This is a genomic window from Sphingomonas sp. Leaf38 (genome assembly GCF_001421825.1).
GTDB lineage: Bacteria > Pseudomonadota > Alphaproteobacteria > Sphingomonadales > Sphingomonadaceae > Sphingomonas.
Window position 1 is genome coordinate 389,076 of sequence record NZ_LMLD01000011.1, and the last position, 57,671, is coordinate 446,746.

The following is a 57,671-nucleotide window of genomic DNA, read 5'->3' on the forward strand; positions in this document are numbered from 1 at the left end:
CGTGTCCTCCCCCTCCGTCGCATGCGGCGCCACCTCCCCCTGGCGGGGGAGGATCGGGTTGAGCGTCTCTACCGGACCGCGGCGCGCAGCGTGGCGCGGACGCCGGTGTGGGTCGGGTCGTATTCGACGATCGTCTGCAGGCTCTGCGCCATCGCGCGGATCAGTTTCGTGCCTAGACCTGTCCCGCGCGGCACCGCGTCTTCCGGAATGCCGCAGCCATCGTCCTCGACCGCAAGCAGGACGATGTCGTCGTCGATCCGGCGCAGCACGACGCGGACTTCGCCGCCGCTGGTGGGATAGGCATATTTGCACGCGTTGGTGACGAGTTCGGTGACGATCACGCCGAGCGACACCGCGCGGTCGGTCGGCAGCCGGATCGGCTCGGCGACCAGAGTCAGCGCGCGCGGGAGCGCGTCGGTCGACCAGGTCTCGGCGAGTTCGTCGACCAGCGCGCCGAGATATTCCTGCATGTCGACATTCTCGACATCGTTGCTCGTGTAGAGCCGCCGGTGGACCTGCGCGATCGCCTGGATGCGGCGCTGCGTATCCTCCAGCGCCTCGCGCGCGGACGGGTCGGTAAGCGCGGTCGCCTGCAGGCGGACCATCGCCGAGACGAGCTGCAGCGAGTTGGCGACGCGGTGGTTCACCTCGCCGAGCAGCGCCTCGAGCCGCGCGTTGCTGGCGCGCAGATCGGCTTCGACGGACGTCTTCTCCTGTTCGAGCAGCGCGCGCGCGCGCACCTGTGCGAACGAGGCGTCGAGCAGGTCGAAGAAATCCTCGCCCACCGTCTTCACGACATAGTCCGCCGCGCCCGCCTTCAGCGCGGCGACCGCGATGCGGCCTTCCTCGGACCCCGTGACGTACACGACCGGGGGCGGATCGGGCAGCCGGCGCAGCGCCTCGAGCGTTTCGAGCCCGTCCATGCCGGGCATGTAGTGATCGACCGCGATCAGGTCGAACCGCTCGGCCGCCGCCTTGACCACGCCTTCCGCGCCGGTCTCGGCGACGGTCATGCGGTAGCCGCGGCGTTCGAGCGCACGCGCCGCCAGCCGCCGGATCCCGGCGTCGTCGTCGATGTAGAGGACGCTCGGCCCGCTCACTCGGCGTCGGGAACCTGGATCACCGACAGGAACAGCCCGAGCTGGCGGATCGCCTGCGCGAAGCTCTCATAGTTGACCGGCTTGGTGATGTAGACGTTGCAGCCCAGATCGTAGCAGCGCTCGATCTCGATCTTGTCGTCGGTGGTCGTCAGCACGACGACGGGCGTGCGGCGCAGCGGGCTGTTCTCCGCCTTGATCCGCGCGAGGATGTCGGTCCCGCTCATGTCGGGCAGGTTGAGATCGAGCAGGATCATCGCCGGGCCGCTCTTGGCGGGCCCGTCGACCGCATTGAACAGGAAGTCGAGCGCGCTCGTGCCGTCGGTGAAGTGCTTGATGTCGTTCAGGATGCCTGCGCGACGGATGTTCTTCTCGATCAGCCGGGCATGGCCTTCGTCGTCCTCGATCATGACGATCCCGACGGTCTGGTGCTGGTTCATGGCGTGCTATCCTGAATCGTCATGGCGCTGGGAAGGTTGAGGCGGAAGGTGGCGCCGTCGCCGAGCGTCGACTGCACGTCGATCGTGCCGCCCAGACGATAGGCCAGCGCGCGGACATGCGCGAGGCCTATCCCTTCGCCGGGCTGATCCTGCGGCCCCGAGCGGCGGAACAGGTCGAACACGCGCTGATGATCGCGCACATCGATACCGCGGCCATTGTCGATCACCGACAGGATGACGCGGCTGCGCTCGTTGTGGCCGCACACGACGATCTCGCCGGGACGGCCGGGCTTCAGATATTTGGTCGCGTTCTCGATCAGGTTCGACAGGATCTGTTCGAGCGCCAGCCGATCGGTGACGACCGCGGGCATCGGCCGCTCGACGCGGACGACCGCACCGCGATCGTCGACGATGTGCTGCATCGAGCCGATGATCGTGTCGACCAATTGCGCGGGGTCGATATGCTCGGGCGCGATCGTCCGACGCCCCTCGCGCGACAGCTTGAGGATGGCGTTGATCAGCCGGTCCATCTTCTGCGTCGAGGTGCGGATGAAGCCGATCGCCTCGGGCAGGTCCTCGCGCGCGGCCAGCATGGCGTCCTGCGTCAGGATATGCGGCGCTTCGGCCTCGACACGATCGATCAACTCGGCGAGCGGTCCGGCGGCGGTGGCGAGTTCGGCAGTGAAGCCCATGACGTTTACGAGCGGCGAGCGCAGATCGTGGCTGACGATATAGGCGAAGCGCTGAATTTCCTCGTTCGCGCGGCTGAGATCGGCGGTGCGAGTCGCGACCTGATCCTCGAGCGTCTCGTTCAGATCGCGCAGGCTGTCGCGCGAGCCGGCCAGATCGGTGGTGTAGCGGCGGATCACGAGGATCGCGAGGATCGCGACGATCAGGAGCAGTGCGGCGGCGAGCCCGGCCACCGAGAGGAACAGCGCGCTGCTGGTCTGCTGGCGGCCGGTGCGGATCGCGAGCAGGCGGACCTCGTCGGCGGCCATCGCCTGGAGCCGGTAACGGATGCTGCGCATCAGCGGCACGCTGGCGTCGACCGCGAACCGGCGCTGCGCCTCGGCGATCCGGCCCGATGCGACCAGCGCCACCGATTCGGTTCGCAGCGCGCGCAACTGGACGAAGCTTGCCTCGATCCGGTCTATCCGGGCGATCTGCGCGGCATTGTCGCGCGTGAGATGGCGGATCGTGCGGATCGACGGGACGATATTGCCCGCGGTCCGCGCATAGGCGGTCGCGAACAACGGCTTGCCCGCGAGCATATAGCCGCGCCGTGCGGTCTCGGATTGCTCCATCTCGATCTGGAGTGTCGCGATCGCCTGGCGGACGTCCTGCGTGTGGAGGATATCGGCGGTGTAGGTGCGGTTGCGGACCGTGATCCAGCCGATCGCGACCGCGGCGGCGGCGAGCGCGATGAAACCGAGCGTCATGAACGCGACGAGCCAGCGAGCGACACGCCCCTCGGACGAAGGCAATTGCAGGCGTACGCTGACCATAGGGTGCCGATCTACGGTAAGGCCGGTCGTTACGCCAGCGATACTGCCCTGACGCAGAGCAAGGGTGGTGACACCCACCATTCTACCCCTGGCGGGGCAGGACAGGCAGCTACAGCAACAGGTCCTGCGCGCTGGCCTTGCCGACGCGGCCGCCACCGCTGCGGCGGTCCATCTCGTGGTTGGCGGTGAAGCGGATATCGGGATCGCGGTCGGTCATGAACGCCATCAGCGTCTCGTGATCGAGCTCGGACCATTCCTTGCCGCGATCGGGGCCATAGCGGACGCGCGGGATCAGCCCCGGATCGCGCGACCATTCGAGCAGCTGCGCCAGACTTGCCTCGTTGAGCATGTCGCGCAGATGGAACGCGGTGACATACGCGTCGGGAAAAGCCCGGTGCGCGGGCAGGCCGCGTTCGTGCTCCATGCCGTGGGGTTTGCGCCAGTAGCGCAGCACCTGGTTCGAGAAGCTCGGGCTGTCGGGCCATAGCCGCAGCGCGCATTTCCACGTGCAGATCCACTCGGCGTCGCGGGTCAGCGCGGGGGTGCAGAATTTCTGCTCGAAATCGGCGCGGTGCGCGGCGAGCGCGAGGCGGCGCGGCCACGGATCGAGCACCTGGCGCGCGCAGTCGTGCCACCACGGCGCGTCGGCGACATGCTCGTCGAGGATATGGTGGATCGCCTGCGTGATCGGCGGGATCAGCCGGCCGGGATTGACGAGCAGGCTGCCGCCTTCGCCGTAAATCTCCCAGCGGCCATCCTCGCCGAGCGCGACGTCCTGCCAGCCGATCTCGCAGACGCCGTGCGCGGGCGGGGCCGAGCCGGTGGTCTCCAGGTCGACGACCCGGATCATCTGCGGTTGCTGCTTGGGCTTGGGATAGGGGGGCGCCATGCCCGCCATGTGGGGACAAAAGCGCGCTTAATCCAGCGCGTATGTATCCTCGACGTCGAGTTCGCGGACGCCGCGACGCTGGCGGGCGCAGTCGACGAGCGTGCGCAGGCCCTCGCGGCGATCGCGCGCCATCGGGATGTCGCGGAGCGTGAATTCGCCGCCGTTCGTGGTGCGGTCGCTCGAGGTGAGCGTGATCGTGCCGATGTCGGTCATCTGGTTGAGCAGCGAATAGCCGAGCCGGACGTCCTTGATCCGGTAGAGCTCGACCTCGTCGATCGTCTTGAACAGGATGCCGCGTTTGATGATCAGCCGCTGGTCGGTGATCTCGTACGCCGCGCTGCGGTTCCTGAGCCAGCGGACGCCGATCAGGACGAAGCCGATTCCGACCAGGCAGGTGACCAGCGTTCCCCAGCCGGCAAAGCTGCCGAGCAGCCAGCGGCGCGTGCTGGACCGGAATTCATCGACTGGGCGCTCCACGGGAGACTCCTTGGGGGTGGTGGCCGAACGGTAGGCGAGGGGGATGGCGTGTCAATCATGTGTCGTCGCCGCCTCAAGTCCTGCGAACATCCCCCGCATTGTCGTCATACCCGCGTTGTCGTCATCCCCGCGAAGGCGGGGATCCATATTCCCCGGACGATTGCGATTCTGTGGCGAGGCCAGCTATTATGGGTTCCCGCCTCCGCGGGAATGACGAGGAGACTGCACGTCACGGCGCACCGCGGGGTGTCCGTCCGGTTCTGCGGCACCCCATCCAACTGCACCCCCCCGGCGAAGGCCGGGGTCCAATTGGGTGACGTTGCTAACCGATGTCGGCGCTTCGTTAATTCCACCGTTCCACTTGGGCCCCGGCCTTCGCCGGGGTGGCGTTCTAGGTGGGCCGCCCGGTGCGGATCACACCACTCGCCGCCAGCTGCGCATCGACCTCGGCCAGCAACGCCGCGAGCGCCGCCTGATCCTTCGCCTCCGCCCGGACGGTCAGCATCGCCTGCGTGTTCGACGCACGCAGCAGCCACCAGCCGTCGGCGGTCGTCACGCGCGCACCATCGGTGAGGATCACGTCCGCGCCTTCGGCCTCCAGTCGCGCGATCACCGCGTCGACGACGACGAATTTCCGCGCGTCCTCGACCGGGAAGCGCAGGTCGGGCGTCGCCACCAGCGCGGGCATAGCGTCGCACAGCGCGGTCAGCGAACGGCCGGACAGGTGTACCGCGCGGATCAGCCGTACCGCGGCGTAATGCGCGTCGTCGAAGCCGTAATAGTCGCCCGCGAAGAACAGGTGACCGCTCAGTTCTCCCCCGAGCGGCGCACCCGTGCGCGCCATCGCCTGCTTCATCAGGCTGTGCCCGGTCGCCGCCATGACCGGCTCTCCGCCCAGCTCTACGATCCGGTCGAACAGCGCCTGGCTCGACTTCACGTCGGCGACGATCGGTGCGCCGGGATGGTCGCGGAGTGCAGGTTCGACCAGAATGGAGAGAATCTGATCGCCCCAGATCACGCGTCCCCGCCCGTCGACCGCGCCGATCCGATCGCCGTCGCCGTCGAAGGCCAGTCCGAAATCGAGATTCTTCGCCGCGACCAGCCGTTTGAGATCGGCAAGGTTGGCTTCTTCGGTAGGATCGGGATGATGGTTTGGAAAATTGCCGTCGACATCGGCGAAGATCACATGATGCTCACCCGGCAGCAGCTCGACGAGCTTCTCGATCACCGGGCCGGCGGCGCCGTTGCCGGTGTCCCAGCCGATCCGGTACGCGCCCCCCGCAAAGCCCGCCATCAACCGACCGACATAGGCGTCGAGCACGTCCGCGGTCGTGACCTCGCCCGCGCCTTCGCTCCAGGCGCCCGAGGCGGCGAGCGTCGCGAGGTCCTGGATGGCGTCGCCGAAAAATGGCGCGTGCGCGTGCACCATCTTGAAGCCGTTATACTCGGGGGGATTGTGGCTGCCGGTTACCTGGATGCCGCCATCCACCTCTAGCGTGGCCTCGGCGTAATAGAGCATCGGCGAGGTGCTGAGGCCGATGCGGACGACGTCGACGCCCCCGGCTGTCAGGCCGGAAACGAGTGCGGCTTCGAGTTCGGGGGAGGACAGGCGGCCGTCATAGCCGACGACGACGCGCGTGCCGCCGGCCTCGCGGATACGGGTGGCGAAGCCGCGGCCGATCGCGACGGCGTCGGCGGGGCCGAGCGCGGTGCCCACGATCCCGCGGATGTCGTATTCGCGGAGCGAGGTCGGATCGAACTGATGGGTCATGGGCTCTCTCCGATTACGTCTCACTGCTGTGCCCCCGCGAAAGCGGGGGTCCAGGAGCCAAGAGCGATAGCGTTTTGCGACCTTGGGCTCCTGCGTTCGCAGGAGAACGGGTTAGCGCGCGCGCTTTAGCAGCAGGTCGCGCGCGGCGTTCACCCGGCGGGTCAGGTCGGTCGAGCCGCCACGGTCCGGATGCACCGAGGCGATCAGCCGCCGGTGCGCGCTGCGGATCGCGTCCACGTCTGCGGTGCGGTCGAGGCCGAGGATCGAACGCGCCTCGGTTTCGTCCGCCACCACGGCCCGTTCAGATTTGGACGTCGGCTTGGGCCGTAGATAATGCCAGGCCAGCCAGATGAAGACGGCGGCGACGATCCACTTCACGCAGCGACGCCGGGCATCGACGGCTGCTCCCCGACGACCTCGGGCAGCTGCAGCGCCGCCATCATCTCGCGCAGTTCCTGGCGGGCGGCGACGTGGGCGAGGCCCATGCTGCCAAACGCCTTCGCATCGATCATCGTCAGCCCGGCGGGGAACATCTCGCGGTAGATGACGCGCTCGCCGAGCCCCGGGATGATCCGGAAGCCGACGCGCTTGGCCAGTTGCGCCAGCGCATCCGACACGCGGCGCATGTTGCGCGCTTCGATATGCTGGAGGCGGTTGCGCAGCACGACCCAGTCGATCGTCGTGCCATCGGCGCGCGCGCGCTGCTTGCGCGCATCCCAGATGAGCTCGGAATAGAAGCTGGGGCGGGTGACGTGATACGTCTCGGGATCGACCTGTCCGATCAGGTCGAAGTCGACGAAGCTGTCGTTCATCGGCGTGACGAGCGTGTTCGACAGCGCCGCCGCGGTGCGCGCGAACGGATCGTCGCGGCCGGGGGTGTCGACGATCAGGAAGTCCGAGCCCTCGCACAGGGAATGCCAGAGATCCTCGAACTGGTCCTCGCTCTGTTGCGACAGCGTCGCGTGGCGCGGCATCGGCAGCACCGAGCCGTTGCGCTTCATCGTTTCGGCGCGGTTGTCGAGATAGCGGCCGACGGTGCGCTGGCGATGGTCGAGATCGAGACACGCGACGCGCGCGCCCTTGGCGGCGAGCGCGATCGCGACATGGACCGCGGTCGTCGACTTGCCCGTCCCGCCCTTTTCGTTGGCAAACACGATCACGTGCGTCGACGCTGCCGCTGGCAGAGGGGCGGCAACAGGCGTAGAAGCGGGGGTCTGTTCGGGGCCCGTGGCCAACGCGCGTTTCCTTATTGATCGTAACTGTCACCCTTCATAGAAGCCGCGACCGCACTTATCGAGTAGGAGTTTCACGTGGACATCGTCCGGGACCTGAATGCGTTGCGCGACAGCGTCGCCGCCTTTCGTGCGGGCGGCCAGCGTGTCGCGCTCGTCCCGACGATGGGGGCGCTCCACGCGGGCCATGTCGCGCTGATCGAGGCGGCGAAGCGGCCCGGGACGAAAGTGGTCGCGTCGATCTTCGTGAACCCCAAGCAGTTTGGGGCGAACGAGGATCTGTCGCGCTATCCGCGGCGCGAGATGGCCGATATCCGGATGCTCACCGAGGCCGGATGCGACCTGCTCTGGCTGCCGTCGGTCGAGGCGATGTATCCCGACGGGTTCGCGACGACGGTTCGCGTCTCGGGTGTCAGCGACGGATTCGACGGTACCGCGCGCCCCGGCCATTTCGACGGCGTCGCGACGGTCGTGTCGAAGCTGTTCAACCAGGTCGGCCCCGACGCGGCATATTTTGGTGAAAAGGATTACCAGCAGCTCGCGGTCGTCCGGCGGTTCGTCGCCGATCTCGACTTCGCGATCGACATCGTCGGCGTGCCGACGCAGCGCGACGATGACGGCTTGGCGATGTCGTCGCGCAACATCTATCTCGATGACGAGCAGCGCAAACAGGCGGTGGCCCTGCCGCGCGCGCTGGGTGTGGCCGCTCGAGCGATCGCGAAGGGCGAGGACGTCGAGTCGGTGCTCGACGATGCGCGGACGACGCTCGTCGGCGCGGGGTTCACGATCGATTACGTCGCGCTGGCGGATGCCGAGACGCTGGCGGATAACCCCGCCGCCGATCGTCCGCGGCGGTTGCTCGCGGCGGCGCGGATGGGCGCCACGCGGTTGATCGATAACATCGCGATAGAGTTGTAAAGAACGCCTGTTAACCCATTAACCATTTCGTAGCCCGAATCACGGCAGTCTATCCTCAAGAACATTGGGGGCAAGACCATGGGCATCAGTCTGAAGAACGCGAATAGTACGATCCAACGCCGTCTGGCCGATGCCGCGCGCGGCGACGGTCGGGCGTGCTACGAACTCGGGATGGTGTATTCGACGGGAACGTCGGGCGTCGTCCTCGACCTGATCGAGGCGCACAAGTGGTTCAACCTCGCGGCGGTGTCGGGGAACGTCGCCGCGCAGGAATGCCGCGCGGAAATCGCCGAGGACATGACGCCGCGCGAAATCTCGGTGGCGCAGCGCGCCGCACGGGACTGGATGCAGCTGACGCAACGCCGCGCGGCGTAAGCTGAAGGCTCCCCTTCCGCTTGCGGGAGGGGTTGGGGGAGGGGATCACCGCGAACGTCGCGTTCGTGGGGTATTTCGATCCCTCCCCTAGCCCCTCCCGCAAGCGGGAGGGGAATTAGGCTTCCTCTTTCTTCTTTGGCGCGGCTTTCTTGGCGGGGGCCTTTTTCGCCGGAGCCTTCTTTGCAGGAGCCTTCGCCTCGGCCGCAGCCGCCTTCGCCGGGGCCTTCTTCGCCGCAGGCTTCTTGGCCGGCGCCTTCTTCTTCTTCGTCGCCGGCGCCGCCGCCGCGCGCGCGTCGATCAGCGACGCGGCTTCTTCCAGCGTCAGCTGGTCCTTCTCGATCGACTTTGGCAACGTCGCGTTGGTCGTGCCGTCGGTGACGTACGCCCCGTAGCGCCCCTCCATCAGCTTGATCTCCGCCTCGGTCCGCGGATGGTTGCCCAGCACCTTCAGCGGCGCCTGCGCGCCACGCGCGGTGCGTCCGCCGCCGGCCGCCGCTTCGGCGAGCTTCACCACGGCGGCGTTCATCCCCGTCTCGAACACGTCGGCGGTCGAGGTCAGCCGCGCATATTTGCCCGCATGCTTCAAATACGGACCATAGCGCCCGATCGCCGCGGTGATCGGCTCGCCGGTTTCGGGATGCGTGCCGACGGTGCGTGGCAGCGACAGCAGTTTGAGCGCCCATTCGAGATCGAGCTCGCCGATATCCTTCGGGATCGACGCCATCTTCCGCGTCTCGCCCTCGCCGATCTGGATATAGGGGCCGAAGCGTCCCGACTTGCGCTCGACCGGCAGGTTGGTGTCCGGATCGACGCCAAGCGTCGACGGGCCGGTATCGGCTTCCGCCTCGCCGCCGGGTTGCGCGAACCGGCGCGTGTACTTGCACTCGGGATAGTTCGAGCACGCGATGAACGCGCCGAACTTGCCGCCGCGCAGCGCGAGCTGGCCCTCGCCGCAATTCGGGCAGAGGCGCGGATCGCCGCCGTCCGCCTTGGCGGGGAAGAGGTAGGGCGCGAGGAAGGTGTCGAGCTCGGCGGTGATCGCGCTGGGCTGCTGTTCCATCACCTCGTTGGTGCGCGGCTTGAAATCGCGCCAGAACGCGTCGAGCACCGACTGCCACTGCGCGCGGCCGCCCGAGACGTCGTCGAGTTCCTCCTCGAGCTCGGCGGTATAGTCGTAACCGACATATTTCTCGAAGAAGCGTTCGAGGAACGCCGTCACCAGCCGCCCGCTCTCCTCGGCGAAGAAGCGGTTCTTCTCGATCCGGACGTAGGCGCGGTCCTTCAGCGTCTTGATGATCGACGCGTAGGTGGACGGGCGGCCGATGCCGAGCTCCTCCATCCGCTTGACGAGGCTGGCTTCCGAGAAGCGCGGCGGCGGCTGCGTGAAGTGCTGCTCGGCGTCGACCTTCTTCTTGGCGGGGGCATCGCCCTCCTTCATCCGCGGCAGGCGGCGGGCGTCCTCGTCGGCGGAGTCGTCCGACCCTTCCTCGTACAGCGCGAGATAGCCGGGGAAGAGCACGACCTGACCGGTGGCGCGCAGGATGTTGCGCCCCGTACCGTCGGCCATCTCGACCGTGGTGCGCTCCATCCGTGCCGACGCCATCTGACTGGCGAGCGCGCGCTTGAAGATCAGGTCGTAGAGGCGCGCATGATCGCCGCCGCCGGCCTTGTCCTTGCCGAAATCGGTCGGGCGGATCGCCTCATGCGCTTCCTGCGCATTCTTCGCCTTCGACTGGTACTGGCGCGGCTTGTCGGGGACGTAGCTCGCGTCGAAGCGGTTCGCGACCGCGAGGCGTGCGGCGCTGATCGCGCTGCCGTCCATCTGGACGCCGTCGGTACGCATATAGGTGATCGCGCCGTCCTCGTAGAGGCCTTGCGCGATCCGCATCGTGTGATCGGCGGAGAAGCCGAGCTTCCGCGATGCCTCCTGCTGCAAGGTCGAGGTGGTGAACGGCGGCGGCGGGTTGCGCGTGGCGGGCTTGGTCTCGACCGTCTGGACCGAGAAATTGCCGTCGAGCACCGCCTGCTTGGCGCGCAGCGCGTCGCCTTCGTTGCCGATCGACAGGCGGTCGAGCTTGTTGCCCTCGAACTGAGTCAGCCGCGCCTGGAACGCGGTGCCGTCATGCTCCATCTCGGCCGTCACCGACCAATATTCCTGCGGCTTGAACACGTCGATCTCGCGCTCGCGCTGGACGATCAGGCGCAGCGAGACGGACTGCACGCGGCCGGCGGACTTGGCGCCGGGCAGCTTGCGCCACAGCACCGGCGAGAGCGTGAAGCCGACGAGGTAATCGAGCGCACGGCGGGCGCGGTACGCGTCGATCAGATCGTCGTCGAGCTCGCGCGGGTTCTTCATCGCCTCGGTGACGGTGGCCTTGGTGATCGCGTTGAAGGTGACGCGCTCGACCTCCTTGGGCAGCGCTTTGCGCGCCCGCAAAACCTCGCGGACGTGCCACGAAATCGCCTCGCCCTCGCGATCCGGATCGGTCGCGAGGATCAGGCGGTCGGCGAGCTTGGCGAGATCGGTGATCGCCTTGAGCTGCTTCGACTTGTCGGCGTAATTTTCCCACGTCATCGCGTACTGGTCGTCGGGATCCACCGAGCCGTCCTTGGGCGGCAGGTCGCGGACATGGCCGTAGCTGGCCAGCACGCGATAGTCGCTGCCGAGATACTTCTCGATGGTTTTGGCCTTGGCGGGCGATTCGACGATGACAAGCTGCATGGGGAAACCGGGGTCCTTACGTGTACGCGTACGAGGGTGACGGCGTCGGGGTGGCCGCGTCAACCCGGGGTGAGCCCGGAATGACGTGCCCCAAGTGCCGTCGCGGCAGCCGGTTTTCCAGAGGGCGGCAGCCTGGCGCCCCCTGAATTTACCGCACGCATCGGCAAACGCGGCACTTTCTGGCAGCGATCCTCCCTCGGCCGGGAGAGGATCGCACACGCACAGTGTAAGGAATCTTAGAAGCGATAGCCGATCGTCGCCTGGACGGTGCGGCGGTTGCCGTACCAGCACCAGTTATAGTTGGCGAAGCACGACGTCAGATACTTCTTGTCGAAGATGTTGGCGCCGTTGACCGCCAGGCTCAGCCCGCGCAGCGACGGCGCGAGCTTTTCCAGGTCGTAGCGGACCAGCGCGTCATAGACCGTGTAGGACGGGCTGTTGCGACCCTGCGTCTCGCCCGGCGAGACGCCGGCATAGACCTGGTCGACATGCCGCACCGCGCCGCCGATCGTCAGCCCTGCGAGCGCGCCGTCCGGCGCCGCCCAGTCCAGCCCGAGCGACGCGCCGCCACGGCCGACGGTCTCCAGACCCCGGCCGACGCGAGCCGGGTTGTCGGCGTCCTCGGTGACCTTGACGCGCTGGCGGCTGAACGCGCCGCGGGCAGCGAAGCCGTAAGGCAGCGGTGCGCTACCCTCGAACTCAACGCCCTGCGAACGCACGCCACCGGTCTGCCGCGATCGCGAGAAGTTCGGCGTCGAGGTAAGCACGTTGGTCTGTTCGATCCGGAACCACGCGCCCGACAGCAGGATCTGCGTCCCCGGTACCGTGAACTTGGCGCCCGCTTCGAGCTGTTTGCCAAGCGATGGGTCGGCGAGACCCGGCGATCCGTCGCTGCGTTCGATCAGGCTGGGCTGCTGTTCGAACGACGTCGAATAGCTGACATACGGGGCCAACCCGAACGGCAGCGTGTAGAGCGCGGCGGCGCGATAGGTGAACTTCTCATCGGGCTTCACGCCGAAGCCCACCTGCTCGGAGCGCGCCCAGTCCTGCCGTCCGCTCAGCACCACGCGAAGGTCGCCCAGCGACATCTGATCCTGTGCGTAGAGGCCTTGCTGACGTTGCCGTATGTTCGTCGGATTTTGACCGCCGATCTGCTCCGGCGCGGTGGGGACCGTCGTCGTCCCATAGACCGGGGCAAAGCCGTTGAGCGACGGCGCGACGCCGAACGCCACGACTTGGGCCGAGTGCGCGACCTGGCGATCGACGCCGAAGAGAAGCGTGTGCTTGATCGGCCCGGTCTGGACCGTGCCGCTCAGCTGGTTGTCGAACGTCCAGTTGTTGAGCTGTTCGCGCGACGCATAGGAGGCGCGCGAGAAGGTCTGGCCGCTCGGATCGCTCGGATCGAGCCCGCCTGCGGTATAGATCAGCCCCAGATTGGCCTTCACATATTGATAGCGGCCCGACGAGCGGAACGCCCAGCCGCCGCCCAACTCATGGCGGAAGATGTAGGTGAGCGCGGCCTGGTCGCGGCTGAACCGGTTGCCTGCTTCGCCCCCGTCGAAGCTGGTCGGCAGCTTGCCGTTGGGGTTTGCGAGCAGCGTGCCACTGGCCGGAAACACGCCGTAATCGCCGTTATACGGATCGTGCGAATAGGCGCCGAGCAGCGTGAAGCTGGTCGAGCTGCCCGCGCCCGCGGTCACCGCGGCCGAGATCGTCTGGCGTTCGCGCTTGCCGAACTTCTGCTGCGTGTCCGCGCCGTTCGCGCTGCCGTTGATCCGCCATAGCACGCCCTCGCCGGCGCGCCCGCCGAGATCGGCATCGACGCGGTAGAGATCGTAATTGCCATAGGTCCCGCTGATCGCGCCGTACAACGCCTGATCGAGCGGGAGCTTGCTCGATTCGGCGACGAGGCCGCCCGGGCTCGACTGGCCGTACAGCACCGATGCGGGCCCCTTGATGACCTCGATCCGGTCGAGCCGCGAGACGTCGACCTGCGGCACCGCATAGCCCGATGCGCTGCCGAACTGTTTCAGGCCGTCGAGATACACCGGCGCATCGAACCCGCGCAGCTTGAACTGGTCGTACACTTCCGCGCTTGCGCCGCGCGTCTCGGGGGTGACGCCAGCCACGAAGCGCAGCGCCTGGTTGAGGTTCTGCAGGCTGCGACCCGCGATATCGTCGCTCGTGATGACGCTGATCGACTGCGGGGTCTCGGCCAGCGGCGTGTCCGTCTTGGTGCCCGACGACGCCTGGTTGCGCGCATGTTGGCCGGTGACGACGACGATCCCGGTGTCGAGGCTGGCGGCGGGCGCCGCAGGCGCGGTCTGTGCCAGCCCGGGGGCGGCGGTCGCTGCCGAAGCTAGCAGGACGGCTATGCCGAAACGTCGTGTCATGGGATCCCTTTCGTAATGCAGGCCGGCTACCGTTCTTGATAACTATTATCAATAGCGAATATCGCGATCGCGGTCCGCGGAGGCCTGCTGTGATATCCGGGCATCAGTGCGGACCGCTTCGCCGCCCCCGGGTTGCATCGCGGGCGCTTCCGCAGCACCGCGCGGGATCAGTGACGATCGACGGGATATGAGGCAGGTCATGAACGGACGGGATTTGGCGGTGGAGATCGCGACGGCAGGCGACGCGGCATGGTTCGCCAACGCGTCGACGCGTCGCTTGCGGATCCGCAACATGGTGCCGGGCGAGTTCGCCGACGTCGCGGGTCCGGCGCCGGTCGGCATGGCGTGGCGGACGATCGTGCTGGAGGCGCAACCGGGTGCGCGCAGCCGTCAGGCGATCGCGCTGCCGATCGCCACCGCGCTCGAGACGTTCGACGACGAGGCGCTATTCGCGCTGTTCCTCCAGGTCGCCCCGGCGGGCGCGCGCGACGTGATCGCCCGGCTGCGAAAGCTCAAGATGCCCGCACCGGCTGACGCGCAGACACCAGCGAAGAACTGAAGGCTCCGTTCTTCGCAGCGTCTCCGCGGCAGTAAGCCTGCGGTGCTGGACATGTTTCGGACACATATCGGACCAAGCGAGCCTGACGCGTGACGGACCGTGCTTCCGCTCCGGGGATCTGATGCTAGCTTATAGTTAGTGATGCGCGCTTCATGGCGCTGCGTCCTTGGCGCCCCGCCCGGATACGAGAGTGTCGCACGGACGGGCGGGGCGCCATCGTTCACCAATAATTCACCAGGGTCCGGCAAAGCGGTTCGCAGAGGATTCGCCTAGTAACGCGTACCTTCTGCGCTCCGCCGGTTTCAGTCACACGGACAGGCGGAGCGCAAAACCTCTGTTTCTTCGGTGCTACGCAAGCCCTTGGCGCGACAGACGCGCGTCGATCAGGTCGAGCTCGCGGCCGAGCTGCTCCGCCAGCGTCACGCCGATTTCCCGCCGCCGCGCCAGATCGAAGATCGCATTGCGCTCGGCACGGACCGCGGCCAGCCGCATGTCGCGCTCGATCGGCGCATCCGCTTGGCCGGTACGGTCCTCGGGCAACGTCGCCAGGCTGTCGATCCGCTCGCGATACTGGTCCATCAGCCGCGCGGCGATGTCGGTGAAGCGATCCGGATCGTCGCGCCCGTCCGCCATCTGGTGCTGGACACGATCGAGTTCGGCGATCGCCGCCTTGGCGGAGACCAGCCGGGCCCGGTCGCGCGCCGCCGCGATGCCTTCGTCGGGCGGCAGGTTCAATCCGCGCAGCAGCAGCGGCAGCGCCACCGCGGCGATCACGAGCGACGACAGGATCACGCCCGACGCCAGGAAGATTACCAGATCGCGCGCCGGGAACGGCGTCCCGTCGTTCAGCGTGAGCGGCAGCGTCAGCGCACCTGCCAGCGTGATCGCACCGCGTGCGCCCGCCGCCGACATCGCCGCGATGATCCGGCGCGGCGGGCTGACCGCGGCGTCATCGTGCCGCCGCGCGCGCAGCAGCGTCAACTGCATCGACACCCACACCCATCCGAAGCGCAGCACCGCGAGGCCGAGCACGACGGCGAAGACATAGATCGCCAGCCACCAGGGGCTGACGTGGCCGGTCGTGGTGACCGTATCGCGCGCGCGCACGAACACCTCGGGCAATTGCTCGCCGAGCAGCACAAAGATCACGCCGTTGAGCGTGAATTGCAGCATGTCCCACACCGCGCGGCGGCGGATCCGCGTCCCTGCCGCGACGCTGGTGGTGGCACCGGTAAAGGTCATCGCGATCCCCGCGGCGGCGGCGGCCAGGACACCCGATGCATGGACATGTTCCGCCGCGAGATAGGCAGCGAACGGGATCAGCAGGCTGACCAGGATGTTCGAGCCGGTCTCGTCGCCGAACCGGCGCGCGAACGCGGCCTTGCTCGCGACGATCGCCCAGGTGATGCCGACGCCGATCGCGACCCCCGCCAGCGCCATCCACGCAAAGGTCAGCGTCGCCTCGCCGAGCGAGAAGCCGCCGGTCAGCACCGCGGCAATCGCGAATCGCACGCAGACCAGCCCCGACGCATCGTTCAGCAACGCCTCGCCCTCCAGGATGTGCATCATCCGCTTCGGGATCGGCGCCTTCTGCGCGACCGCGGACACCGCGATCGGATCGGTCGGCGAGACGACCGCCGCCAATGCGAACGCGACGCCCAGCGGCATCGTCGGGATCAGCCAGTGGATGAACACGCCCATGCCGAGCACGGTCAGGAAGACGAGCCCGAGCGCCAGCCCGAGCACCGCGCCGCGATCGCGGAACAGCTCGTCCTTGGGGATCCGCCAGCCGTCGAGGAACAGCAGCGGCGGCACGAGCAGCAGGAAAAACAATTCGGGGTCGAGCTCGACGCGGACATGCGCGACCATACCGACCAAAGCCCCCAGCGCGATCTGAACGAGCGGCCGCGGCAACGCCGACGGCAGCATCCGCGACGCCATCCCGCTGATGACGACGGCGAGCAACAGGAACAGGCACAGGGTAACGATCTGCAAAACGGAAGGCCCTCGGTTGATGTCGAGGCGCCCCTATACACGGATTGTCGTCTTTTGGGGGATCGTCCGGTCGGCGCTTCGGTTCGTGTTTCGCCCATGGCCGGACGTTCATGGTCGAACTGTCATCCCCCGAAACTAGACGTTGATTGGTCCGCTTGGTCGTGGGAGGATGCGGCATGGGGCGTTCGATTATTGCTGCACTCGCAATGATAACGGCACCAGCCTTGCTACTGGTTTTCGCTGCCCACACGGGCCTGTTCTCACATCGGTCTGTGGCTCTCGCCTACATCATGCTTTTTCTAGCATGGCTTATAGGGATGGGAGCTATTCGGATGGCCGGATGGTCGCACCGGGTCACCGCTGGGATGATGGTCGCTTACACCATCGTCGCTATTCCTGCGTTGCCATTCGCCGGGCTTCTCGCAGTTTGCTCCACTGGTGACTGTATCTAAGTCTAAGTCCGCTTTGCCGCTGCGTTCGCCTCAAAGCGGCCAGTCCGTTTACCTCTCCAAACCCGGAAAGTACGTGGGAGACCGGTTGCTCCTAACGCTCGACCGCCTCCGCGTGGCGGACGATGTCTTCGCAGAGGCGGTGGGTGGCGAGGATGTCTTCGGCGGCAGTCGGGCGGGCTTCGCGGACGCCGGCGAGGAAGTCGGCGCACATCGCGTCGAAGCCGCGTTGGCGCGTGACCGGGGTCCAGTCGCCGCGACGGGCGCGCGTGTCGGTGCCGGCCTGGTCGCGCGTTTCGGCAAGGTTGAGGACCGAGCGGCGGCGGCCCGCGGCGATGACGTCGAGCCGTTCCTCGTCGAGCCCGGAGTCGCGCTGCATCGTGCCGATCGCGTGATGGCCCTCGCCCGCGAGCGTCAGCGTGATCCCGTTGAGCAGGCCGTCGCGGACGATCGTCTCGATCTGCGTCCGGGCGATCGGTCCGGGGGCGAGGAATCGCAGCGTGTCGACGACGTGGATGAAGTCGTCGAACACGACGCGGCGCGGGGTGTCGGGCTGCGCGTGGCGATGCTTCTGCATCAGCATGAACGCGCGGGGGCCGCTGCGCAGCGCGGCATAATCGGGGGCGAAGCGGCGGTTGAAGCCGATGGCGAGCAGGCGGCGCTGGCGCTGCGCGAGATCGACCAGCCGTGCGGCCGCGTCGAACGTATCCGCAAGCGGCTTGTCGACCAGCACGGCGGCACCGTGGGCAAGCAGCGTCTCGACCATCTCCGGGTGGGCTGGCGTCGCCGAATGGACGAACGCGGCATCGAAGCGCGCCGCGGACAGCGCCGAGTCGAGACGGTCGTGGAGATGCGTGATCCGGTACGTCGCGCCCAGCGCGGCGAGCACCGCGCGATCGCGCGTGACCAGATGGAGCTCGATCCCCGGCGTCGCGGCCAGCACCGGGAAATAGGCCTTGCGCGCAATGTCGCCGAGCCCCGCCATGATCACGCGCATCGCGCCGTGCCGGTTATTCGGCGACGTCGATCGCGTGGGTCTGGATGATCACGGGGCGCGCGGCGGCGAGATCGCGCGCGGCCAGCCCAAACGCCTTGAAATGGTCCGATGCCATGTGCTGCTGGACCGCGGCGTCGTCGGCATAGAGCTCGTTGAACACGAAGCGGCGCTCGCCATCGGCCTCGCGCCACAAATCGTAGTGCAGCACGCCGGGCTCGGCGCGCGATGCGGCGACGCAAATGCGCGCGGCGTCGACAAACGCGTCCTCGCTGCCGGGCTTCACGGTGACGAAGGCGATGATCTTGACGGACATGGGGCATCCTTCTTTTTGGTGTTGCCGCGTTCTGGCGCGGGACGCCCCGCACGACAAGCCTCGTCGCGACGTGCTGCCTGCTTGCCCCGCCGTCCCCGACCATCGTCCGGGATGGCGGAGATGCGTTATGCCGTCGGTGCGGCGACCAGCGTCGCTTCGCGCGCCATCAGCAGATGCAGCAGGCCGGGGGCGGGGCGCGCGATCGCGTGGACGCCGAGCGCTTCGAGCGCAGTTGCCGACGCGCGGTCGGTGTCCTTGAGGCGGATGCGCAGGCGCGTGCCATGCTGCGTCGCCGCCTCGACATTGTCCGCGCCGCCCAGCGCGGCCAGAGTCGCCGGTGTGAGGCGGATGTCGGCAACCTCGGGCAGCGGAGCGACCGCCGCAGGCGCGACGCCACCCGCCGCGATCGCGTCGCGGATCTCGACCGCGACCGAATCCGCGATCGGACCGAGCACGATCTGCAGGGCATTGGCCGAGGGCCGGATCAGGCCGCGCGCGCCGAGCGCCTTCAGCCGTGCCTCGTCGACTGCCCCCTGGTCCGCGACAATCAGCCGCAGCCGCGTCGTGCATGCGCCGACGCTGGTCAGGTTGGCGGCGCCGCCGAGCGCCTCGGCAAACGCGGCGCCGCGTTCGCTCTTGGCGACCGCCACCGCCGCTACCGGCGCATCGCGCTCGCGACCCGGGGTCGGGAGGTCGAGGCGCTTGATGACGGTGCGGAACAGCACATAGTAGATCGCGGCATAGGCGAGGCCGACCGGGAGCAGCAGCAGCGGCTTGGTCGCCTTGCCGTAGTTCAGCACGTAGTCGAACAGCCCGGCGGAGAAGCCGAAGCCGAGCTTGACGCCCAGCGCGTTCATCAGCGCCATCGACACGCCCGTCAGCACCGCGTGGATTGCGTAGAGCACCGGCGCCAGGAACATGAAGCTGAACTCGATCGGCTCTGTCACGCCGGTGAGTGCCGACGTCAGCGCGAGGCTGAGCAGCATGCCGCCGACCGCTTTCCGGCGTTCGGGCAGCGCCGCATGGTACATGGCAAGGCACGCGGCGGGCAAGCCGAACATCATCACCGGGAAGAACCCGGCCATGAAGCCGCCGGCCTCCGGGTCGCCCGCGAAGAAGCGCCGCAGATCGCCGGTCGTGCCGTGGTAATCGCCCGCGACGAACCAGACGATGTTGTTGAGCAGGTGATGCAGCCCGGTGACGAGCAGCAGCCGGTTGAGCAACCCGAACGCGAACAGGCCGAACCCGCCCGCACCGCTGATCCCGTAGCTCAGCCCGTCGATACCCGTGCTCAGCGCGCCGAAGCCGAGGCCGACTACCACCCCGAGCGCGAGTCCCGCGAGACCGCTGACGATCGGCACGAACCGGCGCCCGCCGAAGAAGGCGAGATACTCGGGGAGCGCGATGGCGGAGAATCGGTTGTAGAAACTCCCACCGATCAGGCCGGACAGGATGCCGATCGGCACGTCGAGCCGCGCGATCGCCTTGGCCTTCCACGCCGCGGTGGCGAGCGCGATCGTGTCGCCGGTCAGGCCCTTCAGCGCGTCGGCAGGCACGGTCATCAATGCCTGCGCGCCCTGCGTGGTGACGAGGTAGCAGACCACGCCCGCGAGACACGCCGCGCCGTTGCCGTCGCGCGCGAAGCCGGTCGCGACGCCGATCGCGAACAACAGGCCGAGATGCGAGAAGATCGCGTCACCCGCCGCGCTGAGCACCGCGATGTCGAGCAGGTCGGGTTGGCCGAGACGCAGTAGCAGGCCCGCGACGGGGAGCACCGCGATCGGCAGCATGAGCGCGCGGCCGAGCGGCTGGAGGGCTTCGAGCAGCGACTTCATGGGCGGAAACTCCGGGCGAGCGTTCGCACGTCCGCGGCTGAGATACAGGACATCGCCGCCGCGGCATGCGCGCGGCAGGCGTCGATCGTGAGCGTCGCGACCAGCGCCTTGATCTCGGGCACCAGCGCGGGCGCGGACGACAATTCGGTGACGCCGAGCCCGATCAGGATCGGCACCGCGAGCGGATCGGAGGCGAGCCCACCGCACACGCCGGTCCATTTGCCGTGGACCGCGCCGCCTTCGCAGGTCCGCGCGATCAGCCGCAGCACCGCGGGGTGGAGCCCGTCGAGGTCGCTGGCGACCGCCGGATTGCCGCGGTCCATCGCGAGCGCGTACTGGGTCAGGTCGTTGGTGCCGATCGAGAGGAAGTCGGCTTCCTGTGCGAGCAGGTCGGCGGTGATTGCGGCGGCGGGCGTCTCGATCATGATGCCCAGCGCGACGTGATCGGTGTGGCCGATCGCGGCGGCGGCAGCGTCGAGCGCGGTGCGGACGGCGCGCAGCTCGGCGAGGCTGGCGATCATCGGCACCATGATGCGGCACTGGCCCGCGGGGCGGACCGCGAGGATCGCGCGCAACTGCGCGTCGAGCATCTCGGGGTGCGCGAGCCCGACGCGGATGCCGCGCAGGCCGAGTGCGGGGTTCTCCTCCGCGGCGATCGGCAGATAGGGCGCGGGCTTGTCGCCGCCGATGTCGAGCAGGCGGACTATCAGCGGGCGGCCGTCGAGCGTGGTGGCGATGCGCTGGTAGTCCGCGGTCTGTTCCTCGACGCTGGGTGCGCTGTCGCGCTCGAGGAACAGGAATTCGGTGCGGAGCAGCCCGCAGCCTTCGGCGCCGTTGCGGACCGCGGCCTCGGCATCGTCGGCCGAACCGAGATTGGCGAACGCCTCGATGCGGACGCCGTCCTGCGTGCGGCATTCGCGCGCGGCGTTGGCGAGCGCGGCGCGGCGGCGCTCGGTCTGTGCGTCGAACGCGGCCTGCGCGGTGGCGAGCGTCGCGGCGTCGGGTGCGACGTGGAGCAGGCCCGCGCCGGCGTCGAGGATCAGCGGCGTGCCGGCGGCGATCTCGGCGAGCGCTGGGCCCATCGCAACCAGCGCGGGGAGGCCCATCGTCGCGGCGAGGATCGCGACATGCGAGGTCGGCCCGCCGCGCTCGACGCAGAAGCCGACGATCGACGCGGTGTCGAGGCCGAGCAGATGCGAGGGGAGCAGGTCGTCCGCCAGCAGGATCGTGCCGGGGGGGAAGCTGAGGCGTTCGTCGAGGTCTTCGCCGGCGAGTGCGCGCAGCACCTGCCGCTCGAGGTCGAGCATGTCGTCGGCGCGCTCGGCGAGGCGTGCATCGCCGGTGGCGTGGAGCGCATCGGCCTGCGCGCGGATCGCGGTGCGCCAGGCATAGGCGGCGCTGTCGCCGCGGGCGATCGCCGCGTGTGCGTCGTCGGTGAGCGTCGGGTCGTCGAGCAGCGCGCTATGCGCGGTCAGGATCGCGCGCTCGGCGCCGATGGCGGTCGCCGATTTGGTGGCGAGCCGGTCTGCGACGGTGGCGAGCGCAGCGTCGAGCGCGGCGCGTTCAGTGGCGGCGTCGGCGCCTTCACGAACGACCGCGATCTCGGCGAGGCGGAAGAGTCCGGCCTGGCCGATCGCAATGCCGGGGGAGGCGGTGACGCCGGGGAGGCGGCCGTCGGCGGGGAGGGTCGTGGCCTGCTTTCTCGCTCCCTGTTCCCCCGCGAAGGCGGGGGCCCAGGACCCAGCAGCGCCGACGTCCGTGGCTTCTCGGCCCCCGCCTTCGCGGGGGAACACGGGGGCGGTTGGGGCGGATCCCGCCTTCTCGCCCATGCCGCCGAGAATCAGGTCGCCAATTGCCGCAAGCGCGTCGGCTGCGTCCGGGCCGGTGGCGGCGATCGTGATCTCGTCGCCGAGCTTTATGCCGAGCGCCATCAGCGCGACCGGGCTGCGGACGTTGCCGTCGGGCCGATCGGCCTCAACGAGGGCGTCCTTGGTGATCTTCACCTCGGACACGAATTTCCGTGCGATCTCGCCGATCCGCGCGGCTGGCCGCGCATGGATCCCTTGGACCAAAGGCACGACGATCGTGCGGCGGACGGTGTCGCCCTCGACGACCGACACATCGGCGGCACCGTCGCGCGGCTCAAGCGTCATCAGCGCCTCGCCGACGCCGACCAGTCTGTCGGTTTCGCTGCGAACGATCGTGAAGCGCTCGGGGTTGGTGACGATCACCGGGGTGATCACCGCGCGCGCTTCGCAGACCAGCAGGTCGAGATCGAAGCGGATCAGCGGGTCGCCGCGCTGGACGCTCGCGCCCTCGGCCACGCACGGGCTGAACCCGCGCCCGCCGAGCGCGACCGTGTCGAGCCCGATATGCATCAGGATCTCGGCGCCTTCGGGCGTGCGCAGCGTGATCGCGTGGCCGCTGGCATGGATGCTCAGCACGGTCGCGTCGCACGGTGCGTGCAGGCAGTCGCCGGTCGGGTCGACGGCGATCCCGTCGCCCATCATCCGTTCGGCGAAGACCGGGTCGGGGACCGCCTCGAGAGGCGATGCCCAGCCCTGGAGGGGCGACGTCAGGATGAGGGGTGTCATGCTAGATCCCGTCGGCAATCTTGAGGCCACCGATCCAGGTGCCCGCGGGCCTCAGACCGGCCGTGAGCGCGACCCAGTCCGCCCGAAGTCCGGACGCAAGCGCGCCGCGTTCGTGCGACAGGCCGAGGAATGCGGCAGGGTTGGTCGCCGCCATCGCCGCGGCGGTCGGCACGTCGGCATGCGTGCGGGCGACCAGGTTGCGGACCGCGCCGGCCATGTCGAGATCGGAGCCGGCCAGCGTCCCGTCCTCGCCGAAGCACTTGCCGTCCTCGACATGGATCAGGCGCCCCTGCAGGCGGAAATCCTTGTCGGCCGCGCCGACCGAGGGCATCGCATCGCTGACCAGCATCAGCCGGTCATGCGGGCGGGCGTTCAGCGCAAGCCGCAGCGCGGCGTCGTGGACGTGGAGACCGTCGGCGATCAGCCCGCAATAGACATGGCGATCGTCGAGCGCGGCACCGACGACACCGGGCGCGCGGTGGAGCAGCGGCGACATCGCGTTGAACAAGTGGGTCACGCCGGTCAGCCCGGCGCCGGCCGCCGCGACCATCGTCTCATAGTCCGCATCGGTATGCCCCGCACTGACGATCACGCCGCCCGCGACCAACCGTGCGATCGATGCCGGATCGGTCAGCTCGGGCGCCAGCGTCACCATCACGCGACCCTTGCGCGGACGGATCAGCAATTCGATCATCGCGTCGTCGAGCAGCCGGAACTTGGCCGGATCGTGGATGCCCTTGCGCGCCGGGTTGATCCACGGTCCCTCGATATGCGCACCGACGACGCCGGGCACGCCGGCCAGCATCGCGGCGTCCATCGCGTCGAGCGTCGCTTCGATCACGTCGGGCGTATCGCTGATCAGCGTCGGCATGAACGCGGTCGTGCCATAGGGCGCGTGCGCGGCGCCGATCGCGGCGATGCCCGCGACGGTCGGCTGGTCGTTGAGCAGGACGCCGCCGCCGCCATTGACCTGCGTGTCGATAAAGCCGGGGACGAGCCAGCCGCCGCCCAGGTCGACCGCGTCGGCGGGCGCGCGCTCGAGCGGGGTGATCATCGCGATCCGATCACCGACGACGCGGATCGTCGCGCCGTTCATCAGCCCGTCCGGCGTGACGACGCTGCCATTGACGACGTGAAACTGGGATTCGTTCATTTCGACGCCGCTCATACCGTCTTCGTGACCTTGCTGAGGTGGAGTGGCGCGTCGGGGTTGAGGCCGCGACGCAGCGAGAGGGCGTTGGCCATCCGGTAGAAGCTCTGGATCATCAGGATCGGCTCGATCGCCGGATGCGCGGTGTAGGCGGCCGGATCGGTGTCGCCGTTCACCTTTGCATCGGCAAGGCAGACGACTGCGCCGCGCGCGCGGAACTCGGCCGCGGCGTCGCGCACGCCGTCGCCCGCCATGTCGGACGTGGCGAACGCGATCACCGGGAAGCCGTCATTGACGATCGCCATCGGTCCGTGACGGACTTCGGCGGCGCTGAACGCCTCGGCGTGGAGCGCGCAGGTTTCCTTGAGCTTCAAGGCGGCTTCCTGCGCGATCCCGTAGCCATAGCCGCGGCCGATCACGAACAGGTTGTTGGCATCGGCCAGCGCGTCGACCACCGACGTCCAGTTCGCGCCGAAAGCGAGCGCGAGCATGTCGGGCAAGGTGTCGATCGCCTTGATCAGCAACTCGTTCTGCGACCAGGCCGCGGTCAGCGCGGCGAAGGCGGCGAGTGCGCAGATATAGGATTTGGTCGCCGCGACCGAGCGCTCGGGACCGGCCTTGAGCGCGATCACCGTGTCGGCCATCGCGGCGAGCGGCGAATCCTCGTCGTTGACGAACGCGACGACGTGCGCGCCCGCCGCCTGATAGGCCGACACGGTCGCGAGCAGATCGGGGCTGCGGCCGCTCTGCGACACCGCGATCACCAGCGCGGTGCCGGGCGCCATCGGCGCGGCATAGACCGACGATACCGACGGCGCGGCGGAGGCGACAGGGACGCCGAGCAGCGTCTCGATCAGATATTTGCCATAGGTCGCGGCGTGATCCGACGACCCGCGCGCGCAGGTGACGACGACCGCGGGCGGCGCGGCGCGCAGGCGCTCGCCGAGCGCGGCCAGCGCGTCGCGATTGGCGGCGAGCAGCCGGGCGACCGCATCGGCGGCCTCGGCGGCCTCGCTGAACATCAGTGTCTGCGGCAACGCCGCATTGCCGGTGGTATCGATAGTCTCGGTCACGGTAAGCCCCCCGGCCGGCGCCCGTGCGCCGGCGTCAGATGTCGTTCAGTTCGGCGACGAGGTCGTACGCGTCGCCACGGTAATAGGATTGGGTGAATTCGGCGGCCCGTCCGTCGCGCAGGAAGCCGCGGCGTTCGATGAACAGCCCCGCATGGCCCGCGTCGACGCCGAGCATCTTGGCATGCTCGGGGCTGAAATGCACCGCGCGCAGGCGTTGCAGCGCGCGCACCGGACGGTTGCCCGCGGCTTCGAGCGCCTCGTACAACGAGTCCTGCACGGCATCGATCGTCGGCAGGCAATAGCCCGCGATCGTCGAATATTCGAGTGCCATCGGCGTGTCGTCGGCGTAGCGGATCCGCTGGAACCGGTACACCGCCGAGCCCGGCGACAGACCGAGCGACAGCGATTCCTCCGGCGTCACCATGCCGATCGTGCGGCTGACCCACGCGCTGCTCGGCGTGCGACCGCGCGACTGCATGTCCTCCGAGAAGGACGACAATTTCGAAAAGCTCTTTTCGACGCGCGTCGCGACGAACGTGCCCGCGCCGCGCCGGCGAGTCAGCAGGCCCTCTTCGACCAGCCCGCCGATCGCCTTGCGGACGGTGATGCGCGACACGTCATACTCGATCGCAAGATCGCGTTCGGCGGGCAGCGCATCGTCCTTGGCCAGCACGTTGCGGTTGATCGCGTCGCGGATCAGCTGCTGGAGCTGGACGTACAACGGCGCAGGATTGCCATCCCGGAACCTGCCAATGCTCGTTGAAATGGACATGAAGGCAACTTTCGATGGTGCCGGTATGGATGCTGAGAGCATCGCGACAGGCAGCAGAGGGTGGATACGTTATATATTGGTACTGTTCAAGCGGCTTGCCGAGCGAAACGATCGAGTACCAACTTCAAGTTTCGAACGCCGTCGACGCTGGTGATCCGGCGATCGGCCGCAGCGAACCCGAATTCGCGTTCGCGCGCCTCGGACCTAGCTGTGGCGGAGTCGGTCGACGCGAGCGTGGCGCCGCACGATGCGTGGAGTTCGCGCAGGCCGGCATCGAGGAACCGACTCGCGTTGCCCGCATCGATCCCGCTGGCGGGCAGAATGACGATCCGCCCGGCGGCCGCACGGTGGAGCGTCGCGAGCATCGCCAGCCCGTCGATCGCCCTGGCCGCGCCGCCCGAGGTCAGGATCCGGTCGAACCCGAGCCCGACCGCGGTCTCGAGCGCGTCGGGGAGGTCGGGGCACAGATCGAAGGCACGATGCAGCGTCAGCGAGAGCGGTGCCCCGCGCATCGCCGCGCAGGCCCGCGCGTGATCGACGAGGCGCGCCAAAAGCGCTGCGTCCAGCGTATGATCCGCGCCGCTCGCGCCGATCACGACGCCGGCCAGCCCACCCTCCGCGGCGGTCGCGATTTCCGCGGCGATCATCGCGGCCTCGCGCGGCGTATAGCGGAACCCGCCCTCGCGCGGGCGCACGAGCATATGGACGGGAATCGGCAGCGCGCGCGCCGCCGCGATCAGCGCGGGCGTCGGGGTCAATCCGCCGAGCGACAGTGCGGAGCACAGCTCGAGACGATCGGCGCCGCCCAGAACCGCCGAGTCGATGCCAGCGATATCGTCGACGCAAATCTCGAGGGTCATTCGCAGGCTTTCGATCGGTCGTAATTATATTACGTCTGGCCGATGGAGTCGGTGCGTTCAACGACAAAATCGCGATCGAAAGGCAAGAAATGGTATTATCGCGATCGTTGCGTCGCAGCGGCCGGAGACCCGCATTGCGCCGGGAAAACCCTGCTAAGTCGCCTGAGAACGCGGAAAACGCGGGTCATCGCAAAAGTTCCATCGACGGGTAACCAAACTGTAATTTCCGATGGATTTCCCAATCAAATTGGTTATACGATATTCATACCAAGCTGCTCAGATAGTAACCAAAGCAGTACCAGCGGTTGGATGGCGGTGGCGCGGAGATTTTCCGGGTCGGAATGGCGCTGCGGCGTCGATTGGGAAGGGGCTTTGACGATGGTTTTCCGTAAGCAGGTTTTGTTGGCGTCGAGCGCGGTCGTGTTCGGTCTTGCGGGGTCCCTCGTCGCCCCGTCGGCGATGGCTCAGGTCGCAGACGCGCCCCCGACGACCACGCCCGCCGGCTCGGACACGCAGAACGGTGCGCCAGCCACCGTCGATGCGGAGCAGGACATCGTCGTCACCGGCATCCGCGGCAGCCTGCGCAGCGCGATCGCGGTCAAGCGCCAGGCCAACGCGGTCGTCGACGTGATCTCGGCCGAGGACATCGGCAAGTTCCCCGATCGCAACGTCGCCGAATCGCTGTCGCACATTCCCGGCGTCAGCATCGACCGTCGCTTCGGCGAGGGCGAGAAGGTCGCGATCCTCGGCACCGACCCCGCACTCAACCGCATGCTGCTTGACGGCCATGCGCTCGCCTCGGCCGACTGGGGTGGCAACGACAACGACCCGTCGAGCCGCACCTTCAACTATTCGCTGCTCGCCCCCGAGCTGGTCGACCGCCTCGAGGTCTACAAGTCGCCCGAGCCGCGGATCGAGGAAGGCAGCCTCGGCGGCACCGTCATCGTCCGCACGCGCCGTCCGCTCGACCTGAAGGCCAATGCGATCTTCGCCTCGGGCGGCTATTCGTACAACGACCGCTCGGACAAGGGTAATGTTCGTGGCTCGGGTCTCTACAGCTGGAAGAACAAGGACGAGACGTTCGGTGTCCTGGTCGCGGCGACCTACGACAAGCAGAGCCTGACGCGCGCAGGCGTCGAGTTCTTCGGCTATGACAACGTCGCGCCGAACGCGGACGGCACCTACAACAGCCCGTTCGTCAACCGCGCGGCCGACGGCACGCTGAGCCTCAAGAGCCCCGGCGCGACGATCACCGGCGGCACGATCGCCGATCTCTACAAGGCGGCATCGCCGTTCGGCATCAACTATGCCTATTTCCAGCAGACGCGCGAGCGCAAGAGCGTGTCGGGGACGATGCAGTATCGCCCGACGTCGGAGCTGACCCTCACGCTCAACGGTCTGCACATCAACGGCAACTACAACAACTACAGCCAGTCGATGTACACGATCCCCGGCGCGTGGACCGGCGACGTGCTGCAGTCGGCCAATATCAGCAACGGCGTGGTCAACGCGGCGTCGTTCGGCGCCGCCAGGAGCCAGAGCGCACAGCTCGACACGCTGGTCCGCAAGACCAAGCTGAAGACCGACAACATCAACTTCTTCGCCGATTACGAAGGCGATGGCGGCGCCAAGGTGTCGTTCGCAGGCGGCTGGAGCAAGGCGGTCGGCGGGCGTAACCCCGAATATCTGTTCAACGTGCAGACCAAGCTGCCGTACAGCTATGCCTTCACGAACAACAGCTCGACGGTGAACTTCGTCGGCGACCAGACCAATCCGGCGAACTACTTCACCAACCCCAACAACAACCCGGCGCAGATCGAGGGCCGTCCGGTCATCGTCAACGGCACGCAGCTGAACGCGGCACAGATCGGCGGGCAGGACTTCAGCGTCACCACCGACCGCGACATCTTCGGCGGCTACGACGCGACGATTCCCGTCGACTTCGGTCCGTTCACGGAGATCATGCTCGGCAGCCGCGTGACCGACCATATCAACCGGATCGATGCGCGCGGCATCAACACGTATCTCCAGTCGTCGCAGACGATCGCGCAGCTCGGCGCGACCGCGCTCGTCACGCCCGACGGCACGTTCGACGGCAGCGGCGGCATGGGCAATGCGACCAGCTATCTCAACCTGCCGCAGCAGTCGGTGATCGACATCCTGTCGGGGGCGATCAACAGCCCGCTGGTGACCAAGATCGGTGCGTCGACCAAGGTCAAGGAGACGGTCGTCGCGTCCTATGCGCAGGCCAATTTCGACCAGGGCGGGTTCCGCGGCAACATCGGTGGCCGGATGGTCTATACCCGCGACATCTCGAACTATGCGACGACGCCGAGTGGGGTGGCCAATCCGCAGCCGGTGCCGACGCGGACGGTGACCGATTACCTGAAGTTCCTGCCGAGCCTCAACATCGCCTATTCGGTGTCGCCGACGGTAATCGTGCGTGGCGCGGTGGCCAAGGTGATCTCGCGGCCGCGCTATCAGGATCTGGCGGCGGCGACCTCGCTGAACGACACGACTCTCGACGGCGGCGGCGGCAACCCGAACCTCAAGCCATATGAGTCGACCAACTACGAGCTGACCGCGGAATGGTATCCGCGTTCGGGGACGCTGCTGGCGGTCGAGCTGTTCCGTCGCGACATCAAGAATTACATCATCAGCTCGCGCCAGAACGTCGATTACTTCAACGCGCTGCAGAACCGGATCACGACCTACAACGTCAGCCAGCCGATCAACGGCGCCAAGGCGAAGGTCAACGGCGTGCTGGTCTCGGGCCAGGCCGAGATCTGGGGCGGGTTCGGGCTCCAGGCGAACTATTCGTACCAGGACAGCGACACCTCGTCGGTCGATGTCAGCGGTGCGGCGCTCAACCTGCCGTATCTGTCGAAGCACACCGTCAACGTGATCCCGTATTTCGAGAGCGGTCCGTTCCAGGCACGTCTGAGCTACAACTACCGCACCGCCTATTTCCGGACGATCGGTCGTCTGGGCTCGCGCGAGATGGTGGCACCGTACAACCAGCTCGATTTCTCGGCCGGGTTCAACGTGACGCCGGCGGTGACGCTGTCGGTCAACGCGCAGAACCTGCTCGACGAGACGTATCTCCAGTATAACGGTACGCCGGATCGCCCGACCGCGTTCTACAAGAACGGCCGGACGTTCTCGGCATCGCTCTCGTTCCGCATGTAGGCTGGACGAAGCGGCTTTCGACGGCGTGGCGCGTGGCAAGACGCGCCGTCCCGTCGCGACCGAAAGTATAAAGTTACGGCATGATATCGGGATGTATCAGGACAGTGCGGCAGCGGATCCGGCACAGGCGTGCCGGATTCGCTTTGGCCGTGCTGATGCTGCTCCCGTCGCCGGCCTTGGCTGAACGGATCGATCTCGATGCCGGCTGGCGTTTCTGGCTGGCGAAAGATGCGCCGGCCGATCCGGCATGGCTCGCCGGCGATCCGCTGGGTGCGGAAAGCGTGGTCGTCCCGCATAGCTGGCCAGCCACGCGAGGCGCTGGCGCCGAAGGCGTCGGCTGGTATGCGCGGACGCTGGTCGTGCCCGACGCAATTATCGGCAAGCATCTCGAACTGCATTTCGACGCCGTGTTCTACGCCGCGCGCGTGTGGGTGAACGGGACGCTCGTCGGGACGCACGAGGGCGGGCACACCGCGTTCGATCTCGACGTTTCGAAGGTGCTGAAGGCGGGTGCGAACCGGATCGTCGTCGCCGCCGACGATCGGCCGGGGTTCGCGACGATCCCGGGCTATGCGATGCGCTTGGCGGGCTCGGGGAACGTCTGGTACGACTGGTGGCATAGCGGCGGGATCACGCGCGACGTGTCGCTGCGGATCGCCGAGCGCGGACTGATCCGCCGCCAGCGTATCCGGCAGGTTCTGAAGGCCGACAGCGCGACCGTCACGAGTGGCATCGCAATCGAGAATGTCGACCTGACGCCGCATAGTTATTCGCTGACGACGATCGCGATCGATCCGGATGGCCGCATGGTCGCGCGGGCCTTCGCGGGTTTGACGGTTGCGGGGTCGTCGGCGGGGACGTCCGATGCCGCGCTGATCATCGCCAAGCCGCAGCGGTGGCAGATCGGCGCGGGGAAGCTCTATCGGATCGTTGCCGAGCTGCGCGACGAGAAGGGCGTGGTGCTCGACCGGCGCGAAGACACCGTCGGTCTGCGCACGCTCGCGCTGCGCGACCGGAAACTCTACGTCAACGATGTCGCGGTGCGGCTGACCGGCGTCACGCGGCACGAGGATTCGCCGTGGGAAGGCGCCGCAGAGACACGCGGCACGATCCTGCACGACATGCGCGATTTGAACGCGCTGCACGTCACGCTGACACGGCCGGTGCATTATCCGCAGCCGCAGAGCGTGTTCGATGCGGCAGACCGCGCTGGCATGCTGCTGATCCCGGAAATCCCGATCTGGCAGATGACCGCGGCGCAGCTTGGCGACCCCCGGCTGCTCGTCCGCGCGAAGGCTATGATGACCGAGATGATCGCCGAAAGCGGCAATCATCCCAGCGTGCTCGCGTGGAGCGTGATGAACGAGAGCGAGGCTGCGACGCCGCAGGGGCTGGCCTTCGTGCGTGCGATGAAGGCGCATATCAACGCGATCGATCCCGGCCGGTTCGTGACCTTCGCGGACTCGCAGATCGCGGAGCGTCCGGTCCGCGTGCCCGCGCTGGTCGAGGCGGACTTCGTCATGGCCAATGCCTATTTCGGAACCTGGAGCGGTGGCGCGGACAAAGTAGGGCCGTGGCTCGATGCGTTCGACAAGGCCTATCCCGACCGGATGCTCGTGATTTCCGAATTCGGCTGGCCGGGGCCGTTCTCGAAGGACAGCGCGAGCGCCGACGTGGCGCGCACCGACAATCTCAAGGACCAGCTCGCGGCGTTTGCGACACGGCCCTGGGTCGGTGGCGCGATCTTCTGGAGCTATGCGGACTATCGCTCGAACAAGAACCTCTTCGCCGGCATGGCCGATGGCTATGTCGATCACGGCCTCGTCGATGCGGATCGCCAGCGCCGCCCGAGCTATTTCGCGTGGGAAGCGGCCAACCGCGACGTTTCCGCGAAGGTCGATCTGACGATGGCGGGCGAGACGCCGACCGGCTTCACCGCCACCGTCATGGGCGCCGCGAAGGCTGCATTGCCCTCCTATCCGCTGGTCGGTGCGCGGTTGCACTGGCGCGCGATCGGCGGCGATCGCGTGGTGCTCGGCGAGGGCGAACAGTCGCTTCCCGTAATCGCGCCGGGGGGCACCGCGACGGGGTCCGCCAGCTGGTCGGGCCGTCTCACGCCCGTCACCGTCACCGTCGATATCCTGACCGCGGAGGGCGCGCGCGCAGGCGGCGTCGTCCGCGACTATGAACCGTTCAAGGCCGGCTCGGCCGTCTATCCCCCCGACCCAGCGCACATGCCGAAGGACCCTACATGATCCGTCTCCGCCCTTTGGTGTTCGCGCTGCTGATGACCTCGACCGCGGCGGTGGCCGAGGGGCCGAAGCTGATACCGATGCCCGCCTCGATCGAGGCGAAGGCCGGCACGCTGACGATCGGCGAGGGGGCGGGGATCGTCACGGGCGATGCCGGCGCGAAGATCGCGGCCAAGCTGCTCGCGCAGCAGGTGAAGATCGTCCGCGGGCTCTCGCTGACGAGCGACGCGGGTACGGGGCCGATCCGGTTCGTGCGTGATGCGAGCGTGGCGGGCGACGAGGCCTATGTGCTGAGCGTCGATGCGAAGGGCGTGACGATCGCGGCGAGCGGTGACGCGGGGCTCGTCCACGGCGCAATGACGCTGGCGCAGTTGCTCAGCCCCGATGCGGCGGTCGGCAAGCCGGTCGTGCTCGCGGCGATGACGATCCGCGACGCGCCGCGCTTCACGTGGCGCGGGCTGATGATCGATCCGGCGCGGCACTTCGTGCCGATGCCGACGCTGTACGCGATGGTCGATCAGCTCGCCGCGCAGAAGATGAACGTGCTCCATCTGCATCTGACCGACGATCAGGGCTGGCGCGTCGAGATCAAGCGCTATCCCGACCTGACTCGGATCGGCGCGTGGCGGACGCCGCCGTCGGCGGGTGGTGCTCCGGGCGAGAAGGTCGGCGGATTCTACACGCAGGCCGAGCTCAAGGCGCTGGTCGCCTATGCGCACGAGCGCGCGATCACCGTGGTGCCCGAGATCGACCTGCCCGGCCATGCGCAGGCGGCGGTCGCGTCGTATCCCGCCGAAGTCGGTGTGCTCGGCGATCGGCCTGCGGTCGGTCACGACTGGGGCGTGAACCCGTGGCTGTTCAGCCCGGAGGATCGCAGCATGACCTTCATCAAGCATGTCCTCGACGAGCTGATGGAGGTGTTCCCGTCGCAGTTCATCCATCTCGGCGGTGACGAGGCGGTCAAGGACCAGTGGCAGCGGTCGCCCGCGGTGCAGGCCAAGATGAAGACGCTCGGGCTCAAGACCGAGATGCAGATGCAGAGCTGGATGATCGACCAGCTCGGCGAGTATCTTGCCAAGCATGGTCGCCGCCTGATCGGCTGGGACGAGATTCTCGAAGGCGGGCTGCCGCCATCGGCGTCGGTGATGTCGTGGCGTGGCGAGAAGGGCGCGGTCGAGGCGGCGAACCAGGGGCATGACGTGGTGCTGAGCCCGGCGCCGATAATGTATCTCGACAGCCTGCAGAGCAATCGCAGCGACGAACCGCCAGGCCGCATCTCGAACGGCGATGCGATCGTGCCGCTCGCTCGGGTGTATGCTTACGAGCCCGAGCCGGCGGGGGTGGCGCCCGACAAGGCGAAGCATGTGCTGGGCGCGCAGATCAACGCGTGGAGCGAATATCTTGTGACGCCGCAGCAGGTCGAACACGCGGTCTTCCCGCGGCTGTCGGCGCTGGCGGAGCGGACGTGGTCGCCGAAGTCGGTTCGCGATTTCGACGGATTCATGTCGCGTCTCGAACCGCAGATGGGACGCTACGCCCGGGCCGGGATCGCCGCCGCCGACAGCGCTTTCGCGGTCGATTTCACGATGGCCGGCACGCGCGGCGACGCGCTGCGTCGCGGCAAGGTGCCGGTGACGCTCGCGACGCAGACGGGCTATGGCACGATCCGCTACACGCTCGACGGCAAGGTGCCGACCGCGCGGTCCAAGGCCTATGCCGCGCCGTTGTCGCTCAAACCCGGCACCATCGTGCGCGCCGCCGCCTTCACCACCGATGGCCATCCGACCGCGGAACCGCGGCTGTTCGAGACGAGCCGTGCCGCGCTGCTGCGCCGGTCGAGTTCGGACCTCGTCGCATGCCCCGATGGCGCGATCGGGCTGCGCGTGCCGCTGACGTCGGAGGCGACCGCGAACACGCCGGTGTTCAACGTCAACATCTTCGACACATGCACGATGTACCCCGCCGCGCCCCTCGATATCGCGCGGAGCTTCACCGTCGATGTCGCCCGCCTGCCGCGGCATTACGGGCTGGCGCATGACGAGAAGGCGCTGCGGCGGCATTATGCGGTGACGACGTATGGCGAGCTCGTGGTGCACACCGGCGGCTGCGACGGCGCGATCGCGGGGACGTTCCCGCTGCCGAACCCGGCGACCAGCCCCAACCGCATGACCTTCCGCGGCACGTTGCCGCAGGGGAAGGGCGATGCGGATATCTGCCTGACGTTCACGGCGTCGATGGAGTCGCCGTTCTACGCGGTCGAATCGATGCAGCTGTTGGAGAAGAAGTGATGCGGCGCACGGCTCTTTTGTTGCTCGCCGCTATTGCTGCGACCCCGGCCTGGGCGGCACCGCGCACCAGCGTCGTGCTCGACAGCGGCTGGTCGATGCGGATCGATCCGGCCGATACCGCGGCGGCGAAGGCGCATCCCAAGGCGGCGCGCTGGTTGCGCGCGACCGTGCCGGGCAGCGCGCAGACCGACCTGATGGCGGCGAAGATCGTGCCCGATCCGTATAAGGGGCTCAACGAGGCGAAGATCCAGTGGGTCGGGCTGACCGACTGGCAGTATCGCACCACGCTGCGCATGACGCCCGACCAACTCGCGCGCGATCATGTCGACCTGGTGTTCGACGGGCTCGATACCTTTGCCGAGGTGCGGCTGAACGGGGTGAAGCTGCTCGCCGCGGACAATGCGCATCGCCGCTGGCGCGTGCCCGTCAAGGCGGTGCTAAAGCCCGGCACGAACGACCTGCTCGTCACGTTCCGGTCGCCGATCCGCACGTTGCAGCCGATGGTGCTCAAGACCGCCAATCCGCTGCCCGGCGAATATGATTCGATCTATGGCGACGAGCCGATGGGCAAGCAGACCTCGCCCTATATCCGCAAGCCGAAGTATCAATATGGCTGGGACTGGGGCCCGCGGATCGTCACGCAGGGGATCTGGCGCCCCGCGCGGATCGAGGCGTGGGACGACGCACGGATCGAGGCGTTTCGCGTGACGCAGGAAGCGCTGACCAGGACCGAAGCGCGGCTGTCGGCCGAGCTCGACGTGGTGGCGGGCGCGGAGCGGCCGGTCACGGTGCAGGTCGCGGTGACGGGGCCCGATGGTCGGGTGACTCAGGCGGCGCGGACCGTCACGGTCGCGGCGGGTGCGAGCCATGTCGCGGTGCCGGTGAGCATCGCCAATCCGCAACGCTGGTTCCCGGCGGGCTATGGCGCGCAGCCGCTCTATACCGTGAAGGCGACGCTGACCGACGGAACCACGACGATCGACACCGCGCAGCGCCGCACCGGCCTGCGCACCGTCGAATTGCGCCGCGAGAAGGACGCACAGGGCCGCGGGTTCGCGTTCGTCGTCAACGGCATCCCCGTGTTCGCCAAGGGCGCGAACCTGATCCCGTTCGACATGTTTCCCGCGCGCGTGCCCGAGAGCCAGATCCGCACCGTCATGGCCGGCGCGCGCGATGCCAACATGAACATGATCCGCATATGGGGCGGCGGCTATTATCTCGACGACGCATTCTACGACTTTGCCGACCAGATGGGGTTGATGGTGTGGCAGGACTTCATGTTCGGCGGCGCCGTCACGCCGCCCGATCGCGAGTTCCGCGAGACCGTGCGGATCGAGGCGGAGGAACAGGTCGACCGGCTCCAGGCGCATCCCTCGATCGTGCTGTGGTCTGGCAACAACGAAGTGCTGAGCGGCTGGGCGAACTGGTCCGACCGGATCGCGTACAAGAAGGCGGTCGGCGCGGACGAGCAGGAGCGGATCGGCGTCGGCATGGCGGTGCTCTTCGACCGCGTGCTGCGCGATGCCGCCGAGCGCCGTGATCCCGATGCGGTCTATTGGCCGGGCTCGCCGAGCAACAATTACGAGGACAAGCCCGACATCGATACCGATGGCGACCGGCATTACTGGGACGTGTGGGGCGGCAAGAAACCGGTCGAGGCGTATCTCGACAGCTGCCCGCGCTTCATGTCCGAATATGGCCTGCAGTCGATGCCCGAGATGAAGACGATCCGGAGCTTTGCGACCGACGCGGACTTCTCGCCGACCTCGCCGGTGATGAAGGCGCACCAGAAGTTCCTGAAGGGCGAGGGTAACGACCGGCTGCTGTTCTACATCCGCGAGAAGTACCGCGAGCCGCGCGACTTCGCCGAGTTCGTATATCTCAGCCAAATGATGCAGGCCGAGGGGATCGAACTCGCCGCGCTGCATCACCGGGCGTGCCGGCCGGTGACGATGGGATCGCTGTTCTGGCAGATCAACGACGTCTGGCCGGGCGCGTCGTGGGCGAGCATCGATTATTACGGCCGCTGGAAGGCGCTGCAGTTCCGCGCGCGGCATTTCTATGCGCCGCTCGCGATCGCTGCCGAGCATAAGGATGGCGCGACCAAAATCAGCCTGATTTCCGACGCGACGACGCCTACGCAGGCGGTGTGGCGCGTGCGGACGCTCGACGTCGACGGGAAGGTGCTGGCGGCGACCGAAACGCCGGCGACGCTTGCGCCTTTGTCGGCGACTCCGGTCGCGACCCTGCCCGATGCATCGCTGTTCGCGGGCGGCGATCCTGCTCGGACGATCGCGGTGGCGGAGTTGGTCGTGGACGGCCGCGTTGCGTCGCGCGCGCTCGTGTCGGCGGCGCCCAAGACGATGACGCTGCCCGATCCGGGGCTGACCGCGACATGGGCGGGCGATCGGCTGACGCTGACCGCGAGCAAGCTGGCGCGCGCGGTGTGGATCGATTTCGGCAAGCTCGAGGCGACGCCGTCGGACAATGCGTTCGATCTGCTGCCGGGGGAGAGTGTCACGGTGACTGTAGCGTCCAAGGAGTCCGAGGCGGCGCTGCGACGCGCGCTGACGGTCCGCACACTGGCGGGTATCGCGGCGGTGAAGTCGTGATGCGCATCACCACCCCGTCATCCCAACGAAAGCTGGGATCCAGAGCCACGAACCGCGCCGCCCGTGGCCCTGGATCCTGGGTCGAGCCCAGGATGACGGCTGTTGCGCGGCTCGCGCTTGCCCCGATCGGCCTGTTGCTCGCGTCGTCGGCGCTCGCGCAGACGGTCGATCCGGCCGTCCGCACCATGACGCTCGACGAAAAGGTCGCGCAGTTGCAGAGCGTCGCGCCGGCAATCCCGCGGCTCAACCTGCCGGCCTATGATTACTGGAACGAGGGGCTGCACGGGCTCGCGCGCAACGGCGTCGCGACGGTGTTCCCACAGGCGATCGGCCTTGCCGCGACCTGGGACGAGGCGCTGCTGCGGCGCGTCGGCGACGTCGTGTCGACCGAGGCGCGCGCAAAGTCCAACGCGCTGCCGGCGGGCGACCGCGCGCGCTATCAGGGACTGACGATCTGGTCGCCCAACATCAACATCTTCCGCGATCCGCGCTGGGGTCGCGGGCAGGAGACGTATGGCGAGGACCCGTATCTGACGGGGCGTCTTGGCGTTGCGTTCATCGGCGGGTTGCAGGGGCCGGATCTCGCGCACCCGAAGGTCATCGGCACGCCGAAGCACCTCGCCGCGCATAGCGGGCCGGAGGCGGGGCGCGACGGGTTCGACGTCGATATCTCGCCGCATGATCGCGAGGCGACGTTCCTCCCTGCGTTCCGGATGGCGCTGACCGAGGGGCGCGCGCTGTCGACGATGTGCGCGTACAACGCGATTCACGGCGTGCCGGTCTGCGCGTCGGCCCCGTTGCTCGACCAGACGGTGCGCAAGGAATGGGGCTTCAAGGGGCTGATCGTGTCCGATTGCGATGCGGTCGGGAATATCGCGAACTATCATTATTACCGGCCCGATGCCGCGGGTGGATCCGCGGCGGCGATTGCGGCGGGGATGGATTTCAACTGCGGCCGCACCTACGCGGCGCTCGGCGATGCGGTGCGCCGAGGGCTGGTGCCCGAGGCGACGCTCGACACGAGCCTGACGCGGACGTTCGCGGTGCGGCGGATGCTCGGTGGCGCGTTTGGCGCGACGAGCCCATGGGACACAATCAAGCCGACCGAGTTCGACACGCCCGCGCACCGTGCGCTGGCGCTGGAGGCGGCGCGCAAGGCGATGGTGTTGGTCCAGAACAATGGCGTGCTGCCGCTCAAACCCTCGGCCAGGATCGCGGTGATCGGGCCGAATGCCGACAGCATCGACGTGCTGGAGGCGAATTATCACGGGACCGCGGCGGCGCCCGTCACGCCGCTCGCGGCGCTGCGGACGGCGTTTGGCGGTGTCCGATATGCGCAAGGATCGAGCATCGCCGAGGGCGTACCGGTGCCGGTGCCCGATACCGCGCTGTCGCTGCGGGGCGAGTATTTCCGGGGAAGCGATTTCTCAGGCACGCCGGTGGTGCGCGCGGACCGGACGATCGATTTCGACTGGGATCGCACCGCGCCCGCACCGGGGATCGATCCGACCGCATTCTCGGTGCGCTGGACCGGTACGGTCACCGCGCTGGCCGCGGGAGACTATGTGTTCCGGCTCGACGTGCCGCGCTGTTTCGACTGCAAGGGGCATGACCCCGCGCGACTGTGGATCGACGACAAATTGGTCGCCGACGACGATGGCAGCGGCAAGAATGTCGAGGCAGCGGTGACGCTGACCGCGGGCGCGCATTCGATCCGCGTAGAGCTGGCGCATAGCGGCGAGGATCAGGGGCTTCGGTTGACCTGGACCGCGCCCGCCGATGCACAGATCGCCGAGGCGGTTGCCGCGGCGAAGGATGCCGACGCGATCGTCGCGTTCGTTGGGCTGTCGCCTGCGGTCGAGGGCGAGGCGTTGCAGATCGAGGTCGCCGGCTTCTCTGGCGGCGATCGGACCGATATCGGACTGCCCGCCGCGCAGGTGAAGCTGCTCGAAGCCGCCAAGGCCACGGGCAAGCCGCTGGTCGTCGTGCTGATGACGGGCAGCGCGGTCGCGCTGACCTGGGCGAAGGCGCATGCCGACGCGATCCTGGTCGGCTGGTATCCGGGCCAGGCGGGCGGTCAGGCGATCGCCGATACGCTGACGGGCACGAACAATCCGGGCGGGCGCCTGCCGCTGACCTTCTACGCGAAAACGCGCGATCTGCCCGCGTTCATCGACTACAACATGCGCGAGCGGACCTATCGCTACTTCACCGGCACGCCGCTGTGGGGCTTCGGCCATGGGCTGAGCTATACCCAGTTCGCCTATGCTGCACCCAAATTGCTGCGCAGCACGATTGCTGCGGGCGAGAGCGTCACGGTCGAGGTGCCGGTGAAGAACACGGGCAAGATCGCGGGCGACGAGGTGGTGCAGGCGTATCTCGTGCCACCCGAGCCGGCGGTGAAGCCGCGCTTCAACGATCCGGTGCTGCAACGCCAGCTCGTTGGGTTCAGGCGGCAGACAGTGAAGCCGGGCCAGACGGCACGGGTGGCCTTCACGATCGATCCACGGGGGATGAGCAGCGTCGATACGGCTGGCACTCGTCGCGTCGTGCCGGGCGAATACCGGCTGCATATCGGTGGTGGCCAGCCAGGCGACGGGCCGGGGGTCGATACCGTCTTCACCGTGACGGGAACGAAGGATTTGCCGAAATGATAGACCGCCGCATGCTCATAGCGGGCGCCGCGGCGCTTGGCCTCGCCGGACCGCTGCGATCCGCCGCTCCGTCGTTCGTCAGCAAGCGCCCGAAGCTCGCCGCTCGCCGCTACATCAGCCGCGCGGTCGAGGCGGAGATCGCGCGCGTCACGGCGAAGATCGGCGATCCCGAACTTGCTTGGATGTTCGGCAATTGCTACCCGAACACGCTCGACACGACGGTGTTCATGGGGAGCGTGGACGGCAAGCCCGATGCGTTCGTCATCACCGGCGACATCGACTGCATGTGGCTGCGCGACAGCTCGGCACAGGTGCATCCGTATCTGCCGCTGGCGAAGCGCGATCCGGCGTTGCGAACGCTGTTCCGCGGGCTGATCGCGCGGCAGGCGCGGTGCATCCTGATCGACCCCTATGCCAACGCGTTCATGCACGACCCGTCGGCGAAGACCAATCTCAGCTGGTCGCTCAGCGACGACACGGTGATGAAGCCGGGCGTCGGCGAGCGGAAATGGGAGGTGGATTCGCTCTGCTACCCGATGTGGATCGCGCACGCCTATTGGCAGGCGACCGGCGACACCGCGCCGTTCGACGCGCTGTGGGCGGACGGCGCGCGCGCGTCGATCCGGACGTTTCGCGAGCAGCAGCGCAAGGACGGGCCGGGGCCGTATCGCTTCCGCCGGTCGTCGCCGATCGTCGGCGAGAGCATGCCGCTCGACGGCTATGGTCCGCCGTCGCGGCCGGTCGGGCTGATCCATTCGGGGTTCCGCCCGTCGGACGACGCGTGCGTGCTGCCGTTCCTGATCCCGTCGAACATCTTCGCGGTGCGCGCGCTGCGTCAGGTCGCGGAACTGGCAACGCGCGCGCGGCATGACACGGCGCTGGCGGCGGATGCGAGCGCGCTGGCGGACGAGGTCGAGGCGGCGTTGCGGCTGCACGGGATGACCAAAGGCGCGGACGGCCAGCCCGTCTGGGCGTACGAGACCGACGGCTATGGCAACGCGATCTTCATGGACGACGCCAATGTGCCGAGCCTGTCGGGGCTCGCCTATCTCGGCGCGGTAAAGGCCGACGATCCGCTCTGGCGGCGCACCGCCGCGCACGCCTGGAGCAAGGACAACGCCTATTTTTTCACCGGCAAGGCGGCGGAGGGGATCGGCAGCCCGCATACTGGCTTGCGCGAAATCTGGCCGATGGCGATCGTGATGCACGCGCTGAACGCGCTCGAGACCGGTGACAACGCGACCGTCGCGCGCAGCCTCGCCTCGCTGAAATCCACGCATGGCGGCACCGGCTTCATGCATGAATCCTTCAACCAGGACGACGGCGCGAAGTTCACGCGGTCGTGGTTCGCCTGGGCGAACGGGCTGTTCGGCGAGCTGATCGTCGACATCGCCGCCAAACGCCCCGCACTTCTCGGAGTCCGCGCATGACCATCTCCCGCCGTATGCTCCTTGCCGGGAGCGGCGCGCTCGCGCTGACCGCGCGCGCGACGTTCGCCGCCACGCCGGCCAAGACGACCGCGCCCGATCTGTTCGTCGGCACAGGCGGCCACGGCCACACCTATCCGGGCGCGACATTGCCGTTCGGGATGGTGCAGCTCAGCCCCGACACCGATGTCGAGCGCTGGGATGCGTGCTCGGGCTATCACCGCACTGACACGTCGATCATGGGCTTCAGCCACACGCATCTGTCGGGCACCGGGATCGGCGACATGCTCGACGTGCTGGTCGTGCCGACGCGTGGGAAAGTGCAGCTGACCCCGGGGACGCTCGCCGATCCGGATGCGGGGTATCGCCAGCGCTTCACCGCCGAGCATGCCGAGCCCGGCTATTACCGCGTGACGCTCGAATCGGGTGTGCGCGCGGAGCTGACCGCGACCGAGCGGACGGGGATTCAGCGTCACGTCTTCCCGGCGGGCGCAGGGCATATCCTGGTCGATCTGTCGCACCTGATCCTCGACAAATGGGATCACGGCGTGCTGATCGACGATGCGTCGCTGAACCTCGACGCGACCGGGATGCTGACCGGCAGCCGCCGCGTGTTCCGCTGGGCGAAGGGGCGGCGGATCCACTTTGCGATGCAGCTGTCGCGCAAGCCCGACCGGATCGTGTTCTACGGCGATGGCGACGTAGCGCAGGCGGCGGGCGCGAAGGGCGTCGCGGGCAAGCGCGTCAAGGCGGTGCTGCATTATGACGACGCCGGCGCCGCGCCGATCGTGATCCGCACAGGCATCTCCGCGGTCGACGTCGCGGGTGCGCGCAAGAACCTGGCGGCCGAGGCGCGGCATTGGGATTTCGATCGCTACCGTGCCGATGCGACCAAGATCTGGGCGCCCGCGCTCGCCGCGGTGAGCGTCGAGGGGGGCACGCCCGCGCAGCGCACGATCATGGCGAGCGCGCTATACCATGCGCAGCTCGCACCGACGCTCTTTTCCGACGTCGACGGGCGCTATGTCGGGCTAGATCGCAAGGTGCATGACGGCGCCACGAAGGATCGCGCGTACAGCAGCTACTCGATGTGGGACACGTATCGCGCGCTGCATCCCTTGCTCACGCTGATCGAGCCGCAGCGCACCGCGGAGCTCGTCGGCGACCTGATCCGGCAAACGCAGCAGAGCGCGTACGGTCCGCCGGTCTGGCCGCTGCAGGGGGTCGAGACGGGCTGCATGATCGGCTGGCATTCGGTGTCGGTGATGGCCGAGGCGCGCGCGAAGGGCGTGCCCGCGAACTACGCCGCGGCGTGGCCGAACGTGCGGCGGCGGTCGTTCGACTTCGCGATGCCCAATCTCGACAACAGCCTGGGGATCAAGCCGTACGACACGATGGGCTACATACCCGCCGACACGGTGTTCGAGTCGGTCTCGCGCACGCTCGAATATGCGTATGACGATTACGCGTCGGCGCATCTGGCCGATGCGGCGGGCGCGAGCACGGAGGCGGCGCGGTTGCGCAAGCGGAGCGGCAACTGGCGCAACGTGTTCGATGCGTCGATCGGCTTCGCGCGGCCGAAGCTCGCGAACGGGACATGGGCGACGCCCTATGATCCGATCGCGCTCGGCCATTCGAGCAAATGGCGCGATTATACCGAGAGCAATGGCTGGCAGGCGACGTTCCTCAACCAGCACGACGTCTACGGCCTGATCGCGGCGATGGGCGGCGATGCCAAGTTCGAGGCAAAACTCGACGGCCTTTTCAACGCGCCGTCTACGCTACCCAAGGACGCGCCGCCCGACATCACCGGGCTGGTCGGCCAATATGCGCATGGCAACGAGCCGAGCCATCACGTCGCCTATCTGTACACCTATTGCGGCGCGGCGTGGAAGACGCAGGCCATGGTCCGCCGGCTGCTGACCGAGATGTACAAGGACGATCCCGACGGCATCATCGGCAACGACGATTGCGGGCAGATGAGCGCCTGGTTCGTGCTGAGCGCGCTCGGGCTGTATCCGGTCGATCCGGTGAGCGCGAATTATGTGCTGGGGTCGCCGCTGTTCGATCGGGCGGAGATGCGCGTTGGTGCTGGCAAGACTTTGGTCGTCGAGGCACGCGGCAATGGTCCCGACCGGCCATATGTCCAGTCGGTGGCGTGGAACGGCCGTCCCTGGACGAAGAGCTGGATCGCGCATGCCGATATCGTCCGCGGCGGACGGCTTGTGTTCGAGATGGCCGCGACGCCTAACCGTGATTTTGGCCGCGCCCCCGCGGATCGGCCGCCAGCAACAACCGGAGTTTCGCGATGACCTTGGATTTGAATCGCCGCGCGTTGATCGCCGGAACGCTTGCCACCGCTGCCGCTGGCCGAGCGAACGCCGCCGCCCCGGTCGGCGCGCCTGCTCCTTGGGGCGCGACGCCCAGCGTCCGCCAGCTCGCCTGGCACAAGCGCGAGCGCTACGGCTTCGTCCACTTCACGCTGAACACCTGGACCGACAAGGAATGGGGCTATGGCGACGAGGATCCCAAGCTGTTCGATCCGACCGCGTTCGATCCCGATCAGATCGTCGCGGCGGCCAAGAGCGCGGGGCTGACCGGCCTCGTCCTCACCGCCAAGCATCATGACGGCTTCTGCCTCTGGCCGACCAGGCTCACCGAGCATTGCATCCGCAACAGCCCGTACAAGGGCGGCAAGGGCGACATCGTTCGCGAACTGGGCGACGCGTGCCGGCGCGGCGGGATTTCCTACGGACTGTATCTGTCGCCCTGGGATCGTAACCGCGCCGATTACGGGACGCCCGCGTACATCGACTATTTCCGCGCGCAGCTGACTGATCTGTGCACGAATTACGGCGAGCTGTTCGAGGTCTGGTTCGACGGTGCGAACGGCGGCGACGGCTATTATGGCGGCGCGCGCGAGGCGCGGAAGATCGATGCGCCGAAATATTATAACTGGCCGTCGATCATCGCGCTGGTCCACAAATTGCAGCCGATGGCGTGCACCTTCGATCCGCTCGGCGCCGATATCCGCTGGGTCGGCAACGAGGACGGGCATGCGGGCGACCCCTGCTGGCCGACCATGCCGAACCATCCCTATGTCCAGGCCGAGGGCAATTCGGGCGTGCGCGGTGCGCCGCTCTGGTGGCCGGCGGAGACGAACACGTCGATCCGGCCCGGCTGGTTCTATCACGCCGACGAGGATCTGCAGGTGAAGTCGCCGCAGCGGCTGATGCAGTTCCACGACGAGTCGGTCGGGCGCGGCACCAACATGATGCTCAACCTGCCGCCCGATCGTCGCGGTCTGATCGCCGAGCCCGATCTCGCCTCGCTCAAATCGTTCGGCGATGCGTTGCGCGCGAGCTTCAGGACCGATCTGGCGAAGGGCGCGGTGGCGAGCGCTTCGGCGGTTCGCGGGCCCCGGTTTGCGGCCGCCAACGTGCTCGACGGCAATCCCGACACCTATTGGAGCACGCCGGACGCGGTGAAGACGCCCTCGCTGGTGCTCGACCTGCCGCCGGGGCGCCGGTTCGACCTGATCCGGATCCGAGAGGCTCTGGCGCTTGGCGTGCGCGTGACGAAGTTCGCGATCGATGTGGCGGAGGCGAACGGCGCGTGGCGCGAGGTCGCGGTGCACGAGTGCATCGGCGCCCAGCGGATCGTCCGGCTGCCCGCGCCCGTCACCGCGCGCCGCGTGCGGCTGCGGATCGTCGAGGCACCCGCGTGCCCCGCGATCACCGAGCTGTCGCTGTTCCTGAGCGTTGCGCCGGTTGCGGTCGTGGCGTCGCAGGCGACGGGCAACAAGATCATCGCCAAGACCGGGTGGACGATCGCGGGGGCAACGCAGCACAGCCTGGCGATGAAATCGGGCAAGCCGGACTTCGCGGGCGAGACATCGCTGGCGGGCGCGCTCAAGCCGACATTGCCCGGTGCGGAGGCGGTGCTCGACGACGATCTCGCGACCGTCTGGACGACGCCTGCGCCGACGCCCACGAGCGTAATCATGCTGATGATCGACATGGGTAAGGCCGAGCAGGTCGCAGGGTTCAGCCTGACGCCGACGCGTCAGGCGCTGCCCGATGCGGGCCCGCCGGGGCGCTACCGGGTCGAGACGAGCGAGGACGGCAAGACCTGGACGCCCGCGGGCGAGGGGGAGTTCGGCAACATCGCCTATGCCCGCGCGACGCAGCGCATCACCTTCGCGAAGCCGCGCCAGGCGCGGTACCTGATGCTGGGCTTCACCAGCGTCGCGACCGCGCAGCCGAAGATGGCGATCGCCGGGATCGGTGCGTTCCGACCGTAAGCGACCAATATCGATCCTCCCCCGCCAGGGGGAGGTGGCTGGCGCTTGCCAGTCGGAGGGGGAGGTAAGGGAAACGGCTGTTGCGTGTCCTCCCCCTCCGTCACCTGCGGTGCCACCTCTTCCTGGCGGGGGAGGATGAGCGGGGGGCTGGGCGCGCCGCGCCGGATCGGGCATGGCGTTCCCCGACGGAACGGGTGAGCGAACAGATGGACGACCAAGCGACGATGCCGCGGATTGCGGGCCCCGAGGATCATGTCGTCGTCGTCGGCGGCGGGTTCTCCGGCGCGCTGTTCGCGGTCAACCTCATGCGACACGAGGGGCCGCGCGTCACGTTGATCGAGCGCCGCGACCGGCAGCTCGCGCGCGGCGTCGCGTACAGCGCGGCACATCCCGATCACCTGCTCAACGTCCGCGCGGGGAACATGAGCGCGCTGCCCGACGACCCCGGTCACTTCGTCCGCTGGCTGGAGGCGCATGGCAAGGGCGACCGTACCACCTTCGTCCCGCGCACGACCTATGGCGCGTATCTGCGCGAACTGCTCGATGCGGCGATCGCCGAGTCGGACGGACGGCTCGTCCATGTCGAGGGCGAGGTCTGCGCGATCGATCCGGTGGCCGGTGCCCCGTTGGCAGGAGGGGGCGTCACGCTGACGATGGCAGACGGGCGGACGATCGCCGCCGACACCGCGGTGCTCGCGCTCGGCAACCTGCCGCCGCATACGCCGCCGGGTCTGAAGCCCGACGCGTTGCCGGCGGGGGTGTATTGCGCGGATCCGTGGGCGGCCGATCTCGCCGAAGGGCTTGGCGCGGACGACACCGTCGTGCTGGTCGGCACCGGGCTGACCGCGATCGATGCGGCGCTGTTGCTCGATGCGCAGGGCTTTGCGGGACGCATCCTGGCGATGTCGCGGCGTGGGCTGTCGCCGCGACGGCATGTCGATGGCGCACCCGCCCACCGCGGTGTCGCGGACAAGCCACAGGGCGGTCTGACCGACCTCGTCCGCCACGTTCGCGCAAGGGCCGCGGTCGAAGGCTGGCGGTGCGCGGTGGACGAGCTTCGGCCGGTCACGCAGATGTTGTGGGCGGCCGCGTCGCAGGAGGTGCGCGGACGGTTCCTTCGGCATCTGCGGCCCTATTGGGACGTCCATCGCCATCGCCTCGCACCGCGCGTCGCCGAGCGGGTCGAGGCGCTCGTCGGGTCCGGGCGGCTGACGGTCGCGGCGGGCAAGATCGTGTCCGCGCAAGCGGATGGCACGCACGCCGTGCTGCGCTGGCGACCACGCGGCGAGACGGTGCCCGTCGTCACCCGCGCCGCGCGGATCGTCAACTGCACCGGGCCGCAGGGCGATCTGCTGCGCTCCGGGGAGCCGCTCGTGAAGCATCTGCTCGCGGCGGGGGCGATCCGGCCGGATCCGTTGCGGCTGGGCGTCGACGTCGATGCGCAGTCGCGCGCGATCCGGGCCGACGGCACGCCCGACGATCGCATCCACTGCATCGGCCCGATGACCCGCGGCGGGCTGTGGGAGGTGGTCGCGGTCCCCGATATCCGGGTCCAGAGCTGGGATCTCGCACGCCGCCTGTCGAACGCGCAATGGGTCGGCGGCGAGGGGCTTTGACCGCGATCCGGCGTTTCCTTGCGGGCGATGCGGCGGGTGCGATCGTGCTGCTGGCCGCGGCGATCGCCGTGCTGCTCGTCGCCAGTTCGCCGCTCGCGCCGACCTATGTCGCGACGCTGCACCATGCGGTCGGCGGGATGAGCGTCTAGCACTGGATCAACGACGGCGCGATGGCGCTGTTCTTCCTGCTGATCGGGCTGGAGGTGGGGAGCGAGTTCGTCTCGGGGCATTTCTCGACCTGGGGAGAGCGCATCCTGCCCGGTACCGCGGCGCCTGCGGGCGTGGTGGTGCGGCGTGCCTCTATCTGCTCGTCAACATGCACACACCCGCCAATCGGCGCGGCTGGGCAATTCCGGCGGCGACCGACATCGCATTTGCGCTCGGCATCCTGGCCTTGCTCGGGTCGCGCTGTTCTACACCGGCCATATCGCGCTGACGATCCCGCTGCGGACGGGCGGCGGCCCGCCGCCGTTGAACCGTCTCGACCATGCGCTCCAGCCCTGGTCGAGCTTCCTGATCGCGCCGGCGTTCGGGTTCGCCAATGCAGGCCTGCGTTTGCCGGCGCGTCGCACGCGATGGATTCGGTGAAGATCGGCGTGTTCGCGGGGTCGATCCTGTCGGGTATCGCGGGGTGGATACTCCTGCGTCGCAGCGCGCGATAATTCCGACAATACTACGCGAAACATACGCGCGACGCGGGCAATCGATCTCGAATTGCTACGTCGCCAAGGCCTAATTGCCAGTCCTCGCGGTGCGCCAGTCTTTCGGCCGCCCGCGCATGGGGATAGCAATGCACAGTCTTCGTTTCGCCGCCGCCGCCGTTTTGTTGACCGGTCTCGCCACGCCCGCCGTCGCGCAGGACACCGCCCCGCCGTCGCCCGTGACCGTCAGCGGTTCGGTCACGCTCGCGACCGACTATCGGCTGCGCGGCGTGTCGCAGTCGGACAAGGACGGCGCGATCCAGGGTGGCCTGACGATCGCGCACGATAGCGGCGTCTATGTCGGCGCCTGGGGCTCCAACCTGGCGGGCTGGGGGACGTTCGGTGGCTCGAACATGGAGCTCGATCTGATCGGCGGCTACAAGCACAAATTGGCCGACAATGCGACGCTCGACGTCGGGCTGACCTGGTACATGTATCCGGGCGGCGCGTCGAAGACCGACTATGCCGAACCCTATGTGAAGCTGAGCGGCACGACCGGCCCGGCGACGCTGACCGCGAGCGCCTTTTATGCGCCCAGCCAGCAGGCGCTCGGCAAATGGTACCGCACCGGCGCCGAGGCCGCGACCAGCATCTACACCGATGCGGGCGACACGGAGGACAATCTCTACCTGACCGGCGACGGCGCGTTCGCGATTGCCGGCACGCCGCTGACCGCCAAGGCGCATATCGGCCATAGCTGGGGCAATGACGGTCTCGGCCCCAACGCGACCAGCGCGGCGCCGACCGGCGACTATTGGGATTGGTCGCTGGGGGCGGACGCGACGTACAAGACCCTGACTCTCAACGTCAGCTATGTCGACACCGACATCACGCGTCGCCGTGCCGCCTATCTCCAGCCGAGCTTCTCGCGCGGGCAGGACGGCACCGGATCGATCGCCGACGGCACGATCGTCGCCTCGCTCACCGCCGCCTTCTGAAGGATCGACCGATGCAGGATCTACTTTGGATAGCGTTCATGCTCGGACTGGTGGCGGCAACGCTCGCCTATGTCCGGCTGTGCGACCACGCGTGAGGACGCAGCCATGACCCTCGACCTCTGGCTCGCCGCGATCGTCGCGCTCGGGCTGCTTTTCTATCTCGTGGCGGTGCTGATCCGTCCCGAACGCTTTTAGGAGCGCGTCCGCATGACATTCGAAGGATGGATCCTGATCCTGGGCTTCGTCGGCATATTGCTGGCGTTGACCAAGCCCGTCGGCCTGTGGCTGTTCGCGCTGTACGAAGGGCGCCGCACGCCGCTCCACCTGGTCTTCGGTCCCGTGGAGACCGGCTTCTACAAACTTGCCGGGATCGACCCGAAACAGGAGCAGGGCTGGCGCCGCTATGCGCTGCACATGATCATGTTCAACGCGCTGCTGATGGCGCTGACCTATGCGGTGCTGCGGCTGCAGGGCGTGCTGCCCGGCAACCCGCAAGGGCTCGCCGGGCTCAGCCCGCATCTCGCGTTCAACACCGCGATCAGCTTCACGACGAACACCAACTGGCAGAGCTATGGTGGCGAATCCACCATGTCGAACTTTGCCCAGATGTTCGGCCTGACGATCCACAATTTCCTGTCGGCCGCGACCGGCATCGCGCTGGCGTTCGCGCTGTTCCGCGGGTTCGCGCGGCGATCGGCCCCAAATGTAAAAGAGGCGACGATCGGCAATTTTTGGGCCGACATGACCCGCGTCACCCTCTATCTGCTGGTACCGATCTGCGTCGTCGTGACGCTCTTCTACATCGCCAGTGGCGTGCCGCAGACGCTGGCCGGCACGGTCGACATCACCACGCTGGAAGGGCTCAAGCAGACGCTGACGCTCGGCCCGGTGGCGAGCCAGGAAGCGATCAAGATGCTCGGCACCAATGGTGGCGGCTTCTTCAACGCGAACTCGGCGCATCCGTTCGAGAACCCGACCGCGCTCACCAACCTGGTGCAGATGCTGTCGATCTTCGTCATCGGCTTCGGGCTGACCTGGACGTTCGGCAAGGCGGTCGGCAACACCAAACAGGGCTGGGCGATCCTCTCGGCGATGCTCGTGCTGTTCCTCGCCGGCGTCACCATCACCTATGCGCAGGAAGCCGCGGGCAACCCGATCCTGCACGGCATCGGCGTCGCAGGCGGCAACATGGAAGGCAAGGAGGTCCGCTTCGGGATCGCCGCATCCGCGCTGTTCTCAGTCGTCACCACCGCGGCCTCGTGCGGCGCGGTCAACGCGATGCATGACAGCTTCACCGCGCTCGGCGGGATGATCCCGCTGCTCAACATCCAGCTTGGCGAAGTCGTGATCGGCGGCGTCGGCGCGGGCATCTACGGCTTCCTGCTGTTCGCCATCCTCGCGGTGTTCGTCGCCGGGCTGATGGTTGGCCGCACGCCCGAATATGTCGGCAAGAAGATCGAGGCGCGGGAGGTGAAACTCGCCGTGCTCGCGATCGCGATCCTGCCGCTCGTCATCCTCGGCTTCACGGCGCTCAGCGCGGTGCTGCCCGACGGGCTGGCGGGGCCGCTGAACAAGGGGCCGCACGGGTTCACCGAGATCCTGTACGCCTATACCAGCGCGGCCGGTAACAACGGGTCGGCCTTTGCCGGGCTGACCGCGAACACGCCGTTCTACAACGGCCTGCTCGGCGTCGCGATGTGGCTCGGCCGCTTCTTCATCATCGTACCGATGCTCGCCATCGCCGGGTCGCTCGCCGCGAAGAAGTACACGCCCGAAAGCGCAGGCTCGTTCCCGACGACGGGGGCGCTGTGGATCGGCCTGCTGGTCGGGATCATCCTGATCGTCGGCGGCCTGACCTTCCTGCCGAGCCTCGCGCTCGGTCCCATCGCCGATCATCTCGCGATGATCAGCGGCAAAACCTTCTGACGGGACAAGCCAAGATGGCACGCACCCCTACCAAGTCGCTGTTCACGGCCGACTTGATCATCCCGGCGATCGGCGACGCTTTCCGGAAACTCGATCCGCGGCAGTTGATCCGCAACCCGGTGATGTTCGTCACCGCCGTCGTCGCCACGCTGCTGACGATCCTCGTCAATGTCGGCGGCGACGGACTGTCCATCGGCTTCAAGATCCAGCTCGTCGTCTGGCTGTGGCTGACGGTGCTGTTCGGCACCTTTGCCGAGGCGCTCGCCGAGGGCCGCGGCAAGGCGCAGGCCGCGTCGCTGCGCGCGACCAAGGCCGAGCTGACCGCGCGGCGCATGAAGGGCGACCAGGTCGAGTCCGTCCCCGCCAGCGCGCTGCGTGCGGGCGACATCGTCCTCGTCAGTGCCGGTGGCGCTGGGGGGGGCGACCTGATCCCCGCGGACGGCGAAGTCGTCTGGGGCGTCGCCTCGGTCAACGAGGCCGCGATCACCGGCGAGAGCGCGCCGGTGATCCGCGAGGCGGGCGGCGATCGGTCCGCGGTGACGGCGGGCACGCGCGTCATCTCCGACGAGATCCGCGTGAAGGTCACCGCCAATCCGGGCGAGGGCTTTCTCGACCGGATGATCGCGCTGGTCGAGGGCGCCGAGCGGCAGAAGACGCCGAACGAGATCGCACTCACGCTGCTGCTCGTCGGGCTGACGATCATCTTCCTGATCGCGGTCGGCACGATCCCGGGCTTTGCGAGCTATGCGGGCGGCCGCGTGCCCGTCGCGATCCTCGCCGCGCTGCTGATCACGCTGATCCCGACGACGATCGCCGCGTTGCTGTCGGCGATCGGCATCGCCGGGATGGACCGACTGGTGCGCTTCAACGTGCTGGCCAAGTCGGGTCGTGCGGTCGAGGCGGCGGGCGATATCGACGTGCTGCTGCTCGACAAGACCGGCACGATCACGATCGGCGACCGCCAGGCGAGCGAATTCCGCAGCGTCGGCGGCACGCGCGACGAGGAACTGGCCGAGGCGGCGTTGCTCGCCAGCCTTGCCGACGAAACGCCCGAGGGTCGCTCGATCGTCATCCTCGCACGCGAAAAGTTCGGGGTGACGACTAGCGCGCTCCCGGCGGACGCGGAAATCATCCCCTTCACCGCGCAGACCCGTATCTCGGGCGTCAAGGTGAACGGCGCGCTGATCCAGAAGGGTGCGGTCGATTCGATCCTGAAGGCCAATCCGGGGGCAGGGGCGACCGCTGCGGCAACCGAGCTGCGCCGGATCACCGACGAGATCGCGCGCGCCGGCGGCACGCCGCTGGCGGTGGCGATGGACGGGCGGCTGCTCGGCGCGATCTTCCTGAAGGACGTCGTCAAGGCGGGCATCCGCGAACGCTTCGGCGAGCTCAGGACGATGGGTATCCGCACGGTGATGATCACCGGCGACAACCCGCTCACCGCGGCGGCGATCGCGGCGGAGGCCGGCGTCGACGATTTCCTCGCGCAGGCTACCCCTGAGGACAAGCTCGCGCTGATCCGCAAGGAACAGCAGGGCGGGCGGCTGGTCGCGATGTGCGGCGACGGCACTAACGACGCGCCCGCGCTGGCACAGGCGGACGTCGGCGTGGCGATGAACACCGGCACGCAGGCCGCGCGCGAGGCGGGCAACATGGTCGACCTCGACAGCGATCCGACCAAGCTGATCGAGATCGTGGGGCTGGGGAAGCAGCTGCTGATGACCCGCGGTGCGCTGACGACCTTCTCGGTGGCGAACGACGTCGCGAAGTATTTCGCGATCATCCCGGCGATGTTCGTCGCGCTCTATCCGGGGCTGGGCGTGCTCAACGTGATGCGGCTGGGCTCGCCCGAAAGCGCGATCCTGTCGGCGATCATCTTCAACGCGATCATCATCCCGATGCTGGTGCCGCTCGCGCTCCGGGGTGTCGCGTACAAGCCGATGGCGGCGGGCCCGCTGCTCGCGCGCAATCTGGCCGTGTACGGGCTGGGGGGGCTGATCGCGCCGTTCGTCGGGATCAAGCTCATCGACATGCTCGTCGGTGCGCTGGGCCTAGCCTGATGATCGAGCCTGATCTGACGTCGGCTCGCAAGCCGACTCGCCGCTCACTGCCACCTCCCCGGCGAAGGCCGGGGCCCAGGTGGAAAGGTCGCCGTAACGAAGCGCTCGCGCCGTTGGCGACGTTCCCCAACTGGACCCCGGCCTTCGCCGGGGAGGTGCCGAGGGTAGGGTCGTATGGAGCAACCTCCACTGCCCCGACCTCAAGGAATTGTTCACCCGCGAAGGCGGGTGCCCAGACTGGGTCCCCGCTTTCGCGGGGACACATGGAGACGACAGAATGACCTCCGATCTTACCTCCGCCCTTCGCCCTGCGTTCGTCATGACGATCCTGTTCGCGCTGCTGCTCGGGATCGTCTATCCCCTCGCTATGACCGGCATCGGACAGGCGATTTTCCCGACCCAGGCGAACGGCAGCCTCGTCGTCGCCGACGGCAAGGCGATCGGCTCGACCGTGGTCGGGCAGGCGTTCACGACCGATCGCTATTTCCAGACTCGCCCCTCGGCGGCGGGCAAGGGCTATGACGGGCTTGCCTCGTCAGGGTCGAATCTCGGGCCGACCAGCCAGGCGCTCGTCGACCGGACCAAGGCCGATGTCGCCAAGCGTCGCGCGGAAGGTGTGACCGGGCCGCTGCCCGCCGATCTCGCGACCGCGTCCGGCTCGGGGCTCGACCCCGACCTGTCGCCCGCCTCGGCCTATGCGCAGGTCGCGCGCGTCGCCCGCGTCCGTGGCGTGGCTGCCGACAAGGTCCGCGGTCTGGTAACGGCTAACGTCGACGGCGCGCTATTCGGTATCTTCGGCGAACCGCGCGTCAACGTTCTGGCGCTCAACCGCGCCCTCGACGCCACCGGGCCACACGCAACGGGCGCGCGTTGAACGACGACACGCGACCATCGCCCGAGGCCCTTCTGCGACAGGCGTCGCAGGAGGGTCGCGGCCGTCTGAAGATCTTCCTCGGCGCCGCGCCCGGCGTCGGCAAGACCTTCGAGATGCTCTCCGAAGGCGCCGAACGCCGTCGCGCGGGCGTCGACATCGTCATCGGCGTGGTCGAGACGCATGGCCGGGTCGAAACCGCGGCACTCACCCGCGGGCACGAGATCGTGCCGCGCAAGCCGATCCCCTATGAGGGGCGGACGCTCGACGAGATGGATCTCGACGCGATCCTCGAGCGTGCGCCGACGCTCGTCCTGGTCGACGAACTCGCGCATACCAACGCGCCCGGCAGCCGCCATCCCAAACGCTATCAGGATGTCGAGGAGCTGCTGGCCGCGGGCATCGACGTCTATTCGACGATCAACATCCAGCATATCGAGAGCCTCAACGACGTCGTCGCGTCGTTCACGCGGGTGCGCGTCCGCGAGACCGTCCCCGACAGCATCGTCGAGGCGGCCGAGATCGAGGTCGTCGACATCCCGCCCGACGAGCTCATCGAGCGACTGAAGGCGGGCAAGGTCTATCTGCCGCAGGAGGCGACGCGCGCGCTGGCGCATTTCTTCTCGAAGTCGAACCTGTCCGCGCTGCGCGAACTCGCTCTCCGTCGCGCGGCGCAAGCCGTCGATGCGCAGATGCTCGAACATGTCCGCGCGCTCGGCGTCGGCGGCACCTGGGCGGGCGGCGAGCGGATCGTCGTCGCGGTCAGCGAATTGCCGGGCGCGCTCGGCCTGGTCCGCGCGACCAAGCGGATCGCCGATGCGATGCACGCGCCCTGGACCGCGGTATATATCGAGACCCCGCGCGCGCAGGGTTTCGGCGAGGCCGAGCATCGCCAGCTCGCCGGCGTCTTCAACCTCGCGACGCAGCTCGGCGGCGACGTCGCCACCGTCCCAGCGGCCTCGGTGGTCGACGGCCTCAAGACCTTCACGACCGAGGCGCGAGCGACGCAGCTGGTGGTCGGCAAGTCGACCCGCTCGCGGCTGTTCGAGCTGCGCCACGGCTCGGTCGTCGACCAGATGGTGCGCGAGACGCCGGGGATCGCGGTGCATGTCCTGCCGATGGAGGGGGGCACAACGCGCGGCCGGCGGAGACATGTCGGCGGCTGGGGCGGCAAGGTGGGTTACGCCTGGACGACGGCGATGGTGGCGGGCGTCACCGGCGTGGCCAGCGCGTTGTTCCACATCCTCAACCTCGGCAACGTCGCGCTGTTGTACCTGCTGCCGGTGATGGCGGCGGCCAGCCTGTTCGGCCTGCGCACCGGGTTGTTCGCGGGGATCGCCTCGTCGGTCGCGTACAACTTCTTCTTCTTGCCGCCGACCGGCACGCTGACGATCAGCAACCCGGAAAACGTGATCTCGATCCTGGTGCTGCTCGGCATCGCGTTCGTGACGAGCCAGCTCACCTCGCGGGTCCGCGCGCAGGCCGATATCGCCGCTGCCAGCGCGCGCACCAACGCGGCACTCGCCGGGTTCCTGCGCCAGATGACGTCGCTGAACGAGCCGGTCGCGCTCGCCCGCGCGATCTGCGAGGAGATCGGGCGGCTGTTCGACGTGCGCACGGTGATCCTCGTCGCCGAAGACCCCGGCCTTGCGGTGCAGGCCGCGAACGGCGCGGACTATCGGCTCGAGACGATGGAGATGGCCGCGGCGCAATGGGCGTATGACAATGGCGCGCCGGCGGGGCGCGGGTCGAGCACGCTGGCGGCATCCGAATGGTTCTTCCAGCCGCTGCGGTCGGGCGAGCGGACGCTGGCGGTGCTCGGCCTCGCGCGCGACGTGGGCGGCGATCCGGTGCGGTCGGACCAGCTGCCGCTGCTGATGAGCCTGGTCGATCAGGCGTCGCTGGTGCTCGAACGCGCGCGGCTGGAGGTCGAGATGCGCGACGTCGATGCGGTGCGCGAGCGCGATCGGTTGCGGCAGGCTCTGCTGTCGTCGGTCAGCCACGACCTGCGCACGCCGCTGACCTCGGTGATGGCGGCAGCCGCAGAACTGCACCGCGGCGTCACCCCCGAACTGATCGCCACGATCGAGAGCGAGGCGGCGCGGCTCAACCGGTTCGTCGGCAATCTGCTCGACATGGCGCGGGTCGAGGCGGGCGCGCTTCGGCTGCGGCTCGAGCCGACCGACCTGACCGATGCGGTCGCAGGCGCGGTCCACGATACCAGGCGCGTGCTCGAGGGGCATGCGATCGACCTCGACGTCGCGCCGAACCTGCCGCTGGTCCGCATCGATCCGCAGCTGCTTCACCACTGCCTGCTCAACCTGCTCGACAATGCCGGGCGCTATGCCGACCCGGGCACGCCGGTCGTGGTGCGCGCCGAGCACCGCTTCGGGATGCTCCGCCTGTCGGTGATCGACCAGGGGCCTGGCTTGCCGCCCGGCCGCGAGAAGGAGGTGTTCGAGACGTTCCGCCGCCTCGAAGGCTCCGACCGCGCGATCGGCGGGACCGGGCTGGGGCTTGCGATCGTCAAGGCGTTCGCCGAAGCGATGGGGATGGGCGTCGAGGCCGGCAACCGCGAAGACCGGACCGGTGCGCGGTTCTCGCTGTGCTTTCCCAAGGCCCTGCTCGTCCGCGAGACCGATGGAGCGAATGTGTGAGCGGACAGACCATTTTGATCGTCGATGACGAGCTGCATATCCGGCGGCTGCTGCGCAACACGCTGGAGCGGGCGGGCTATGGCGTCGAGGAGGCGGTCGACGCGCGCGAGGCGTTGCGGGTCGCAGGCAGCCGGCCGTTGACTGCGGTACTGCTCGATCTCGGGCTGCCCGATCGCGACGGCCTGGAGCTGGTGCCGCTGTTGAAGAAGCTCGGCGATCCGATCGTCCTGGTCGTGTCGGCGCGCGAGGCGACCGACCAGAAGGTCGCCGCGCTCGATCTCGGCGCCGAGGATTACGTCACCAAGCCGTTCGATACCGAGGAGCTGCTCGCACGGCTGCGCGTGGCGTTGCGCGGGCGCGGCGAGGCGACGGCGCGCCCGACGATCCTGCGCGCGCACGGCGTCGAGATCGATTTCGAGCACCGGCTCGTGCGGCGCGGTGACGAGGAGGCGCATCTCACCCGCAAGGAGTTCGACGTGCTGTCGGCACTCGCGGCGCATCCCGGCCGGGTCGTGACTCATCAGAGGATCCTGGAGGCGGCGTGGCCGACGGACCATGACCGGCGGATCGAATATCTCCGCATCGTCGTGCGCAATCTGCGGCAGAAGCTGGAAGGCGCAGGCGGTGTCGGCAGCGTGATCGCGAACGAACTCGGCGTCGGCTACCGGCTGCTCGTCGACGCCTGAGCGCGTTGGTAGCTTTTTAGCCAGTTCCGTTCGTCATCCCCGCGCAGGCGGGGATCCATACTGGCTGAACGCGCGATCAACTCTCATCCCGTTGAGCATCTGGATCCCCGCCTCCGCGGGGATGACGGGCGTTGGCACAGTGATCGCCGTACGTCGGCGCACGCGCACTATGCGAAGACTATGGTGCCCCCGCGATATCGATCTCGAACGCATATGCGCGTGGCGATAGCTGGGATGTCGCATGACCGACGCTTGCCGCCTCCGTACCGATCTCAGCCTGCGCGCGGCCGGCGTCCTGTCGCTCGCGATCGCCGTCACCGCGCTCCACGCGCTCGTTCGTCTGCATCCGGCAACCGGCGTGCTGGCGTTCCTGCTCGCGATGATCGGGTTTCTCTGCGCGAGTGCCGGCGCGATGCTGGTGATCGTCGGCGGGCATATCCACGACCGGGTCGCGATCAGCGCGCGCTGGCGCCGCGCCGAGCGATAGGGCGCGCCCGGGGCGGGACCTGTCGACGCGCGCGCGCGATGGCCTTATGCTACCGCGTTGCAGCATAATGACGACAAGGGAGCGTTCCGCATGATCGGTCGACGCGAAGTGATGACCGCGCTGGGTCTGTTGGGTGTCCTCCCGCAGGCCGCCGCGGCGATGCGAACGGCGCCCGGCAAGGCGACGCCGTTCTCGTGGGAGGCGCTCCAGCAACGCGCCGCGACGCTCGCGACCAAGCCATACAGCGCGCCCGCCAAGGTCGCCGCGGCCGCCGCGATCGATTACGACAAGGTCGGGAGCATCCGCTTCCGCGCCGACAAGACGCTGGCCGGCGGCATCCGCCTGTTCCCGCTCGGCCGCTACGCCCCCACCCCCGTCGCGATCAACGTCGTCGAGGGCGGGCAGGCGCGCCGCATCGACTTCGCGCGCGATCTGTTCGAGGCGGAGGAAGGCCATGCCGCCGCGCTGGGCATCGCCGGCTTCCGCGCGATGGCGCCGGGCGGGACGAGCGACTGGATGGCGTTCCAGGGCGCATCTTATTTCCGCACCGCCGGCGCGCAGGACCAGTACGGCCTGTCCGCGCGCGGG

At 68.0% G+C, this 57,671-nt stretch carries 42 protein-coding genes and 1 pseudogene (1 of these 43 only partly in view); 24 read left to right on the forward strand and 19 right to left on the reverse strand.

Going from position 1 to position 57,671, the window contains the following annotated elements; all coding sequences use genetic code 11:
- Positions 1-68 precede the first annotated feature (68 nt).
- From ASE88_RS09240 to ASE88_RS09275, 8 genes are all read right to left on the reverse strand, one after another.
- The gene (locus ASE88_RS09240; RefSeq protein WP_082466426.1) at positions 69-1,100 is read right to left on the reverse strand and encodes a sensor histidine kinase; all 1,032 of its coding nucleotides are present in this window, start codon (positions 1,098-1,100) and stop codon (positions 69-71) included.
- Positions 1,097-1,537, reverse strand: coding sequence for a response regulator (locus ASE88_RS09245; protein ID WP_055874104.1), 441 nt, complete (start codon positions 1,535-1,537; stop codon positions 1,097-1,099). The genes ASE88_RS09240 and ASE88_RS09245 overlap by 4 nt, the downstream gene beginning before the upstream one ends.
- Complete coding sequence (locus ASE88_RS09250) at positions 1,534-3,042, reverse strand: sensor histidine kinase (RefSeq protein WP_056477676.1); 1,509 nt, start codon at positions 3,040-3,042, stop codon at positions 1,534-1,536. Before ASE88_RS09250 ends, ASE88_RS09245 begins: the two co-directional genes overlap by 4 nt.
- A 109-nt stretch (positions 3,043-3,151) precedes the next feature.
- Positions 3,152-3,931 carry an exonuclease domain-containing protein gene (locus ASE88_RS09255; RefSeq protein ID WP_056479296.1) on the reverse strand — a complete coding sequence of 260 codons (780 nt, stop codon included), beginning with the start codon at positions 3,929-3,931 and terminating at the stop codon, positions 3,152-3,154.
- Between the two features lie 27 nt (positions 3,932-3,958).
- On the reverse strand, positions 3,959-4,408 hold the full coding sequence (locus ASE88_RS09260; RefSeq protein ID WP_056477678.1) for a PH domain-containing protein: 450 nt from the start codon (positions 4,406-4,408) through the stop codon (positions 3,959-3,961).
- Positions 4,409-4,799: 391 nt separating this feature from the next.
- Complete coding sequence (pgmG, locus tag ASE88_RS09265) at positions 4,800-6,179, reverse strand: phosphoglucomutase/phosphomannomutase PgmG (RefSeq protein ID WP_056477680.1); 1,380 nt, start codon at positions 6,177-6,179, stop codon at positions 4,800-4,802.
- A 111-nt stretch (positions 6,180-6,290) separates the two neighbouring features.
- Positions 6,291-6,557 (reverse strand): DnaJ domain-containing protein, encoded by a 267-nt coding sequence (locus tag ASE88_RS09270; RefSeq protein WP_056477682.1) that lies wholly within the window; start codon positions 6,555-6,557, stop codon positions 6,291-6,293.
- On the reverse strand, positions 6,554-7,333 hold the full coding sequence (locus ASE88_RS09275; protein ID WP_414893596.1) for a division plane positioning ATPase MipZ: 780 nt from the start codon (positions 7,331-7,333) through the stop codon (positions 6,554-6,556). The genes ASE88_RS09270 and ASE88_RS09275 overlap by 4 nt, the downstream gene beginning before the upstream one ends.
- Positions 7,334-7,489: 156 nt before the next feature.
- Here ASE88_RS09275 and panC point away from each other — a divergent pair, with 156 nt between their 5' ends.
- Both panC and ASE88_RS09285 read left to right on the forward strand, forming a co-directional pair.
- A complete protein-coding gene (panC, locus tag ASE88_RS09280) occupies positions 7,490-8,329 on the forward strand; it encodes a pantoate--beta-alanine ligase (protein WP_056477684.1) in 840 nt (279 codons plus the stop codon).
- 78 nt (positions 8,330-8,407) lie between these two features.
- Positions 8,408-8,704: a sel1 repeat family protein gene (locus ASE88_RS09285; RefSeq protein ID WP_056477685.1), complete on the forward strand. Its 297-nt coding sequence runs from the start codon at positions 8,408-8,410 to the stop codon at positions 8,702-8,704.
- 115 nt (positions 8,705-8,819) lie between these two features.
- On the opposite strand, the gene topA is transcribed toward ASE88_RS09285, so the two are convergent.
- Positions 8,820-11,426, reverse strand: a complete 2,607-nt coding sequence (topA, locus tag ASE88_RS09290) for a type I DNA topoisomerase (protein WP_056477688.1) — start codon at positions 11,424-11,426, stop codon at positions 8,820-8,822.
- Positions 11,427-11,662: 236 nt separating this feature from the next.
- The gene (locus ASE88_RS09295) at positions 11,663-13,819 is read right to left on the reverse strand and encodes a TonB-dependent siderophore receptor (protein WP_056477690.1); all 2,157 of its coding nucleotides are present in this window, start codon (positions 13,817-13,819) and stop codon (positions 11,663-11,665) included.
- 187 nt (positions 13,820-14,006) lie between these two features.
- Between ASE88_RS09295 and ASE88_RS09300 the strand changes: the two genes are divergently transcribed.
- Positions 14,007-14,378 carry a hypothetical protein gene (locus ASE88_RS09300; RefSeq protein ID WP_156356992.1) on the forward strand — a complete coding sequence of 124 codons (372 nt, stop codon included), beginning with the start codon at positions 14,007-14,009 and terminating at the stop codon, positions 14,376-14,378.
- A gap of 348 nt (positions 14,379-14,726) precedes the next feature.
- Here ASE88_RS09300 and ASE88_RS09305 read toward each other — a convergent pair whose 3' ends face one another.
- The 9 genes from ASE88_RS09305 to ASE88_RS09350 all read right to left on the reverse strand — a co-directional run bounded on the left by ASE88_RS09305 (position 14,727) and on the right by ASE88_RS09350 (position 26,416).
- Positions 14,727-16,373, reverse strand: coding sequence for a Na+/H+ antiporter (locus ASE88_RS09305; protein WP_056477694.1), 1,647 nt, complete (start codon positions 16,371-16,373; stop codon positions 14,727-14,729).
- Between the two features lie 543 nt (positions 16,374-16,916).
- Entirely contained in the window at positions 16,917-17,819 is a 903-nt protein-coding gene (locus ASE88_RS09315; protein WP_056477698.1) for a Gfo/Idh/MocA family protein, read from the reverse strand.
- Between the two features lie 13 nt (positions 17,820-17,832).
- Positions 17,833-18,132 carry a putative quinol monooxygenase gene (locus ASE88_RS09320; RefSeq protein ID WP_055874071.1) on the reverse strand — a complete coding sequence of 100 codons (300 nt, stop codon included), beginning with the start codon at positions 18,130-18,132 and terminating at the stop codon, positions 17,833-17,835.
- A 125-nt stretch (positions 18,133-18,257) separates the two neighbouring features.
- On the reverse strand, positions 18,258-19,967 hold the full coding sequence (nagE, locus tag ASE88_RS09325; protein WP_056477700.1) for an N-acetylglucosamine-specific PTS transporter subunit IIBC: 1,710 nt from the start codon (positions 19,965-19,967) through the stop codon (positions 18,258-18,260).
- Entirely contained in the window at positions 19,964-22,561 is a 2,598-nt protein-coding gene (ptsP, locus tag ASE88_RS09330; protein ID WP_056477702.1) for a phosphoenolpyruvate--protein phosphotransferase, read from the reverse strand. The genes nagE and ptsP overlap by 4 nt, the downstream gene beginning before the upstream one ends.
- A gap of 1 nt (position 22,562) precedes the next feature.
- Positions 22,563-23,714, reverse strand: a complete 1,152-nt coding sequence (gene nagA / locus ASE88_RS09335) for an N-acetylglucosamine-6-phosphate deacetylase (protein WP_056479302.1) — start codon at positions 23,712-23,714, stop codon at positions 22,563-22,565.
- A gap of 11 nt (positions 23,715-23,725) precedes the next feature.
- Positions 23,726-24,733, reverse strand: a complete 1,008-nt coding sequence (locus ASE88_RS09340; protein ID WP_056479305.1) for an SIS domain-containing protein — start codon at positions 24,731-24,733, stop codon at positions 23,726-23,728.
- Positions 24,734-24,818: 85 nt separating this feature from the next.
- Complete coding sequence (locus tag ASE88_RS09345) at positions 24,819-25,556, reverse strand: GntR family transcriptional regulator (RefSeq protein WP_056477704.1); 738 nt, start codon at positions 25,554-25,556, stop codon at positions 24,819-24,821.
- Positions 25,557-25,642: 86 nt separating this feature from the next.
- Complete coding sequence (locus ASE88_RS09350; protein WP_056477706.1) at positions 25,643-26,416, reverse strand: copper homeostasis protein CutC; 774 nt, start codon at positions 26,414-26,416, stop codon at positions 25,643-25,645.
- 378 nt (positions 26,417-26,794) lie between these two features.
- On the opposite strand from ASE88_RS09350, the gene ASE88_RS09355 reads away from it, so the two are divergent.
- The 21 genes and pseudogenes from ASE88_RS09355 to ASE88_RS09440 form a co-directional block, all read left to right on the forward strand.
- On the forward strand, positions 26,795-29,605 hold the full coding sequence (locus ASE88_RS09355) for a TonB-dependent receptor (protein ID WP_056477708.1): 2,811 nt from the start codon (positions 26,795-26,797) through the stop codon (positions 29,603-29,605).
- Positions 29,606-29,754: 149 nt separating this feature from the next.
- Complete coding sequence (locus ASE88_RS09360; RefSeq protein WP_235527965.1) at positions 29,755-31,860, forward strand: glycoside hydrolase family 2 protein; 2,106 nt, start codon at positions 29,755-29,757, stop codon at positions 31,858-31,860.
- Complete coding sequence (locus ASE88_RS09365; protein ID WP_056477713.1) at positions 31,857-34,145, forward strand: beta-N-acetylhexosaminidase; 2,289 nt, start codon at positions 31,857-31,859, stop codon at positions 34,143-34,145. The genes ASE88_RS09360 and ASE88_RS09365 overlap by 4 nt, the downstream gene beginning before the upstream one ends.
- Positions 34,145-36,757 carry a beta-mannosidase gene (locus tag ASE88_RS09370; RefSeq protein ID WP_056479308.1) on the forward strand — a complete coding sequence of 871 codons (2,613 nt, stop codon included), beginning with the start codon at positions 34,145-34,147 and terminating at the stop codon, positions 36,755-36,757. The genes ASE88_RS09365 and ASE88_RS09370 overlap by 1 nt, the downstream gene beginning before the upstream one ends.
- Positions 36,758-36,849: 92 nt before the next feature.
- Complete coding sequence (locus ASE88_RS09375; RefSeq protein WP_056477714.1) at positions 36,850-39,411, forward strand: glycoside hydrolase family 3 protein; 2,562 nt, start codon at positions 36,850-36,852, stop codon at positions 39,409-39,411.
- Complete coding sequence (locus ASE88_RS09380; RefSeq protein ID WP_056477715.1) at positions 39,408-40,841, forward strand: glycoside hydrolase family 125 protein; 1,434 nt, start codon at positions 39,408-39,410, stop codon at positions 40,839-40,841. Before ASE88_RS09375 ends, ASE88_RS09380 begins: the two co-directional genes overlap by 4 nt.
- Entirely contained in the window at positions 40,838-43,150 is a 2,313-nt protein-coding gene (locus tag ASE88_RS09385; protein ID WP_056477717.1) for a GH92 family glycosyl hydrolase, read from the forward strand. The genes ASE88_RS09380 and ASE88_RS09385 overlap by 4 nt, the downstream gene beginning before the upstream one ends.
- A complete protein-coding gene (locus tag ASE88_RS09390; RefSeq protein ID WP_056477720.1) occupies positions 43,147-45,141 on the forward strand; it encodes an alpha-L-fucosidase in 1,995 nt (664 codons plus the stop codon). The genes ASE88_RS09385 and ASE88_RS09390 overlap by 4 nt, the downstream gene beginning before the upstream one ends.
- Before the next feature lie 206 nt (positions 45,142-45,347).
- Positions 45,348-46,757, forward strand: coding sequence for an FAD/NAD(P)-binding protein (locus ASE88_RS09395; RefSeq protein WP_082466445.1), 1,410 nt, complete (start codon positions 45,348-45,350; stop codon positions 46,755-46,757).
- Positions 46,754-46,906: a hypothetical protein gene (locus tag ASE88_RS18895; RefSeq protein ID WP_156348146.1), complete on the forward strand. Its 153-nt coding sequence runs from the start codon at positions 46,754-46,756 to the stop codon at positions 46,904-46,906. The genes ASE88_RS09395 and ASE88_RS18895 overlap by 4 nt, the downstream gene beginning before the upstream one ends.
- Before the next feature lie 21 nt (positions 46,907-46,927).
- A pseudogene (locus tag ASE88_RS19870) lies at positions 46,928-47,193 on the forward strand (Na+/H+ antiporter NhaA).
- A gap of 2 nt (positions 47,194-47,195) precedes the next feature.
- Positions 47,196-47,345, forward strand: coding sequence for a Na+/H+ antiporter NhaA (locus tag ASE88_RS19875; protein ID WP_414893885.1), 150 nt, complete (start codon positions 47,196-47,198; stop codon positions 47,343-47,345).
- Between the two features lie 202 nt (positions 47,346-47,547).
- Entirely contained in the window at positions 47,548-48,396 is an 849-nt protein-coding gene (locus ASE88_RS09400) for a TorF family putative porin (RefSeq protein ID WP_056477722.1), read from the forward strand.
- Positions 48,397-48,501: 105 nt separating this feature from the next.
- Positions 48,502-48,591: a K(+)-transporting ATPase subunit F gene (gene kdpF / locus ASE88_RS09405; protein WP_055875324.1), complete on the forward strand. Its 90-nt coding sequence runs from the start codon at positions 48,502-48,504 to the stop codon at positions 48,589-48,591.
- Positions 48,592-48,603: 12 nt separating this feature from the next.
- A complete protein-coding gene (kdpA, locus tag ASE88_RS09410) occupies positions 48,604-50,322 on the forward strand; it encodes a potassium-transporting ATPase subunit KdpA (RefSeq protein WP_056477724.1) in 1,719 nt (572 codons plus the stop codon).
- A gap of 14 nt (positions 50,323-50,336) precedes the next feature.
- Positions 50,337-52,382 (forward strand): potassium-transporting ATPase subunit KdpB, encoded by a 2,046-nt coding sequence (kdpB, locus tag ASE88_RS09415; protein ID WP_056477726.1) that lies wholly within the window; start codon positions 50,337-50,339, stop codon positions 52,380-52,382.
- Between the two features lie 277 nt (positions 52,383-52,659).
- Positions 52,660-53,256: a potassium-transporting ATPase subunit KdpC gene (kdpC, locus tag ASE88_RS09420; protein WP_056477730.1), complete on the forward strand. Its 597-nt coding sequence runs from the start codon at positions 52,660-52,662 to the stop codon at positions 53,254-53,256.
- A complete protein-coding gene (locus ASE88_RS09425) occupies positions 53,253-55,910 on the forward strand; it encodes a sensor histidine kinase (RefSeq protein ID WP_056477732.1) in 2,658 nt (885 codons plus the stop codon). The genes kdpC and ASE88_RS09425 overlap by 4 nt, the downstream gene beginning before the upstream one ends.
- On the forward strand, positions 55,907-56,596 hold the full coding sequence (locus ASE88_RS09430) for a response regulator transcription factor (protein ID WP_055874019.1): 690 nt from the start codon (positions 55,907-55,909) through the stop codon (positions 56,594-56,596). Before ASE88_RS09425 ends, ASE88_RS09430 begins: the two co-directional genes overlap by 4 nt.
- 241 nt (positions 56,597-56,837) lie before the next feature.
- Positions 56,838-57,083, forward strand: coding sequence for a hypothetical protein (locus tag ASE88_RS09435; protein ID WP_055874015.1), 246 nt, complete (start codon positions 56,838-56,840; stop codon positions 57,081-57,083).
- A gap of 90 nt (positions 57,084-57,173) precedes the next feature.
- A protein-coding gene (locus ASE88_RS09440) for a glucan biosynthesis protein (protein ID WP_056479314.1) crosses the window boundary here: on the forward strand, positions 57,174-57,671 show its beginning. It continues 996 nt past the right edge of the window; 498 of the gene's 1,494 nt are visible here — the first part of the coding sequence; it begins with the start codon at positions 57,174-57,176; its stop codon lies beyond the right edge, outside the window.

Coding starts and splice junctions, on each gene's coding strand:
- ASE88_RS09245 (WP_055874104.1), bottom strand. CDS start 1,537: ATGAACCAGCACCAGACCGTCGGGATCGTCATGATCGAGGACGACGAA.
- ASE88_RS09250 (WP_056477676.1), bottom strand. CDS start 3,042: ATGGTCAGCGTACGCCTGCAATTGCCTTCGTCCGAGGGGCGTGTCGCT.
- ASE88_RS09255 (WP_056479296.1), bottom strand. CDS start 3,931: ATGGCGCCCCCCTATCCCAAGCCCAAGCAGCAACCGCAGATGATCCGG.
- pgmG (WP_056477680.1), bottom strand. CDS start 6,179: ATGACCCATCAGTTCGATCCGACCTCGCTCCGCGAATACGACATCCGC.
- ASE88_RS09285 (WP_056477685.1), top strand. CDS start 8,408: ATGGGCATCAGTCTGAAGAACGCGAATAGTACGATCCAACGCCGTCTG.
- topA (WP_056477688.1), bottom strand. CDS start 11,426: ATGCAGCTTGTCATCGTCGAATCGCCCGCCAAGGCCAAAACCATCGAG.
- ASE88_RS09295 (WP_056477690.1), bottom strand. CDS start 13,819: ATGACACGACGTTTCGGCATAGCCGTCCTGCTAGCTTCGGCAGCGACC.
- ASE88_RS09300 (WP_156356992.1), top strand. CDS start 14,007: ATGAGGCAGGTCATGAACGGACGGGATTTGGCGGTGGAGATCGCGACG.
- ASE88_RS09315 (WP_056477698.1), bottom strand. CDS start 17,819: ATGCGCGTGATCATGGCGGGGCTCGGCGACATTGCGCGCAAGGCCTAT.
- ASE88_RS09320 (WP_055874071.1), bottom strand. CDS start 18,132: ATGTCCGTCAAGATCATCGCCTTCGTCACCGTGAAGCCCGGCAGCGAG.
- nagE (WP_056477700.1), bottom strand. CDS start 19,967: ATGAAGTCGCTGCTCGAAGCCCTCCAGCCGCTCGGCCGCGCGCTCATG.
- ptsP (WP_056477702.1), bottom strand. CDS start 22,561: ATGACACCCCTCATCCTGACGTCGCCCCTCCAGGGCTGGGCATCGCCT.
- nagA (WP_056479302.1), bottom strand. CDS start 23,714: ATGAACGAATCCCAGTTTCACGTCGTCAATGGCAGCGTCGTCACGCCG.
- ASE88_RS09340 (WP_056479305.1), bottom strand. CDS start 24,733: ATGTTCAGCGAGGCCGCCGAGGCCGCCGATGCGGTCGCCCGGCTGCTC.
- ASE88_RS09345 (WP_056477704.1), bottom strand. CDS start 25,556: ATGTCCATTTCAACGAGCATTGGCAGGTTCCGGGATGGCAATCCTGCG.
- ASE88_RS09350 (WP_056477706.1), bottom strand. CDS start 26,416: ATGACCCTCGAGATTTGCGTCGACGATATCGCTGGCATCGACTCGGCG.
- ASE88_RS09355 (WP_056477708.1), top strand. CDS start 26,795: ATGGTTTTCCGTAAGCAGGTTTTGTTGGCGTCGAGCGCGGTCGTGTTC.
- ASE88_RS09365 (WP_056477713.1), top strand. CDS start 31,857: ATGATCCGTCTCCGCCCTTTGGTGTTCGCGCTGCTGATGACCTCGACC.
- ASE88_RS09370 (WP_056479308.1), top strand. CDS start 34,145: ATGCGGCGCACGGCTCTTTTGTTGCTCGCCGCTATTGCTGCGACCCCG.
- ASE88_RS09375 (WP_056477714.1), top strand. CDS start 36,850: ATGACGGCTGTTGCGCGGCTCGCGCTTGCCCCGATCGGCCTGTTGCTC.
- ASE88_RS09380 (WP_056477715.1), top strand. CDS start 39,408: ATGATAGACCGCCGCATGCTCATAGCGGGCGCCGCGGCGCTTGGCCTC.
- ASE88_RS09385 (WP_056477717.1), top strand. CDS start 40,838: ATGACCATCTCCCGCCGTATGCTCCTTGCCGGGAGCGGCGCGCTCGCG.
- ASE88_RS09390 (WP_056477720.1), top strand. CDS start 43,147: ATGACCTTGGATTTGAATCGCCGCGCGTTGATCGCCGGAACGCTTGCC.
- ASE88_RS09395 (WP_082466445.1), top strand. CDS start 45,348: ATGGACGACCAAGCGACGATGCCGCGGATTGCGGGCCCCGAGGATCAT.
- ASE88_RS09400 (WP_056477722.1), top strand. CDS start 47,548: ATGCACAGTCTTCGTTTCGCCGCCGCCGCCGTTTTGTTGACCGGTCTC.
- kdpF (WP_055875324.1), top strand. CDS start 48,502: ATGACCCTCGACCTCTGGCTCGCCGCGATCGTCGCGCTCGGGCTGCTT.
- kdpA (WP_056477724.1), top strand. CDS start 48,604: ATGACATTCGAAGGATGGATCCTGATCCTGGGCTTCGTCGGCATATTG.
- kdpB (WP_056477726.1), top strand. CDS start 50,337: ATGGCACGCACCCCTACCAAGTCGCTGTTCACGGCCGACTTGATCATC.
- kdpC (WP_056477730.1), top strand. CDS start 52,660: ATGACCTCCGATCTTACCTCCGCCCTTCGCCCTGCGTTCGTCATGACG.
- ASE88_RS09435 (WP_055874015.1), top strand. CDS start 56,838: ATGACCGACGCTTGCCGCCTCCGTACCGATCTCAGCCTGCGCGCGGCC.